The organism is Sphingobacterium sp. ML3W (assembly GCF_029542085.1).
Classification (GTDB): Bacteria; Bacteroidota; Bacteroidia; order Sphingobacteriales; family Sphingobacteriaceae; genus Sphingobacterium.
Map to the genome: position 1 here is coordinate 5,535,380 of NZ_CP107036.1, position 57,671 is coordinate 5,593,050.

Here is a 57,671-nt window from a genome sequence, read left to right on the forward strand (position 1 = left end):
TGAACTTAAAGTCGAATTGGGGCAGATTGGTTCCCGGTCTTATGGCGAAGGTGCACAGAAGTTTATCCATCATCTGTTTGGAATGTATGAGGCTACGGGCTGGGATACCGCATTGCGCAATGCCTTTGGTGTAGATCTACAGGCGAAATATCTGAAAGGAATTTATCGGGATCAAGCAGGAGCATTCGATCTCGGGATAATGGGTAGAGGCACTCTGGGGATGAACAATACTAATATGGAGGTTGGAATTCCAATCCGTGCAGGTAAACTTAAATCGTACCATGCATCGACCTTTACACATGGGCATTTGACAGAGGCTAGAAGTAATGATGACAAAGAATGGTACTTTGTTTATCAACCTAGTTTGGCCCGGATCTTTTATAATTCAACGATACAAGGAGGGCTGGGGAAAGATGATCCTATAGGCGGATTATATCAGATCGAACCTTGGATGCTAAGTCATCGCATAGGTTTCAGTTGGTCCAATCACAAGGTCAATTATGGTATTAATTATATTTTTAATTCCAAGGAACTTAAGTCGGTGTTTCACCGGCATCAGTATGGACAGCTATTTTTTGCATATCGGTTTTAACCACTGCTAACCGTTTTTTCTGCGATCGGGTCTGAGAGCTTTTGTCCGATTAGCCGGGTGGTCAACATAGCAGCAACGGTATCGCCGGTCGCATTGAGCATTGTGGCTAGTGGATCTACCAATGTCGCAATAATCATAATGGATGGAATGACTTCTGTGGGCATCTGATAAACTGATATGATCAGCATTTCGCCGATATATCCCCCATTAGGAATGCCGCCAGCCACGATGCTGACCAATAAGGTGATCCCTACAGCCATAACCAGGTTGGTTGGGTCAAAAAAATCCTTTCCGCTCAACAGCAAAGCGATATAAATTTTAAAAATACAAGCAATAGCTGAACCATGTTTATGCAGCGTTGTGCCTAAAGGGATGACCACGCTTGCGACAGTATCGGGGATGCCGATTTGTTTTGCAGCCAGTAAGTTGGCCGGCATGGTGGCGAGGCTGCTGCAGCTACTCAGTGCTGTCAATGAGGGGAGAATATTGTTTTGCCAGTAGCGTTTGACTCCTTTGATGCCGAAAGCGAGAAACGCAAATAAACTAAATATTGTAAAGAAATAGAGTAGGCCAAAGATATAGTACAGACCAATAGGTTTGGCGTAAAAGCCGAAGAGCTGTGGGCCGAGTGTTCCAACCTGATAGGCAAAATAGGCACCCAGTCCGATGGGCGCCAACTGCATTACCATGACCAATAAATTGCCCATGACGGCATTGCCGGAGTTGATAAATTTTCGGAACATATCTGCTGAGGAACCGGATTTACGTGTCGCGATCCCCACTAAAAATGAAAATATTACAAAGGCCAGCATATTTTGCCGGGACAATAGACTGGAAAATTCACTAACAGTCAGGAACCGGACCATCTTTTCACCCCAAGAGTCCTGTGAGGCGGTGTCAATGATTTCCTTCGCTTGTTCAATAGGGAGGTCGGAACTAACAGGAAATAGGTAGAGGAAAATAACACTTGTTATACCTGCAACCAAAATGCCGATTACAAATACGAGTGACATCATGCCGATAATACGGCCCAATACGCTGTCCCCTTCAATATTGGCTACAGACGAAGCTATGGCAAAAAAGACCAGCGGTATGACGCTGACAAAAAGCAGATTTAGGAAGATATCCCCAATTGGCTTCAGGTTGTTCACAAAATGTGGAAAAAAGACCCCAATTAAACTTCCGATACCGATGCCAAGAAGGAGGAGCAGGATGCTGCCATAGTTCTGTATAAAAGTTTTTGCAGAGTATTCCATTAGGTTCTGTGATTGTTTAGCGTTTATGACGCTAAAATAATCTTTTTATCGATTATTTTCATTTTAACACTTGGATAAAGATTAATCGGGATTTATTCGAGCCAGCTTTTTATCTTTGAGCGGATATACATACAGAAGACCATCACTGTGACTGGGAGAGCCTGAGAATGTGAGCGCAGCTTGCGTCACAGGCTTATGCTGTTTTTGTGGCGATCTGGTGTACAGCGTGTTAGATCTGGCGATGCGTATGGGATATTTACTTTATCAAAAATATAATGACTAAGATGGATTTTGTAACAACCGCAGATGGTTCCAAAACATTGTACAATGCAGAGATAGGTGAATGCTACCATTCTAAGCATGGTGCTGTTCAGGAAAGCAAACATGTATTTATCAAAACTGGTTTGGATCATTTCGTGCAACAAACGGGAGCTTCGAAGGTTGCTATACTGGAAGTGGGATTTGGTACCGGACTGAACTTTCTGCAAACGGCCGAACATATTGGGGGCAAGTCGTTTCAGGTAGACTATGTCGGAATCGAAGGTTTTCCATTACCGCTAACGACTATCGCTGAGACAGGGTATAATGAGAACGTAGATGCAGCTGTCTGGTCGGCTTATCTGAATAATTATGAAGCCGCATTGCAGCAACAGGTGCAAATTCACGAACGCTTACAACTCACCATTGCCCATACCTTATTGATGGATTTCCAATCCGAAAAAAGATTCGATGTGGTGTATTTTGATGCTTTTGCAGCCATACATCAGCCCGAAATGTGGAGCGATGTGGCATTGGCGCATGTCGCGCAATTCGTTAAACCGGGAGGTGTTTTTGTTACTTATGCCATTACCGGTAACCTCAAACGCAGCATGAAATCACTGGGTTTCTCTATTGAGAAGGCTCCGGGGGCTCCGGGAAAAAGAGAAATGTTGCGGGCGACAAAACTATAGCCAACTTATTGTCCCACTTTTAATTATTGTTAACTGTTTGATAATCTAAAAAGTGTTTTCTAATTTAGCCGTGATATTAAGGCTAACCTAATAGTTCACTTTCCGCTACCTCATGACAGATTCACAGTTGATAGACAGTTTGAAGGAAGACAACCAGACAGGGTTTGTGGCTATTTATCATAAGTACTACAAACAGCTGCTTTTCTTTATTCTTCGATATCTGAAAGAGGTCGATGTCGCGGAAGAGATTGTGGCGGATGTTTTTATCAAGGTATGGTCCCGTCGATGCGATTTTCATTCGATGGAAAGTCTGAGGGCTTTTATTTATATTACGGCAAAACATGCCAGCCTCAACGCTATTCGGGACAAACGTACAAAAGGTATTCAAGAACCTTTATCCAATTATGAGGATCTACTTACGGATGACCACGATGCTTTTTCAAAGATGATTCATGCAGAACTGGTACATGCCATCTTCAATGAAGTTGAAAAATTGCCTGAAAAACAAAAAGAAGTCTTTAATCTAACTTATCTGGAAGATAAGACTGTAGAAGAAATTGCAGACCAACTGCAAATGAGTCCAGCCGCTGTATACACGAACCGCTCCCGCGCAGTGAATACTATTAGAGGGCTTTTGGGGGCAAAGGATGCTTTAACACTTATTGCATTCCTATCCTTTGTCAGTAAGTAACAGACAGCAAGTAGAAAACAGGAAATCAATGTCTAACAGCATTTATTGCTTCCGCAATATAAGGCTTAATGTTTTTTTTTTTTTTTTGAAAATATTAATCTGATACACAGTCTTTTAATTATTTTTGTATTTTTTTCTGTAAGATAATTTTATGCTTCGTGTTTCTATCGTCAACAAGGAAATGAAAAGAACACCATGTATACGATAGATCATATTATTCAATTACTTCAAGCTTACCTAAAAGGGGAAATTCTCCCTGATAAGCATGCCGAATTAAGCATGCTGTTTGAAAAATATCCAGAATTACAGGACTTGGCTAAGAAATTGGAAGATCCGGCAAATTTGCGGAAAGAATTACAAGCTTACGAGGAATTTTCGACGTCAGATCAGACGCAAGAACAAAGGATTCTGTCGAATATTATGGATAAAATCGATGCCCAGGCAGATCAACAGCCCAAACACCGATGGAGGCAGTATGGTTGGTATGCTGCCGCGGCTTGTTTTATTGCAGTTTTTGGCTTGGGAATATGGCAGATAAATAAACGAGATGGGATAAATACGTCGGATCCCGCTACTCCTGTTGATGCTGTTAAATTGGCGGAAAATCTTCTTCCCGGTGGAAATAGAGCTACCCTTCAGCTTGCGGATGGTACCGGTATCGGACTTGATCAACAGCAGATGGGGATCGTGATGGGCGATGAGATAACCTATACAGATGGTTCAGTCGCCTTAGCGACTGCAAAAGATGAAAAACGCATGATGATCTTGTCAACTCCCCGTGGTGGACAATATCAGATCGCCCTTGCAGATGGGACCAAGGTTTGGCTCAATGCGGATACACGTCTGCGCTACCCAAATAAATTTACGGATGAACAACGTGTGGTAGAACTGGATGGGGAAGCTTATTTTGAAGTAGCCAAAGCAGCTGGAAAGCCATTCATCGTTGTTACAGCAAAGGAAAAAGTCGAAGTGTTGGGAACTCATTTCAATGTCTATTCTTTTCCAAAAGAGAAGGAGTCCAAAGTTTCTCTGCTGGAGGGTAAAGTAAAAGTCTCCGTTCCGGCAGGAAAGACAAGGCTACTTCAGCCGGGGGAGCAGGCTTCGGTACAAGGAGAAGAACTTTCTGTACAACAGGTACCCGTGGATGAAAGTATTGCTTGGAAGAATGACGAATTTATGTTCAATAACGAGCCTTTGGGAACAGCGCTCGCTCAGGTAGCACGCTGGTATGACATTGAAATTGATATTGACCCAAGTGTAGCCAAGATGAAGCTATGGGGGTCGGTTTCACGACTTGATAATTTTGATAAAGTGTTAAAAATCATAAAGATGACCGATGATAAAATTAAGGTTCAAATCGAAGGAAGGAGGGTCAGATTGATGAAATAAGAGCCAAAAATTACCTATATCCTATTTCGTTCGATCAAAAAGCTGAGGAAGGTGGTACTTCCCCAGCACATTTTGGTCCGAAATTTTATGAAAACGCGCTTAACTGTTTATTAAACTAACAAACCAATCAAATGTAATGAAAAAGTATAAATACCTCATTATTATGAAAATGATTATTATGCTTCTTTTATTTACACTGGGGCAGCTCCATGCTGGAAGTTTTGCCCAGACAGTAAATATTAAAAAGAAGAATAGTTCGATCGTCAACGTATTTCGTGAAATCAAAAAGCAGACCGGATATACTGTTCTGTGCAAATCAGAAATCGTAAATAATACGCCTGCTATTACGGTTGATTTCAATAACGTTCCTTTGGATCGTGCTTTGACAGAGCTCCTTACTCCACATGGTTTAACCTATTTTAAGGAGGGGAAATCAATCGTTGTTAAGGCTGGAAAGACTGATTTGGCGATTGATCGCTCGCATGGCACGGCGAAAGACAACACGCTTGAGCTGCAAAAGAACATTCATGGTCAGGTCACCGATCAGCAGGGTAAGGCCCTTTCAGGTGTAAGTGTTACCATAAAAGGAAGTAAAACTACTGTAGGCACCGACCAAAATGGAAATTATTCGATTGCTGCCAACCGCGGAGCGACGTTAGTTTTCAGTTTTTTAGGTTACGACCGCAAGGAGGTTGAAGTCAATGGGGAAACGCACAACGTAAGCCTGCAGTTTAGCCAATCCAATCTGGAGGAAGTAGTAGTCACGGGCTATGGAACTTTTAAGAAGTCAGATTATACGGGATCGGCTTCTACGATTCGTACCGACCGGATGGCGGATGTTCCGGCAGTAAACTTTTCGACCATGCTGCAGGGCAATGCACCCGGTGTTCAGGTGAACTCCCTATCGGGACAACCTGGAGGAGCGACCGATATCCGTATCCGTGGTATGGGTTCCATTAATGCCTCCAACAAACCTTTGTTCGTTATCGATGGTGTACCTGTGATGTCCGAAAATATTGCTTCAAGTGAGTCGAATAATGCTGGATTGGATGTGATGTCGACCATAAATAGCTCCGATATCGAGCAAATTACCGTCATCAAAGATGCGGCGGCAGCTTCCCTTTACGGTTCACGTGCTGCAGGTGGTGTGATCTTAATTACCACCAAGTCCGGTAAAGCAGGTAAACCTGTGTTTTCAGTGAAGGGAGACTATGGATTATCAAGTCAGGCAACAGATTTTCGTGAAGTGATGGATGGGCCACAACGACGTGAGATGCTTTTGGAGGGCCTGCGCAATAGAGCTCGCTACCTGGATAAGCTAACGGATGAGACCCAGATTGAAGATTATGCGCAGGCGAATATTGATAAATATGCACCTAAGCCGACAAGCGGCTGGGCAGATTGGAAAAAGGAACTGTTTCGTCGCAACTCACCTTTCAGAAATGCAGATATATCTGCTTCGGGCGGAGATAGCAAACTTTCCTATTATACATCCATGGGATATACCAACCAAACGGGATTATCCTATCAATCGGGCTTCGAGCGCCTCACTGGGAGGTTGAACGTCAAGTACAAAATGAGTGAAAAGATGGAATTGGGAGCCAATATCCTGTATTCCAATATTACACAGGACGTCAATTCTGAAGGGGGGGGGTATACCTCGCCAATCTATTCTTCACGGCATAAAATTACGGCATCAGAGCCGGTTTATAACGAAGATGGATCTTTCTTCCTGGATTTCTTTTCCAATGGCCCACGTAATCCCAAGGCTTCTTCCTTATACAATTTCCGACGGGAAAAAGGTGACCGCTCATTCAATACGGTTTTTGCAAACTACAAATTCATTGATGGTCTAGTATTTAATACAACCTTTAGTCTGGATCATACAACAACCCGCTATAACTCTTGGTCGGATCCCCGTACCTCGGATGGCGAAAAAACGAATGGTTCCTTGACCACAAGTTTTTCGGATTATAAACAAATGGTATGGCGCAATAGCCTAACCTATACCAAAACATTGGCGGAGAAGCATCATTTGGATATATTGGGAGGCTATGAAGTGAATACTTATCGTAAAGAAGGATTGAGCGGTGCCAAGGACAATTTTCCGACCGTGGATAAAACGGTATTGTCCAATGGTTCGGTTTTGATTGATGCTTCGGGATCCAATAGTGAATGGCGTTTGCTGTCTTACCTGTCGCGCGCTAATTATAATTTTGATGACAAGTACTTTTTAGGAGGTAGTATTCGTATGGATGGTAGCTCGCGTATCCACCGCAGCAACCGCTGGGGAACATTCTGGTCGTTGTCCGGAGCTTGGAAGTTTACAAAAGAAGACTTTATGGCATCTTTAAATGATGTAATCAGTGATGGTAAAATCCGTGTTTCTTATGGTACCAATGGTACTTTGCCATCCAGCTACTATACCTATATGGATTTGACAGGTTTTGGATTTCCGTACAGGAATAACCCTGGCATAAGGGAGATCCAGATTGGAAATCCGGGTCTGAAATGGGAAAAACAGAATAATCTCAATATAGGTTTAGATTTACGTTTGTTTGAAAGACTGGGGCTTACCTTTGAATGGTACCAACGTCAGTCATCGGATTTGTTGAACGATGTTCCTACATCTTATACAACGGGATTCTCATCCTATCTGAGCAATATTGGAACGATTCGCAATTCGGGTATTGAGCTCGACTTGAATGCAGATATTCTACGAAATGGTGCATTTAAATGGACATCGAGCTTAAACTTTGGAATGAACCGTAATAAGACGATTGCCTTATCTGATGGTAGTTCGGAACTGCGGGATGGAACACAGATTCACCGCATCGGTCAACCATGGTATAGCTATTATTTAATTGAATTTGCAGGGATTAACAAAGAAACTGGTGTCCCACAATATTACATCAATGATCCTGCTCAACCAGGTTCTAGAGAAACCACCGAAGATTATACTGCTGCAACGCGGATATTGTATAAGAGTGCAGATCCCAAGCTTGTGGGTGGTTTTACCAACACATTCCGTTATAAATTCCTGGATCTGAATTTCACCTGGACTTATTCCCTAGGTGGAAATTCCTATGACAGTGGTGCGCAGAAAACGGAATTGGGTGGTAAAACAGGTTATGACAATATTCCAAAATATTACGAGCGGAGATGGCAAAAGCCAGGCGATGAAACCGATATTGAGATGTTTATGGTCGGAAATAAATATGACATGAGCAGTGTGGCCAATACACGCCGCGTGCATTCTACTGACCATATCCGTTTGAAAAACCTGACTTTCGGGGTTTCTATTCCGCAGCATATCTCCCGTAGACTAAAAGTGAGTAATATCCGAGCTTTCTGTTCTGGTATGAACTTACTGACCTTTGCGGCCTATAAAAACTACGACCCTGAGGTACCTGTAAATGGAGTGGTATATTTCGAATCCCCTAAATTGAAGACGGTAACCTTCGGTTTGGATGTTAAATTTTAAGAAGCAAGCACTGATTCGTTCATGATTATAATTTCATTTTTCAGATGAAGGGAATTTTAAAATTTAATCATGGTAATCACCCCACCAGTATGATGGGAAAAAATAAAATAGAGATGAAGAATATAGTATCAATAGCGTTATTGTCCTGTACATTGCTGACAGGCTGTGGCAACAAATGGCTGGAGACAGCACAGCCAAGCACCTCGACTGAAAGTTCGGAGGCCATTAAATCGGCAAATGAGGCGAGTTACGCATTAAATGGTATTTACGATATTATGCGTGGTTATGAATATTATGGCGCGCGCATGACGTACTACGCTGATGTCACTGGCGAGGATATGCTCGCCAATGGTGACACAAAGCGTGCAGCAGGTTATTATCTTTTTGACTTTAATAAGGATAATACACCATCCTCACTTTGGTATCAACCTTACCGTGTGATCCGTAATGCAAACGGAGTATTGGCCTATGTAAATACTGTGCCAGTTGATCAAATGACCGATGTGCTCAAGGACATCAAGGGCCAGGCATTAACCATGCGTGCGATAGCCCATTTCGACTTGGTCAAAGTATTTGGTGCACCGTACGCGGTAAATCAAGGCGCTTCTTTAGGGGTGCCTATCGAGACGGAGAAGCATGTGTCTACAAGTAAGCCTGCACGAAATACAGTTAAGGAGGTATATGCCCAGATTATTACAGATCTTGAAGGGGCAGATAGTCTATTGAGCACAGCAAGAAATGATGGTAAGCTGAATAGATTCGCTGCAGAGCAAGTATTGGCGCGGGCTTATCTCTATACTGGAGAAAATGCAAAGGCCTTTTCAATGGCTGCCGCGTTGATCAAAAATGCCGAAGCAGCGGCAAGTTCAAAAAAAGGGCAATACCAATTGTGGAAAAACGAGGAGTATGCGACGGTGTGGTCGAAGGACTTTACAAGCGAAATATTGTTTCAGTTGTCAAATACCAAAGTAGAGGCCAGTGACTCAAAAGAGGGGATTGGCAACCTGTTGTGGCGCCTGGGGTACAATGACATTATTCTTTCAGATGATTATATGAATTTGCTTAAAGATGATCCGAATGATGTGCGTCAAAAAGTGATTACCAAATATACCAGCAAGCAGGTCGATTATTACTATTTGAATAAATATCCGGGCAACACGGCGGAGAACGAAAATCCAGAGTTTGCTGATATTCCCGTGCTTCGCTTATCGGAAGCATATTTGATTGCGGCTGAGGCAGCGGTGAAATTGGGTGATAATAGCAATGCGCTTAATTATTTAAATGCCATTGTCAAACGCGCCAATCCGGCAAAGTCGGTAAGTGGAACGGTGGACCTGAACCGTGTGATGGAAGAACGTCGTCGTGAGCTCGTTGGTGAGGGTCATCGTTTATTTGATGCAATGCGCAATAACCTGCGGATAGAACGTAAAGGTAAGGCGCACGTTTCGCCCTTATTGCGACCAGAGACAAAGTCATTTGACCGAACATACTTCAAAACGCAGATGGCTATTCCGAGAAGGGAAATAGACGTAAATCCAAATATTGTTCAAAATACAGGTTATTAAAATACGTCACAATGCAAAACAATCGGAAATATAATCTTAAACACCTATGTACTGATCCAGTTTGGATCAGTACACGGTACTTTTTACTTTTTATATTGTTTGGTTTTCAGCAGTTGCGCGCACAGACCCAACAACTACTGGGGCAACATGATGGCCCATATTTATTCTACGAAGCGGGAGCTACCAAATCTGTACGCGTAGTTGATGGAAAGATACAGATCGATAATTCGCTTAAAGAGCCTTTCTCGGTGTCCACAGAAGATGGTCAATATCATTTTGAGGTTTCACGTCACCCGATAACAGTTCCCAAAGGGGTTTATCGTCCTAGTGACAAGATTATGGTGCTTTCCGATCCGCACGGTGACTTTGCCTCTTTTTATGCTATTCTAAAAGCGCAAAAGGTGATCGGTACAAATTATGAATGGACTTTTGGAAAAAATCAACTTGTCATTATAGGAGATGTATTTGATCGGGGAAAAGATGTCCTGCCGATTTTTTGGCTGATCTATAAATTGGAACATGAAGCCGTTAAGGCTGGAGGACAGGTTCATTTTTTGCTTGGCAATCATGAGGAAATGTTGATGCGTGGAAATTATAAATATACGCAGGATAAATATAAGGTATTAGCAGATTCCATTGGTAAAAGTTACCGTGATTTTTGGGCCTTGGATACGGAATTGGGTCGATGGCTGCAGAGCAAGAATACGATGGAGCAAATAGGTGATTATCTTTTTGTACATGCGGGGCTGAGTACGGCAATGCTGGATCCAAAATGGACTATTCCTACAGTTAATGATTCTGTTCGCCGTTATCTGTTTCATACTAAGGAAGAGCGGCAGCAGTCGGAGGCGGCATCATTTCTCTTTGGCAGCGAAGGTCCATTATGGTACCGTGGTATGGTGGTCAAGGAGGAAAAATACCATCCGTTGGATGAAGAGGATTTGAATAGTATGATGAAAATATATGGTGCTAAGCATATTTTTGTTGGGCATACTATTTTCCCTGAAGTAAGTAGTTTTTATGAAGGAAAGGTTTACGGTGTGAATGTCAGTAACGAGTCCAACCGACTGAAAGGACGTAGCCGGGGGCTGCTAATCGAGGGCGGTAAAATTAAGGTAATCTACGATGACATTACCAAGAATAAAGCAGTAAATTAGATCGCTTAGGCATCGCATTAATGATAAAAGGCCGGAATTTAATTCCGGCCTTTTGTTGTATTATCGATACCAGAAAGGAAACATCATTTAGATTTAAAGTGATTATATACGAATGATCGATCATTTAAGGATCAATAATAAATGCACCGACAATTGCGGCGGGATGCAAATCTTTATTATTTAGCAAGGAATAATTTTCGCTGAATCTTTCATAGTATTCGATATTCATTCCAATAAGTACTGTTTCAGCATCTTGATAGTTGACATCAAATAGTAATTCTTCCAATTCAACATCTTTTGAAGGTGCCTGTAAGTTTAATGGAATCTGGTGTTTATGCCAGCGAATATATTGCTGCTTGTCAAAATTGAATATGGCGATCATCAAATTTATTTTCATGAGATTGCAGTATCTCGGGCGATGAATATCTTTTTGCATATCAAACTTTGGAAACTGTATGACGATTTGCTTTGAGTCCAACAATTTTATTTCTGGGTCGAAATGCATGAAATCGTGTATGTGGCATTTTTCGACGAACTGGAAATTGATGAGACGATCAATTTTTCCACCACGGACTGTCTTTTCGCCCACAGGAGCTCTGTTTGCCCGGGTCACTCTTTTTAAGTGATTGATGAGTCGGTTGTGCATGGTACTGTCGTGCATATTCAGGTGTATTTCGCCCATTATATGTCTGATACGGGATCCTGCGGTACTAACGTGTCCAAAATCTATCGCGGCGGCTTTTGTTGCCTTCGTTTGTTTTGTTTTACGTCCTGGGCCAGTTTGCACAATTGTTTTTTCATTTGATTTTCGAAAGACAAGGTTCCCAACCAAGCCTTTCAAACTACCGTTTTCTAGTATAGCCATAGATTGAATTTAAGTATTTAAAATACTGAAAAACAAATAATTGTTTCTTTTTAAGAAAATGGAAATTGGTAAGTATGGGGCTTTATAAAAATGATAATGGCTGGTAAATGAGCATTATGAAATTTGTAGTTTGATTTTTTGATAAACCTTTCAAGTAAAGATTTATAGCGGATATGGCATGGACGCAAGCCCCCTGCTTCGATGCCCTTTCGCATCTCCTCCGATGCATCTCCGTATCATGGTAAGGGTGTATCCATGGTGAGAGCGACATGAGTCCGTGGTGAGTCCGAGTTATACACGGAGACAAGGCGGTAGCATGGCTGTCAGAAAACGCTCTTATCTGCTCGTAAGTACGAATAAGGCCTAAAGATGCCCCGAATCATCTTCGAAAGAAAGTTAATAGTCGATAAAACACGGACTCCATTCTGAAAAGTAACACCAATGAGACACTATTGGAGCTACTCCACGCATTTATAATTGGTAAATGGAGAAATAGACCAAATAGTTCTTTAATAAGTTAGATTACTTATCAACATAAATAGAATTGATGTTCAGTGAATTAACATACTTATCCACATTTTATAAGCCACTTAACAGACGGATATAGTTGTCAATATACAGTTGTTTGTCTTTTGATTTATATTGTTGGATATAACGGGGATGATCCAGGATGGTCATCTTGCCAAATAGTTTCTCCTCTTTGTTGATTTTGGCTAAAAAGGTTGCATTTTTCTTTCCGAGGACAAAGACTTCCTCCGTTTCGAGTCCCATGTTGATATGTTGTTTTAGGGATTCAACCATAAATGGTCTGACCATTTCAAAAAGCTGCTTATCGTCGTAATAGTTTGCATTAATCCAATTGTCAGGTTTTGTATGTCTAACGATGGCTAGCGGGAAAGGGGAGTTGATGTAAAATTGGCTATAGAAAACTTCAGGGCCGCCATAAGCTTCAATCAAATCATACATAAAGACCGAGGAGATTTCATGTGTATGGGCAGATTGCATTTTTATACCACAGGCACTGTATAGCCTTTTGGTGTCGGTAAAAGGAACGCCGGTTACGCCTGCACCATGTCTGCTGGGGTTGATTCCGATGATAAATTTACGTTGGAGATTGTCATTATAGTACTTATTGTAAAATTGCTGCATGACGATCAGTGTCTCGGGGTTGTCGAGGTAGGGGTTGATGACATTGAAATCGACAGGAAGATCCCCATGATAGACGAGCTGTTTGTTGAATGTAATTACTTTTTCGGCAAATGTGACCATAATGGATGCTTTAGAAGAAATATACGGATTCTGAAGAGAATTATAAACAAGAAAAGGGTGTCGATTTGCAATGCCCCCAAAAAGTTAGACACTTTCTGGGGGCATTTTTATGAGAAAAAACAAAAAACATAGTTTGGAATTCAAACTTAGTCTTGTCGATCGGATCGTTCATGGATATTGTTCAGCAAAAAGCATCGCTAAAGAACATTCTCTATCCTATGATATGGTCCGGCGTTGGCACAAGCAATTCGAGTCGTTTGGCATTGAAGGCCTCAGGCCCCGCGGAGGTAATGCAGTCTATCCGCAGTCCTTTAAAATCTCCGTGCTCCAAACAATCCAAGAAGAATCTCTATCTTTGATGGAGGCCATGCTGCGCTTTAATCTTCCGAGTCCTTCTATTATCGTTAATTGGCGGAAGCAGGTTGCAGCACATGGTTTTGAGGGGCTAAAGCCCCAGGTTAAAGGCCGCCAACCGATGGAAAAGAACGACAAATTACCCAACAAACGAAAGAAGCCCGCTTCTAAGGTTCCCCTGACTAAGGAAGAACAACTCCAGCAGGAACTGGAGTACTTACGAGCGGAAAATGCTCTGCTAAAAAAGTTACATGCCTTAGTTCAAAAAGACAGCAAGCACAAGCCATGATGGAACTAAGGCCAAGGTTTAGCTTAGAGATTCTTCTGAGCTGCATGAAAATGGCAAGGAGTACCTTTATTATTATCTCGGGGATCGTGGTCGACAGGACAAATATACCCAGCTCAAAGAGGCTATCAAGAGTACCTATAGTATTCATAAGGGCAGATATGGGTATCGTCGGATCACCCTGAGTATTCGTAAGGATGGGTATAAAATAAACCACAAGACTGTCTATAGACTGATGGGGGATCTCGGTCTGAAAAGTTCGGTCAGGGTGAAAAAATACCGTTCTTATAGAGGTGAGCCCGGAAAGATAGCACAAAACGTCCTTGAAAGAAACTTCAAAGCTGCCAAACCCTTTCAAAAATGGTCTACCGATGTTACCGAATTCAGGGTAAAGGATAAAAAATTATATCTTTCACCGATCATCGATCTGTTCAATCAGGAGATCATTAGTTATAACTTAAGTGATCGACCAAACTTCTCAGGGATAATGGACATGCTTGATAAGGCCATAGGAAAACTTGATACTGATTCCTGTGGACTCATTCTACATTCCGACCAGGGATGGCAGTACCAAATGGTACAATACAAAAAAAACTAAAACAAAAAGGGATTATACAGAGCATGTCCCGAAAAGTAAATTGCCTGGACAATGCCATAATCGGGAACTTTTTCGGGATTCTAAAATCAGAACTCTATTATCAGAAGAAATATGAATCAAGTGATCAACTTAAAAAAGATATCAGAGATTATATCGATTATTATAACAACAAAAGGATAAAACTCAATTTAAACGGAATGAGCCCGATGGAATATCGAGCTCATTATAATAACAAATCTAATAACTAAATTTGTCTAAACTTTTGGGGGCACTCTAATTGACACCCTTTTCTTGTTTATATTTTGAGATCTGATTAGTGACCTTGCGTGCCATCTACACCATGAGAATGTCCGTGGGACAATTCTTCTTCAGTAGCAGGGCGTACAGTTAAGATTTCGATATCGAAATTTAACGTTTTACCAGCCATTGGGTGGTTTAGATCTGCAATAACAATTTCTGGAGTTACTTCAGCAACTACAGCACGGAATTGGTTTCCTTGGTTATCTTGCAAAGGCAATACTTCACCTACTGGAGGTAAACCTGTTTCTTTGAACATATCTACTGGCAATTGCGCGAATGCTCTTTCGTCTTTTTCACCGTAAGCATCTTCTGGTGCCAATTCGAAAGAAATTTTGTCACCCACGTTTAAGTCAGCGATGTTTTCTTCAAATTTAGGCAACATCATACCTACACCATATAAGAAGTCTAAAGGTTGTTCTGCAGTTGTTTCTTCAACGAAAACTTTTTCACCGTTTTCTACTGTGTGAAGTCTGTACGTCAATGCTACGACGTCGTTTGCTTTTATAGCCATCTGATTTTGATTTTTGGGAGCCTAAGGCTACCGTTTATTAAATATAATTTATTAACGCTGTAATGGAATCTTGCGGAAGGCTGCAAGTCTTATTTTTGCAAAGATATGCTTTTGTTTCCTTTCCGATTCTGTTCTCTAACAATGGAAGATTTTCTTCCATGCCGCCGAGCACAATTTTGTTAGGGATATAATGTTGGTCCAGTTCCTTGCGAAAAGCTAGTGCTTCCTCGCCCGTCAACGCGATCTCATTGATCCCATATATCTCTTCTAGCAATAATATTGCCCAATTTGAATAGGCGGAACCATAAGTCTTGATTTGCGGAAATACATTAGCCAGCAATTGATCGGCTATCGCGGTATAATTTTCACTATCAAAAAGTAAACCTAAGCGTTTCAATTGACGAACCATTGTGGATGTAGAGGAGGGTATCACATTGTCCATAATCTCACTTTTTCGGGCGATCAGTTTTTCAGCTTCAGCCGAGGTATAGTAAAATGTTTTTTGCTCCACATCATAAAATAATGCAATAGCCCTGTCTGCCAGTTGTTGGGTAATGGTCAACCATTTTTGGTCAAATGTAGCTTCATACAGTGCTATAAAGGCCTCTATGGTAAAAGCATAGTCATCTAGAAACCCTGCTATTGCACGATTTTCATCCTGTGGTTGATGCAATAAATAATTGTCGTCCCGAATTAGCTCTGCACAAATAAACTCGGCATTATTTAGCGCGAGATCCAAAAAATGCTTCGTGCCAAGACTGCGGTAGGCATCTATTAGCCCTTTCAATAAGAGGGCATTCCAGGTTGTCAATTGTTTATGATCGAGTCCCGGTCGAACACGTTGTTCGCGATAATCAAATAGTTTCCGCTTGGAAGTTTTTAAAAAATCTGCCCATTCGTCAGCTGACATATTGACCTTCGTGGCAAGTTGGTCTGCATTAATGGCGCAAATGGGGACATTCGTATGTTCTTCCTCCCAGTTGCCTTCTTCGGTAATATTAAAATATTGACTAAATAGCTCGGCGTCTTTGCCCAGCACTTCATCGAATTCGGCTTTTGAAAAAGAGTAGTATTTTCCTTCAATACCTTCGCTATCCGCATCAAGTGCGCTGTAGAAACCATGATTGGGGGCAAGCATTTCCCGTTCAGCCCAAGAAATCGTTTCTTCGATTATTCTTTTATAAAATGGATCTTTATTCTGTTGATAAGCTTCGGCATAAAGGGAAAGTAATTGGCCATTATCGTACAACATTTTTTCAAAATGAGGGATATGCCAGTAGTGGTCTACTGAATAGCGGGCAAAACCACCACCAATCTGATCATAGATTCCACCAGAGCCAATTTTTTTCAGGGTAAAATGCACATGATCTAATGTCGCTTGATCGCCAGTGAGTACAGCATATTTTAAGAAGAAAGACCAGTTGTTGGGGAGCGGAAATTTAGGAGCTTTTGTATAACCGCCTTCTTTCTTATCGAAGGTTTCGCTCCATGGACTGATAATTTCTTCGAGATCCTTGTGTGCGTATTGTTCGGGAATGGGATTGATAGGAAGTTTCTCAGCCCGCTGGATGCCATTGTTCAATTTATTGGCATAATCCAAAGCGACTTCTGGTTTCTCTTCCCACATTTGTGCGATCTGCAACAGGATATTCTGCCAGTCGTGCGGTTTGAAATAGGTACCACCATAAATCGGACGGCCATCAGGTAAACAGATACAGTTCAAAGGCCATCCACCAGCGTTGGTCATCAGCTGAACAGCGAGCATATAGACTTGATCAATATCTGGGCGTTCTTCCCGGTCGATTTTTATGGACACGAAAAATTTGTTCATGGTTTGAGCTATAGCCGTGTTTTCAAAGCTTTCCCGTTCCATCACATGGCACCAATGGCAGGCCGAATAACCTATGCTAACAATGATAAGTTTATTTTCGTCTTTTGCCTTTTTTAAGGCTTCGGCTCCCCATGGCATCCAATCCACAGGATTGTGTGCATGCTGCTTAAGATATGGGGAGTTTTCAAACTGCAATTGATTCGCCATAAGACGAAGGTAGTGAAAATGGAGGAAAACTTTTTAGCCGCTTTAGATTGATTCTATTAGTTATAATGTTCTAATACATATACTATACTTGTTAAAATCATCTCTATTTGTTTTAGTTTGCTCTACTAAGGAATGACTTCGCTGTAGAATCTTATAAAGCCATCAGTAACACGATACATTTTGCTATCTTCGGAATAGACGTTTAATTCAAACCGAGCTTCCAGAAGATAATTCCCCTCTCTAAGCTTTTTTAACTTTACAATAACGAATTTTGAATCTGCTTGGATATTATTGTCCGGCATATTGTTCCCCCATTGTATGTTATCGTGATTAATTACCTTGACATTCCAAATTCTTGGGACATGGGAAGTTAATGCTTTCAAATTTCCAGTACTTATTTTTAAATATACACCATCTTTTGTATTTTCCCGGCCAAAGTCGGTTGCAAAATTCTGTTTTCCTAAATTGTACGAAAATCCTTTTCTAGGAAAGTAGGAGGGTGTTTCATTTAATTCAAGAAGATTGTATTTTTTTAGAAAGCCAACAGTAAAATAGTGGCCCTCGGAGCCAAGAGAGACGGTTTGTTCAATCATCAATGAATCGTTAATCCCATAAAACCAGATATTCCCTCCTGCGTAAGCTGCTTCTTGATTTGGCCTTTTCTTTCCGTATGGCTTTATATTAATATGTTTGCTTCCTTGGGTTTTGCCTGTTACATAATTGGAGTTGTATTCGCGACCGTTCAATTTAAAGGAAATGCTGTCTTTTTCGATTTCTAGATCAGCTGTTTCTTTATTGGCAAGCTCAATAGTGTCTTTTTTACAAGATATAAATAGAAAGCCCATTAAAACAATTGAGTGGAAAAATTTCATTGGATTAAGAGTTGTGAATTAAATATGAATATTATTTTTTTCTCGCGAAAATACTAAATTAATATTTTTTTTAATGAGTGATCATTATTTTTTTATCTTTTTAATTTGTTTTACATTGATGTGTTTAGTTTTTAGAAAGTAAAGCTATAGGAACTATTAATAATTTATATCTTCAGAGTGTTATAAGGGAATCTGATGTTTTTAATTTGGTTGAAAAAGCTGAGCGGTTTAGTATAACAAATGGGAAATGTCTGCTGTTGACTGGAGCGGGAGATGTTGGAGGATGCATTGAATAATTTTTTTACTAACTCGGGACTAGAAGCCTTATACTATGAAAGGTATAAGGCTTTTTTCGTAACTATCAGTTTGTCTGAGCCTCTTAATTATTGTAAATCGGGAGTGTCAGTTGTCTATTTCTAAGATCGGAATTTCAATCTACAATCTGTACAAGGTCAGCACAATTACCACTAAGCATCTGAAAGGTAAAACCAGCATCAAGCTTAATTTCTGCAAATGATGAAGTTCGTAGATATGCCGCTTTACGCGTTAGAAATTCTACTAAATCGGTCAATGTGGGATTATGTCCAATGAGCAATACATAATCAATATGATCGGGGATACTGTTAATCACAGATAAGAGATGTTTGTATGTACACTCATAGATAGAATCTTCGATTTGAATGTCGAACGAAGGTTCGCCAAGTATATCGAGAAAAATGCGAGTAGTTTGCAGAGCCCTATTAGCAGGCGAACTTATAACCATACTTTTGTCGTTCAAGGTCAATGTTGATGCCAGTTTAGCGGCGACTTGTTTAGCGTGCTGTATTCCTTCAGAGGTCAGGGAGCGATCAAAATCATTGATTCCGGGAATAGTTTCCGCTTTTGCATGTCTTATGATAAAGAGTTTCTTTGTGTTGTCCATGATTAAAGTTTTTGATTCTTATCCTAATTTAACGTTTTAGAGCTTATTTCATTGTGCTTATTACAAACATCTATTTTCGTATTAACATAAATTAAACACATTTTGACTAATCCAAAGTTTTATATATACACTTCGTTCCGTGTTATTAAAATTAATTTTGTTATCATGATTTGAATCCATAAGTTTTCTGAAAATTGATTACTTTCGTTCCGCAAAACACAACTCGTCGGGTAAATTATGTATAACGTATAAAAAATGCCTATGAAAGTAGCACTCGTTTTGTTTTTGTCGTTTAATTTATATTTATGATTCGTATTCTATCAATACTTCTCTTTGGAAGTATTTTTTTAATGGCTTGCCACCATTCAGAGGATTTTTTTGCACAAGAAGTAGAACCTCCCATTTGGACCATCGATCCCATTGATTCTGTCACTTTTGATAACGATGAAGGGTTGGTCAGTATTCATACCATTGCAAACGCCAATTTTAGGGGCCTTCAAAATTTAACAGATTTTTTAGATATATCTGGTTCAAACGCAAGTTATTGCCATCCAGACGTTTTATATTTTCCTAATAAATTCAATGGTTATAAATATTGGATGGTCTTCACTCCTTATTTCGGAGCAGTGGGGACCAATCAAAATTCAAAGAAATTTGAAAATCCAAGCATTGTTGTATCAAATGATGGCCTTGATTGGATTAATCCTCCGGGATTAACCAATCCACTTATTAATGCACCATTTCCAAAGGAAAGCTTTCGTGAAAATAAAATGGACCCAATTCAGGGATTTTGGTCTGATGTGGATTGGATATTCTTGAATGATCGATTTTACCTCTATTACAGAGGTAGTTTTATAACAGCACAATCATTAAAAAGCAAATGTGTGCTCACGAATACTAATTTTGATCGGTTGAAACTAGATGCACATCGAACTATTGTGCAACAAACTTCAACAGATGGTATAGAATGGTCCAATTTAAACATTGCCTTTACAAGTAATCCACCATTTACTCCAAAGAATGACCATGTGCTGTCTCCTTCGTTTATTCATAATGGAAGCCAATTTTTGAGTTATGAAATAGAGTTAAACCTTGGTCGAAGAAATTTTAAAGGGAAAGATCCTTCGTATGTGTTGCGTAGAACTTCTAATGATGGAATTAATTTTACTGGTTTCAAAGAAAGTAAACTGGTTAATTTTCTCAATAAACCTTGGTTAAGAGAAAATTTTGCAAATTCCCCTTGGCATATTCAGGCTACTTTTGTTGACGGATATTATTTTCTTTGTATAGCAATCGGTGATGTCAAAAGGTATACCTCCGAGATGCTATATATCGCGTACTCCAAAGACGGACTAAATTTCAAAGTATTTCCCAAGCCTCTATTAAAAAATAATGCCTATCGCAGCGCAATTTTTCCAATGGGAGTTAGCGAATCATTAATTAAAATGGGGGCAATGATCGGTAATAAATCAGGCGAATTCCGTTATCGTGAATTCACATTAAGCAAAGAAAAAATCAAAAACTCTTTGGTTGATTGTCCTAATTAATTACATTTAATAGGTTTTAAATTTATAGATGCAATATAATGGAAGGGAATAGTGATCCTATAGAGCAACAACCTGACTTCGCCGTTTCAGTGGTAATACCAGTCTACAATGTTGATAAATTTTTGAAGGAAGCCGTAGAAAGTGTTTTGAATCAAAAGTTGCAAAATTTTGAAATCATCTTAGTTAATGATGGCAGTACCGATTCTTCGGCTGATATTTGCCAAAAATATGCATCTTTAGATTCGCGAGTTTTATTCCTGGATCAGAATAATTCAGGGGTTTCGGTAGCGAGAAATAATGGTTTAGCACACGCTAGGGGTGAGTATATTTATTTTTTGGATTCAGATGATACTATTGCCCCCGATTTTTTATCTAGCTCTTTTCAAATAGCTATGCGAGAAGGATCTGACATCGTCATTGTTGGTGAACCTTATTGCAAACGAGCTGCAAGATTAACTGCTGTACCCACTTGTGGTTTATTTATAAAAAGAACATTGCTAGAAACTTATCCTGAAATTCGATTTCCGGAAAACATACAACCTTGTGAGGATGGGCTTTTTTCACATCAACTCTTCCTTATCACTGGAAAAATTGGGTTTAATCCAAAGGCAGTTTATTTCTATAGAGAACATGAAAACCAAAACCATGTGCGAATCAATCAGGAGACAGCCCGTATATTAAAGCAAATACCCCAATGGCTTGACTTGCTAGCTGCTTTTTACAGCCAGCATGATATCTTCCGTTCAAAAGCGCTTAAGCTCGCTTTTTTTATTGAACATGAACCTTTCGAACTCCGATATCTAAAAATGTCTTTTGATGAAGATGAGAAATCCAGCTTATTTAAATTATTGCAGGATTTCGTAGTTCAGCATATCATTATCCATTTAACAAAAGCGGATAAAAAGCTGTTGACTATTCCTTTCAAATATTTTATAAAGGCCAAAGATCATCAAGATTTTGATCAGTTTTATAAAACATATTTGAAGAGAAGACCGAAAAAGTTTAAACGAGCTTTGTTTTGGGTTAAATTTATTCCGATTTCTATAATAAGACGGAAGGTTCGTCAGCAAATCAGAGATAAATATAGTGATGTATGAAGATTCTTTTAGTGCAGCATTTGTGTTTTCTAAATGGTATAGGTGGAACAGAGAAGATCTGTTCAACACTAGCAAATATATTCAATGAGCATGGACATGAAGTTGAAATTGCAACAAACGAAAATGTTGTGGGGATGCCCGTATTTCCATTGAGCGAAGGCATCAAGGTAACTAATATTTTTGATCCGGCTGTCGAACAGAAAAAAGAGTTCCCTATTTATAACTATCGGGGTAAAAATCCGTTTCTATGGTTAAAGTTCAAAGCAAAGAAAAAATATCACAAATGGTATAATTGGCGGTTAAAATACACGTTGGGTGGAGAAGCTAAGTTGTATCAATACAATTTGCGAAAACGATCTATTGCTTGGAATAAATATATTGATCAGCTAAAACCTGATCTAATTGTTACGATGTCTATAAGTTCATTGTTAGAGATTACATTCGGGAACAGTTTGCCGATGCCAATTATTAATTCGGTAAATGGTAGGCCGGATTATGATTATTCTAATATTTGGGGAGGTAGGAAACCTTACATGGTCGATCTGTTGACACACAGCTACCGATACTTAGATGGAATACAGATTTTATTTGACAGCTATCGTCGATTTTTGCCTTCTGATTTTTCAGGTGAATGTCGGGTTATAGCGAATCCTATAGAACTTGGAGATTGTACTAAGTTGGCTGAGCATAGTTCAACCAAGGAAAGATACAAGATTATTCATGTAGGACGACTGGATACAGCGTGTAAACAGCAGCATTTGGCAATTGAGCTTTTCAATAAATTAGCTAAAAAGTATACCCAATGGGATTTGGAGTTTTGGGGGACAGGAGCGGATTTCAATCGGTTGAATGAGCAAATCCTTGACTTGGATTTATCGGATCGTATTTTTCTTCGAGGATTTACGGAAGATCCAATAGGAAAAATGAAAGATGCGGATATATTTATCTTTCCCAGTCAATATGAAGGTTTTAGTCTGGCGTTAGGGGAAGCTATGGGTGTTGGGTTGCCAAGCATTGGATTTTCGGCTTGTTCTGGAGTAAACGAAATGATCAAGCAGAATAAAACCGGATTTCTAGCACTAAATAAAGAAGAGATGTTGATCTACCTTGAAAAATTAATTCAAGATTCATCTTTGCGACAGCAAATGGGGATAAAGGCACATTTGAGTATGAAGGATTATAATCTTGACCAAATGGTAAAAGGCTGGATGAAATTGATAGATACTGTAATTACAAAAAAAGGAATCTAATGGGTGACAATAGGAAAAAGCGAATACTTTATTTCATGCCGGATAATCCGTTCTCGAATCAAGCGGGTAATTTGACTCGTACCAAACAACTATTGAAATACTTTGAACAACATGAAACAGTACTAGAAATTGATTTCTTATCCTGTCTTTATTGGAACAAATCCTCAGTAGAGCTTTTCAAGAATACTTACCCCAACGTAAATTTAAATATCGTCGATATCTATTCTAATAAGAGTAATCGTTTAAAGTATTTAGTTGAAGATAAAATTCCTAGATTAATCTATAAAGCTATCTACAAACCGAAAATAAGTTTATTGACTCCGATTATTATCAAACGGATAAAATCTTTGCTGCAAGGCAAGTCATATGATATTATAGTCATTAGTTATTCAACATGGGGTGCATTGGCTGCTCAACTGAGTCAATTTAATGCATACACTATTATTGATACGCATGATTTTATGACGTTGCAACGGATGAGGGAGAAAACAAACTTTGATATTGGGGCAGCTTTTAAGGAAGAGATGGCAATACTCTCTTTATATAACGAAATTTGGACATATTCGATTGAGGAACGCTATATATACGAGCAGTTTTTAAAAAAGAAAGTTACTTTGCTGCCTGTCTCCGTACCGGATCCTAAGTCGGTATATAACCATGAAAAAAGCATAGATATATTATACGTAGCTAGTGATAATATACATAATATAGAAAGCATGATGTGGTTTATTGATAGCGTTTTGCCATTTTTACCACTTTATAAAATACATGTTGTAGGGAAAATATGTACGCGTATTCCCGATCACCCCCAATTAACAAAAGTTGGAATAGTCGACGATCTTGAGGTGTATTATGCGGGTGCAAAAATTACGATTTGTCCAATGTTGAGCGGTACTGGGATTAAAATTAAGGTTTTAGAATCTTTGTGTCATGGTCTTCCTGTTGTGACGACACAGCGAGGGATCGATGGTCTTGTCAATAAAATAAATAATGGATGTGTTGTGGCTAACGACGAAATACATTTTGCTCATGCGATTATAGATCTCTTGGAAGACAATGTTTTCTATAAAAGGCAGAGCGAATATGCGAGGGTGTTTTATAAGTCTTTTTATGCGTGCGAATATGAAACAAGAATTTTGGATAGGGTCTTCTTAGATGCAAAAAGCATCTAACCTTTAAACCCCAAGTTAGGAAATCTAAATGTATATTTGTATAAAAAAATAGGGTAATATTGAAAGTCTCTTTACTGATAACGACCTATAATCGACCGGATGCGTTAGAAATGGTCTTGAATTCTATAGAACATCAGGTTCAGAAACCAGATCAGGTCGTTGTGGCTGATGATGGATCAGATGATAGAACCGCGTCCGTTATTCAGAAATTTCAACGTAAATGGCAAATTCCTTTGTTACATTCCTGGCATGAAGATCAAGGATTTAGATTGGCGGAAAGCAGAAACAAAGGCCTTGCATTGATCGATACCGAATATGTAATCATGATTGATGGTGATATGATTTTGGACGAATATTTTGTAAAAGATCATGTTGTCAACGCAACAGAAGGCTTCTTTCTTCAAGGGGGACGATGTTTGTTGACAGCTGATTTTACACAACAAATACTGAGAAGTCCCCAAATCTATCCAAATTTCAATTATATGAAAAGAGGAGTTGAAAGCCGATTTGAGAAACGTATAACGGCATTTCGCGCTCCTTGGTTGACAAAGTTGTTGCGTAAGGAAATCAGATATAGCCATAAGGCGATTAGAGGATGTAATATGTCCTTTTTTATGGATGATATTAAAGCTGTCAATGGATTTAATAATGATATGGTAGGTTGGGGAAGAGAAGATAGTGAATTTGTTGAACGTTTGTTCAATAGTGGGATAAAAAGATATAATATCAAATTTTCAGCACTTGGATACCATCTTTATCATGTAGAATCCTCGCGGGAATCGCTCCCCGAAAATGATCGCATTCTCAGGGATGCTATTGATAATAAACTACAGCACTGTTCAAACGGCCTCAATAAATTCTTAAAACAATAAATATGTCGATTCCTAAGGTAATTTATCAAACGTTTAAAACGAAGCAGATACCTCTTTTAACGCGCTTTTATATTTGGATGTACCTGCAGAAAAATAAGGACTGGAAAAGGGTGTTTTATGACGATGAGCAAATTGATACCTTTTTTAAGACTAACTTCGATAGTCGTACCTATAATGCATATACTCGCTTGCAAATTGGCGCGGCTAAAGCTGATTTTTTCCGCTATGCGGTGCTCTATATTCATGGTGGCGTTTATTTGGATATGGATAGCGACATTTTAGTGTCATTGGACAAACATATTCGTGAGGAAGATGTCGCCTTTATTGCACGGGAAAAGAATCATCCAGATCTTTTTGCACAATGGGGATTGATTTACGCAAAAGGCCACCCTTTTTTAAAGCGAACAATTGCTTATATTGTCGAAAATATCGAAGGAAATAAGTATCCAAATGATGTGCACAAAATGACAGGGCCCACCGTATACACAAAGGCCATTGAAGATGAGATAAACGAAAACCCTGAGGTTGGGTATCGATTAGCAGATTTTGATTACAAAGGAATTCTTCAATTTAAATATAAGTTGGGTAAAATACTACTTTATAAAGACAGGGCAAATCACTGGAAAAAACTGCAGCAACGTATTACAGTATTGAAACCAGAATAGCTAGAGCAAGTTTTTGTAGCACTGGATAAGTTGATTTGCTATATGGTCTTCATCAAATCGTCTTACATATTGTAGCCCTTTACTGATCATTTCTTTGCGAGTTGAATCAGATGAAAGTATCGATTCAATCGTAAATTGTATAGCGCCAATATCTTCTGGATTAATATAACAAGATGATGGTCCACCAGCTTCTGGGAAGACTCCCGAGTTGGAGGTAATTACTGGTAAACCAGAATATAATGCTTCAATTATAGGGATACCAAATCCTTCAAATTTTGACGGATAGATGAATAAATCGGCCATGGTATAGATAGTCGCTAACTCGTCCATACTAAGTCCTTCCATAAATAGAACCCGATTTGTCATGCCTTTTTTTTCAATGAACTCTATTATTTCTTTCGCATAATTGGTTTTCCGTCCAATTATTATTAACGAAATATCCAATTGCTCAATTGCTTTAACAATTTGAAACGCGTTCTTTCGAGGTTCAATCGTTCCTACATTTAATATGAAGTTATCGGGAAGATTGTATTTCGCTCGTATTGTATCTTGCTGTTCTTTCGTTTTTTGCGTTTTAAATGCCGGATGACATGTTTGATATATAACCTCAACTTTATCTTCAGATATTTGATAGGTATTCAATAGGTCAGATTTAGTCTGTTGGCTGATGGCAATAATCTTATCCGAATGAAAAACAGCATGTTTCGCTTTTTGATTATATATATATCGGTCAATAGGCTTATACAGCTCTGGAAATCGAATAAAGATCAGATCATGAATTGTCGTAACTGATTTAATACTAGTTTTATGGAGATTAATTGGAATTTCACCGGAAAGACCATGATAAATATCGATCTTGTCGTGCAATAGATCTTTGATTATTCTACTATTTCTCCATAAACTAGGAAGAGTTTTATTTATAAAACCATGGGGTAGCCTAGTGTTTTTTTGCAAATTTTCGGAATCGAAATTGGCTCCTTCTATTTTTGTGGTATACTTTATATAGTTGTTTTCGGGATAATAGGTCTCCAATATCCGTATAAGATCACGACTATAGTTACCTAGGCCCGTTTTATTTAAGAAATAGCGTTTAGCATCGTATGCTATATTCATTTATTCAAGTATTTATCAAGACCGTTTTTTATTCTGAAATCCTCTGACGCAACAGTATTTTCTAAAATAGTCTGATTGATGCTCTTTCTTTCCATGGAAGATACCTTATGCCATAAATGATAGGTTACTCCACTAAATTTCATAAAGAGTTTTTTTTCACCAATTTTCAATAATCGTACAACCAACTCGGAATCTTCGTGTCCCCACTCATACATATCCTCGTTAAAACCATTCACTTTGATCAATGAACTCATCCAAAATGCCATATTGCATCCTTTTGAATAAAACCTATGTTTTCCTTTGGTTTTGTATCTGGGAGCAAAGATAGGTGTTAGAAAGGGAATTCTTGCAGCATTCATTTTATAAGGAGAGTTTTTTCGAAGTAAATTGTAGTCAATGGGCCTTTTACTTTTCAAAAAATCTATTGTGAACTCTTTGGTAAGCGATGCTCTACTTCCCGTAATGACGTGGTGTGGTTTACTAATTTTTATATGATCTGCAATAAACTGAGGAGACATGATGATATCTCCATCAATTTGGATAATATATTCGCTCTTACATAATGCTAATGCTTTATTCAATATTTTTGTCTTTTGAAAACCATTGTCTTCTTGCCATGCATGTTTTATTGGAATATTGGTTTTAAGGCGGAATGCATCAATGACCTGTTTGGTGCTGTCACCCGAACCATCATCCGCAATTAGAATCTCATCTGGTTTCCGTATTTGTAACAATACACTTTCAAGCACACGTTGTAAGGCTTCTGGCCAGTTATAAGTTGAAATTAGTAAAGCTATAGTCATTCAGGTAGTCATTAGATTGTATCAATTATAAGCGTTAATTTGTTGATAATTAACGGCCAAGAATAGTTTTGTTCGACATAAGACATAGACATCGATTTTATAGATGAGCTATCTCCTTGTAATATCTGGTAGAGTTTTCGCTGAAAATCGGCCTCAGAAGAATAGTATTGAGCAGCATAATTACTTCTAATACAATGCTCCTTCATGACCTCAGATTTCCCATTTACTAAGATAGGCCTCCCCAAAACCATCGTTTCTAACAATAATAAAGATAAACTTTCATATTGAGAAGGGTTTATAACAGCTTTTGCATTTTCAATCAAGGCTGTTTTCTCTTCTTCTGTAACGAAGTCTGTATAAATGATATCAGGGTGATCTACTATGTCCATAAAAATACGGCCAGTTAGTACTAGCTTTAGATCCGAAGGATATTTTTCTTTGTAACGCAAAAACCAGGGAATTAACGTTCTCACCTTCGTATTGCAAACTCGACCAAAGTATAATAAATAATCGTCTGGAAGATTGAATTTACTGTAAAGTTCTTCTTTTTTTAATGGAGGAGCTACTTCAACTCCTACTGCGACTATACTATTATTAGCGATACCGCTTCCAAAGATATTAATTGCAAGTTTTCTTTCCTCGGCAGTATTGAATGCAATATGTTTTACTTTATTGAATAGTTGGGTTAATATTGGACGAAATGCTTCTCTTTCCTCATGTAATGTAGGAATAAGAATGGATTTTTCCGGCGCAACAAGAGTTCCAAAAAATGTATTAGGTTGAGAATAGGTAATTCCGATAATCGCTTTATAATCTTGATTATGATTTTTAATATAGGATAACATGGAAGGGGAATACGAACCATGCGATTTGAAATAATTCATATCAGTATTTGCCATTCCTTTCCAAGATGGAAATATTTCTGATACAAATTTTAAGCTCTTTAAACGGAATAAATTTCTTCTGATCTTTTGAAATGGGAGTGCTTTTTTCCATAGACGATCTCTTTTTTGACTATCAAAATCAATAGAATCAAAACGCAGAATGCGTACGCCATTTAAATAATCTATATCATTCGTGTAAAAAGGAGTAAAAGTATTGTAGTCAATAAATTTGGTCGTCAATATATCAACTTCATATTTCTCAACAAGTCTTTCTGCCAGCATACGACAATGTTTTTCTGCACCTCCATCCACTTCATCTCCATATCGAAGTATAATAAAACAAATTTTATCCATCTTAAACCTTTAAAGAATAGTCATATTTTTCCATGTTCATCATTGGTACAACGGTTATGGTACAGCAAAGTGCTACATCCCCTTTATATTTTTTCGATCACCATTTCTGCTGTAATTAAATCAATCGCTTCTGTACCATCGCAATCGCAAGGTTTGTTGCCGTAGACAGCGCTTGGACGGTTGGGATGTTCCACTTGGATACAGTCCTCATATTGTTGCCCATAACCCGTAAAGCCCGCGTATGGGTGAGTTGCGCCCCATAGTGATAGGCATCGTATTCCCATCAAAGAAGCCATGTGCAACCCAGAGGAATCCATGCTGATCATCAGATCCAGATTGGATATGATATCCAGTTCTTCTCTCAACGTAAATTTTCCAATGGTATTGTAGGTGTTTGGAAAACTTTCAGTCCAGTTTTGCGCGATTTGAAACTCTTCCTTACCTCCTCCAAAGAGCAATACATCATATCCATGATGTGTCAGATGGTCTATGACCTGTCCCATCTTTACGAGTGAAAGGATTTTATATCGGTGTTGCGCAAATGCCGCAATACCAATTTTTTTTCGTTCGAAATTGCCAAACATGCTAAATGCCGTTTTGGGGACATCTTGCAAATTAGAAGCCAATTTGTGACTCAGTTCGAAGTGAAAACCTAAAGCACGGAATACATCTGCATATCGCTCTACAGTTAGCTTCAATTGATGCTTAACTTTATGTTCTTTCCGCGTCAGGGCTTTCTTTTCTGCACGACCTTTGTCCAGTTGTTTGACCTTTATTCCAGAAAGAGAAAATAAAACATCCAATATGCGTGAACGTAAATTGAAATGTAGATCAGCTACAGCATCTGCACCATATTGAGCCAGCTCATTTTTTAATCTGATTAATCCAAAAAGGCCTTTATGGGTTGTTTTAGGTTCAATTGCATGAAACTTGATATTCTTTATGCCATCAAAGAATGGTGAAAAAAAAGGACGGCTGACCATGATAATCTCTACCATAGGATATTGTTGACAAAATTCTTTCAACACAGAAGCCACCATGGCAACATCGCCCATGGCCGAAAACCGGGTTACTATGATTCGCTGCGGCAAAGACATGTCTTTATTTTCCGGATGTATAAAGTACAGGGTTCAGTTCAGGATCGTTATACATTTTCATCTGTTTATAGACCTTCATGTATTTTTCACCTGATTCAATCGCTGTCAACAATTCGTCGATACTTTGTGAAAGATCTGTACGTTGTTCCAGCAAGATGTTCAATTTTTGCTGACAAGCAGAGATATGGGCTTCAGAAGCATCTGAACGAAGTGTCTCCTGCTCCATATGATAAATCTTTAGCGCCAGAATGGACAGTCTATCAATGGCCCAAGCTGGACTTTCCGTATTGATTTTTGCTGAAGGCAATGCTTCGATAGTTTGGTATTTCTGTAAAAAGTAGCTGTCTATATATTCTACTGTATCTGTACGATACTGGTTAGACTCATCGATGCGTCGCTTCCAGTATAAACCGTCCTTGGGATCAATGGCAGGATTACGTACAACATCTTCCATGTGCCATTGTACGGTATCAATCCAGCACTTTAGGTACAGTAGATGTTCTAGGGATTGTTTGTCATACGGATTCTGGATTGGATGATCAATCTGATCGTATACGTGGTAATCCTGGATAGCACGTTGAAAAATGGGATTTGCTATTGCACTAATCATGTTACAAATATAAAATATATTATGGAGTTATCCTTAACTTCAGGTGTTGTATAAAAACAGTAAAATGAATTGGAAAAACCAACTATTGAGAAAAGAATTAAAATGTTTTTTTAAAATATAGACAGTAAGACGTCTGGGAATAACCCAAGTAAGATCACTGCAATCGTACAAAATAGACCAATACCGAGGAGTAAAGGATTGGACTTGACTGAATAATGGTCTAGATTGTCTCTTAAGAAGGCATTCAACGGAATCTTAAAGTAATAGAAAAGTGAAATTACGGATGTTAGTGCCCCTACAATTAATAAAGCAAGTAAACCGAAGGATTGGAAGTTCTGATACTGCTCGAATACTTTTGAAAATATGAGTAGCTTTCCGACAAATCCAGCAGTAGGCGGTAAACCTATCAATGCGATTAAGACGATCGAAAATGAGGTGAACAATAGAGGTGATTGTTTACCTAATCCTTTATAGGAGTCTATTGAAGTGCTGCCTAGACTGACTTCTAAGCTGTCGATAAAAATAAAAACAGCAATATTCATCAATGCATAAATTGATAAATAGAACAGCAAAACGTTTGACTCATTGTTTTGATAGACCAGTACTGCCATCAACAATATGCCCGTGTGGCCAATAGAAGAATAGGCCATCATGCGCTTGGCATCCTGTTGACGCAGGGCCGCCAGATTACCAATCAACATGGTCGCAATAGCTATAATGATGATAACATAAGCCAAGAAATCACTGAAATAAAAGGATACTGCAAGCCAGGCAGCAAGTAACTTGGATAGCAGTACGACAACGGCAATTTTAGGAACAGTCGCTAAGTACGTGGTAATCACAGTCGGTGCCCCTTGATAAACGTCAGGGCTCCAAACATGAAACGGAAAAAAACTCAGTTTAAAACCAATACCGGTCAATAAAAACAGGAGGGCAATACTGATCATGAGCTTAGGGGCCTCCATCAGACCTGCAATATGACTTGGCGCATCAAAATTTAAGTTTCCCGTGAAACCGTAAAGCAGCGATAGGCCATAGAGCATAACGGCAGCACATATAGATCCAAAGAGGACATATTTCATCGCTGCTTCGGACTGTACTTTATTGGATGAAAAATAACCGACCATAATGTAAGAGCTGATCGATACTGTCTCTACTGCGATGAAGATCATCAGCCAGTTGCTCGACATGGTTAAGAGATTCAATCCCAAGGTTGCGGTCAATACAACAGCATACAAATCGCCCAAAGGACGATCATGCTGATGACGTTGTTGAATAAAGATCACAATCAGTAGGGTCGACAGCAGGATGATCATGCGTGCCGATGTTGCGAATGTATCAATATGGATCATGTCGAAGAATCCAACCATATCCACATGGCTTAATCCTTGTCCCAATAGATAACAACCACTCAACAATAATCCAGCTATTGTAATCGTAAAAGATGCTTTGTCCCAGTATTTATCTACGAAAAGACTCGCGATAATAGTGCCTATAAAAGTAATGATCAGCGTTAATTCCGGTTTGAAATAGGGAATACTAACGATAATTTGATCAATAAATGAACTGATATATGGACTGAATGCGAGCATGCTGGATTAAATAAATTGTTGGATAAAGCTGACGAGATTCAATACACTTGCATTTAGATTGCTAAATACCAAGGATGGCATAATACCCAGTAAAAGGGCAAGTGCCAAGGTAGGAAATAGAATCAGCTGTTCGCGGCTGTTGACATCGGTCAATGCATTGGCCCAAGATTCGCCACCTTTGAGTCTGATCTCTCCAAAAAACATCCGTTGAAGTGTCCATAGCAAATAAGCTGCACTCAAGAGAATACCAATTGAACCTGCTAAGGCCATCCAGCGTGGAAGGCCTGTACCTACACTGGCGGCGTTGAACGAACCGATGATAACAAATGCTTCACCGATAAATGCGGAGAACCCAGGAAGTCCCAATGAAGCAAAGAAAGCAACAGCAACATAACCGGTATACTTGGGCATAATTTGCGCCAGTCCTCTGAAGCTGTAGATGTTTCGATCATGAACACGGTCATAAACAACGCCAACAAGAAAGAAAAGTGCCGCGGATAGAAAACCGTGGGAGATCATCTGGAACATAGCGCCAGAAACCCCTTCGGCTGTCAATGAGGCTATACCAAGCAATACAAAGCCCATGTGGGAGACCGATGAATAGGCGATCATCCGTTTTAAATCTTTTTGAGTTAAGGCGTTTAATGCCCCATAGATAATGGAGATGACGCCGATCAGACCAAGCCACCAATTGGACAGGGCGGCCATGTCCGGGAAAATGCTATAGCAGATACGGATAATACCATAGCCACCGATTTTCAACAGGATACCTGCTAAAATAATGGATACCGGTGTGGGGGCCTCGACGTGTGCGTCAGGTAGCCAGGTGTGTAATGGTACAATGGGTACTTTGATTGCAAAAGCGAAAAAAAGCACCACAAAACCAATTAATCTGGCCGAAATACCCAATATTTCCTGATAACCATCCCAAGCGAAGATTGAGTCCCCTAAATAATTCTGTGGATTCATCATGTAGATCATATTGAAGGTATGTGCCCCAGTTTCGGGGTTGATAACCGAAAAATATAAGCCTACAATGATCAATAGCATAAATACCGAACCAAAGAGCGTATAGAGAAAGAATTTTATGGCAGCATATTCACGGCGTGCCCCGCCCCAGATACCAATCAGGAAGTAGAGCGGCAAGAGCATGACCTCATAGAATAAATAGAACAGGAAGAAATCCAAAGCACAGAAAATACCCATTACAGCCATGTTGAGGACCATAAGTAGGGCGAAATATCCTTTGGGGCTTTTCTGTATATTCCAAGAAGCACCGATCGCCATCAACATCACAAAAGCACTCAATAGCAATAATGGCATTGAAATACCGTCTATCCCGATCAGGTAATCGATCTCTAATTTTCCGATGGAGCCGAGATCCAGGCGAATCCAGGGAAGTTGTTCAACGAACTGGTATCCTGCCAAGTCTTGGACGCCTGTTTGGCTCGCGTCAAATTTTGCATAGCATATACCCGCAAGTACAAATTGCACTGCTGTAAACGCTAAGGCAATATATTTGTAACTCGATTTATATCGTGTTGGTAGGGCGAGGATAAACGCCGTCGCCAGAAGCGGTAAAAATATCAGTAAGGATAAAATAGGCATTTCCTAAAAAAATATAAGATAAATTAAACCAAGTAAAACGAATAGGAAAACGGAATACAATGTCGTCTGTAATTTGCCGTTCTGTACCAAGCGAACTTGGTTACCAGTCCAGTAAGCTACAGAAGCAACAGCATTGACAAAGCCGTCTACAATATATTTGTCTATCCACACACTCAACTGAGAGAGCGATAAGACGATAAACTGAACAAAAGCGATTAGGGCATCTACAACAAAACGATCAAACCAATAACAGAACTGAGCCAGTTTTAGTGTGCCACTAACAAATATCCATTGGTATAATTCATTGATATAACCTTGATTGAACGACGCTTTCAGTGCAAAGCTAGATGCATTGAGTGGATATTTGTTTTGTACATACCATTTCCAACCGATTGCCCAACTGATGACCGAACCGATCAATAAGATTAATGGAATAATCAAGTGGGCGCTATGGCTTGGAGCAAACGTATATTCATCCAATAATAGACCATCCATCAACCAGGAGTCATGATAGGATACTGGATTAAGAGAAAATAGCGGGAATAGACAGCAGATACCCAATATAAACATAGGGATCAACATGGTGTTTGGTGCTTCATGCAGGGCTGTTCCATGCAATTTGTCCTTGACTTGTGCGAGCATTCGGAAATCACCGAAAAATGCTTTAAAGATTAAGCGACCAATGTAAAACGCGGTCAGAATACTGACTGTAATAAGACTTATTGGGATAATGAGGTATAAGTCGCCTTTTGACAAAGCCCATTCAAAGGAAGATATGATAATACTATCTTTGGAAAGATAACCTGATGTTAGTGGAAACCCAGCTAGTGCCAGTGATGCTACGCTCATCAGGATAAAAGTTTTCGGCATATATTTTTTCAGTCCCCCCATGTTCCTTAGGTCTTGTGGGTCGAAATCAAGATGGCTGTGTGTTTTGAGGTGCGCCATCTCATGGATAATGGCTCCGGCGGAAAGGAACAAGAGACATTTAAAGAAGGCGTGTGTGACCAAATGGAATAGTGCGGCATCCCATGTTCCTATCCCAATTCCCACCATCATAAAACCCAATTGTGAAATAGTCGAAAAGGCTAGGATACGTTTAATATCGTATTGACCTAATGCAAAGTAGGCAGCGGATGCCGCTGTAATCGTACCTATGATAGCAATAAACAACAATGCGTTTTCGTTGAATAACGGAAATACTGTAGCGAGTAAAAACACACCCGCCGCGACCATAGTGGCAGCATGGATGAGTGAAGATACTGATGTTGGTCCTTCCATCGCATCAGGTAACCATACATGTAAAGGAAATTGAGCTGACTTGGCCATTGCCGCAAGGAAAAATGCGAGCCCGGCTATCGTTAACCAAATTTGATCCATGCTGTTGACCGGAGAAACCCATTGTCCACTTGCGGTCGTGGATTGATAGATGAGTCCTCCTTCGCCAAAAAGATCGACCAGATTGAGGGTTTTGAACTGTGTAAATATAATGGCTAGTCCGATCAGAAAACCGAGGTCTCCGATGCGGTTTACTATAAATGCTTTCTTATTGGCCTGTACAGCCGTTTCGCGTGTGAACCAGAAACCAATAAGCAGATAAGAGGCAAATCCTACCAATTCCCAAAAGATATACATGAGCAACAGGCTATCCATAACGACTAGCCCCAACATAGCAAAACAGAAGAGACTAAGATACATCCAATAGCGATGGATTCCCGAATCCCCTTTCATATACGCTCTCGAATAGATATGCACAGGAAGGGCAACTGTTGGAACCAGAAACAGCATGAGCACGTTCAGATTGTTCAATAGAATGCCTACTTTAAAAGTAGATGCACCGATGGTAAACCAGTTTATTTGGGCAGACACGATAGGATTATTCCAGATTGCTAACCAGGTAAGTCCGCCAAATATAAAACTAAAGATAATGCCGATCAAGGAGATAATCCCTGACTGATCGCGCTTGCCTGCTATTGCCTGATATAGAAATGCAATAAATGGCGCAACGACTGTAAAAAGTGCCGTGTATATGGGTGATATGTGGGCAAGTTGATCCAATTTTTACTTATCTTTTAATTCATTGATTTCATCCGGATTGATTGTTTTATAGTGTCTATAGACATTTAAAACCAATGCTAAGCCAACCGCGACAGCAGCAGCAGCAAGAACAATAGCAAATAGGGCGAAAATCTGCCCACCATAACTGACCTTATCATATTTACCGAAAGCTACAAAGTTTAGAATAGCCGCATTAATCATCAATTCGATGCCTACCAAAATCATAATGGCATTTCTCTTGGAAAGAACGGTATAAAGTCCGATACAGAAGATGCAAGCACTGACAACCAAAAAATGCGTTAATGTAATCATCTGTTGCGCTCCTTTCTGGATAAATGTGATGCCCCAATCAGGGCCATCATCAAAAAGACCGATATGACTTCAAAGGGTAACACATAAAAGGTCATAAACCGTAATCCAATCTGTTGGATATTATTATCTGTTGGAATAATCTCAGTATTATTTTCTTTGGCTTGTTGGATCCAAGTAGGAATGGACTGATGCCATTCTGCAATACCAAAGATCATGAGTACTAGAAAACCTACAGCCAATATCACTGCTTGCCACCTGGGCATGCTCAGAAATGAGCCACTGCTGTCTTGAAGATCTTTCAATAGTTCTTTGTTGGAAAGCATAAAGGCAAATAGCATGAGGATCAGTACACCACCTACATAAACCATGATTTGTGTAATGGCTACAAAATCTGCCAACGCAAATAGATATAGGCCAGCCATAGCAAAGAGTACAATGAAAAATAGAAATAGGGCGCGGGCTATATTTTTAAGGTTTACCAGTAAAAGGGCAGATCCGATTGCCAGAGTGGCAAATGCATAAAATAAAGTAGTTTCCATGTTTTTATTTTTGCTTTGCTGCCTCCTTTTCAGCTTGAAATTGTGTCCATTCTGCTTTTCGTTGCGCAACTTGTTCGTCGGTCATATCTGAAAATCCGTAGATCAGATCAGTTAATTTTTGCGAGCTACGATCGTATTCATTGGTCATGACAATGCATTCGGTAGGGCAGACAACGGTACATAGTCCACAATACATACATTTGGCCATATCAATATTGAACTTGGCAGGATATAAGCGTTTGACGCTGCCGTCTGAAGTCTTTCCAATCGCTTCCGGTGATTTGATCGCCTCAATTTCAATACAATCTACGGGACATGCTTTGGCACAAAGGTCACAAACGATGCAATCATCAATATCCACTTGCAATTGATAACGAGCGACTTCGGGGATTGGCATTTTTTCGGCAGGATATTGTACCGTGACAATACCCTCCTGACGGTCGAAGTAGTTGTCGTTTTTGATATTTAATTCCTGACGCGAACGTCGAGCGCCAAACAAGTGCTTGACAGTCAAAGATAGTCCTTTGATTGCCGTACGAAATGCGTGGGAAGCCGTCTTAAATATCATATCTTATGCTATAATTAAAATTCTCCAAATGGCGGAAATAGCCATGCAAATAAAAGCTAAGGGGGTCAATACCTTCCAACATAAGCTCATCAATTGATCTGCACGCAAACGGGGGAGGGTCCACCGAATCCACATTTGTATCCCCACAATGAATAATGATTTGGCCAAGGTCCAAAAGATTCCCCAGGCTAGGCCTGTTGTCCAATCTGCTAATCGTATTGCGCCAATATTTGGAAGCGGTGTATTCCAGCCACCTAGGAACAGGACTACGCCCAACATTGAGACCAAAAACATCATGGCATACTCAGCAAGGAAAATAAAGGCAAATTGTATCCCTCCATATTCCGTATGAAAACCACCAACCAATTCGGATTCCGCTTCTGGAATATCAAAGGGAGCTCGGTTACATTCGGCAAGTGTTGCGATAAAAAATATGATGTAGGTCACAATTAAATGTGGGGCTTGGAAAATATTCCAAGCGAAGAATCCACCAATCTCATTGACTTCCCAAAAACCTAAAAACTTGATGCTTCCGTTAGTCAGAATACCTTGACCAGTAGCAATTTCATTGAGGTTTAAGGTCTGTGTTAACATTACTACCGTGATCAGTGAGAGCCCGACAGGTATTTCATAAGATACCATTTGGGCAATTGCACGCATGGATCCAAGCAGTGAATATTTGTTGTTCGATCCCCAACCAGCCATCAGGATCCCCAATGCATCAATGGAGATAATAGCCATGATAAAGAATAATCCCGTGTGTGTATTGGCCGGGATAAAATCTTTGGCCCAAGGAATAACTGCAAACCCTGTAAAGACTGCTACGAAAATAATAATTGGGGCAATTCTAAAGAGAATTTTATCGGCTAAAGAAGGGGTGATTAATTCCTTTTGAAGCAATTTAAGGATATCGGCTATGGTCTGGAGACTACCATATTTTCCGGTTTCCATTGGTCCGAGACGATCTTGGACAAACCCGGCAATCTTACGTTCGGCATATACTGCAAATAAGGTAAATGCTGCTATAAAGGTAAAAATAGCAATGGGAACCAAGATATGTAGTATTGTATCTAACAAGTCTTATTTATAATGATTTTTAATAAGCGTCCAATGAATACGCAAACTTAACGAAAAACAGGGAATTTCGATAGGGAAAAATTAAAATATACTTAACAAGTAGATTATCGTGACATATTGGGGATATTAGTATTCAGATTTGAGTATTAAGATTTTGAGTGTGTAAGTGTCTGACTGATGATGTTTTCATAAATATAATACACTTTGTTATTATATAACGTGCTGTAAAATAGTGCTTTTTTGATAAGGTAATATAACCTTATCTCCACAAAAAAAGCATCCCTGGGGATGCTTTTTTTATGGAGATAAATCGAATTAACGATTTGAGAACTCAACGTAATTACGTTCTGTATGTCCAACATATACTTGTCTTGGACGGCCGATAGGCTCTTTGTTTTCACGCATTTCTTTCCATTGTGCGATCCATCCCGGAAGACGGCCCAAAGCAAATAATACAGTAAACATATCCGCTTTAAATCCTAAAGCACGATAAATGATACCTGAATAGAAATCGACGTTTGGATAAAGTTTTCTGTCGATAAAGTATTGATCATTCAATGCTGCTGCTTCTAGTTTCTTAGCAATATCCAATACTGGGTCTTGAACACCCAATTTTTCTAAAATATCGTCACATGCTTTTTTGATGATTTTAGCACGTGGATCGAAGTTTTTGTATACACGGTGACCGAATCCCATTAAACGGAATGGATCATTTTTATCTTTTGCTTTTGCAAGGTATTTTTCTGCATCTCCACCATCATTTTTGATAGCTTCCAACATTTCGATTACTGCTTGATTGGCACCACCATGTAAAGGACCCCATAGTGCATTGATACCTGAGGCAACAGAAGCATAAAGGTTAGCATTGGATGAGCCTACGATACGAACTGTTGATGTCGAACAGTTTTGTTCGTGGTCAGCATGTAAAATAAGCAATTTGTGCATAGCATCGATGACAACAGGATCGAATGTTTTTTCGTCATTAACTTCGCCGAATAGCATATTCAAGAAGTTGTCAATGTAACCCAAGTTGTTTTTAGGGTAAACGACTGGATGACCTAAAGATTTCTTTTGAATCCACGAAACGATAGTAGGCATTTTAGCCAAAAGATTGATGATCGTTTGATCTTCTTCTTCTTCAGTTAAGTTTGGATTTAAAGATTCAGGGTAAAATGCAGATAATGCGCCCACTAAACAAGAAAGTTGGCCCATTGGGTGAGATTTGGATGGGAATCCAGCGAAGAAATTCTTCATATCTTCGTGGATCATCATTTGCTTTTTAATGTCAGCTCTGAATTTTTCCAATACCTCTTTTTTCGGAAGCTCTCCGTAGATCAACAAATAAGCAACTTCTAAGAACGTAGATTTCTCAGCCAATTGCTCAATTGGATATCCTCTATATCTCAATATACCTGTTTCACCGTCAAGGAAAGTAATCGCACTTTTTGTTGCACCCGTATTTTTGTATCCTGGGTCTAACGTAATAAATCCGCTTAGATCTCTTAATTTTGAAATATCAACTGCTTTTTCATTTTCAGTACCGACAATAACCGGAAGGTCATAAGAAGTACCGTCTAAATTTATAGATGCTTTATCTGACATGTTTATATGTTATCTTATATCTGATTTTGTATGCTAATCTCACAAATTTAACTATTTGATATTTAAAACTGAAAGTTCTTTTGGAATTTAAATGACATCATTGCGTCATTTTGGATAATATTGAATAACTATTTACTCAAATAAGCAAATAGTTTATTCAAATTTAACACTATCTTATTATACCTAAAACGTTAATCTATTTTTCGCTGGGCGACTTTGCCTTTATCCTCATATTTCCCGTTTTTGCCCGAACCAAAAAAAGGTAGGATAACGAAGCATACCAAAATAATAGATGTAAGGGTAAGAATACCTGTTGTCCATAGGATCTTGCTGAAATTTTCAGCATCCAGGAAATGGATACCCCAGAGCCCCAAGAGAAAATAGGTGGCCACAAATAGGATAACCAAGGTGAATAATATACCAAAGATGTATTTCATAATGGGTTATATTTTGTTGAGAATCTGTTTTTTGAGTGTGTCGAATTCGTCCTGTGTGATGATATTTTCACGTAGCAGTAATTGCAGTTTTTGCAGTTTTTCTACAAAATCACCTTCTTCTTGTATATTGTCTCTGATCTCTTCTTTTTGAAGATCAAATTGCTTACCCAGCTCCATGCCGACACCAAGTTGTGCACCAATGCCGGCCAGTCCACCTTCATTTTTAGCTGCATCCCGAAGCGCGCGCAATTTTTCCAATTCTACATAGCTCAACCCCGCTTGTTGTGCGGCCTGATTTTGCGTTGTCAAATCTGCAATTTCACCAATTCTACGTTGTGTGTTCGCATCAAACTGGGTTCCTAATATTTTAAAATCTGTAATTTCTAATCCGAGATCTTTAAAATCCTGTTCGACAGCCGCTTTTATGTCAATAGACAAAACAGGGAGTTGGCTATCGATTTCATTATAACCCAATTTCTTCTGGGCAATCTGCGCGACAATCTGTTGCGGAATCCGATTGTTGATAACATCCTGAATCGCCGCTGTGCTGACTGTGTTTTGATTGGCAACGATGTTTTTATAGAAATGTACTGGTTCTTTAATGATGTAAGAAAAAGTACCATTCAAGCCTATTTCCACCGGAAGATTATATTGTGGGTCAATGTATTTTATTGGATTTCCTGTTCCCCAAGATTGATTGACAATAGCTGCAGTACGAAAGAAGTAAATATACAGCTTGTGTTCAGACTCGAAATTTTGTCTCAACCTTGCCAGGGTTGTAAAGAAAGGGTGATTATCCGTTTTTAAATTATAGGTACCTGCTTCTGTGAGTAGGCTTTCACCTTTCCCCTCATAGACAAGGATACAGCCCTGCCCTGGAGCAAGAATAAGTTTACTGGAATTTTTAATTTCATTTCTTTCAGAAGGAAATTTATACCATAATACACGGGGGTCTTGATTTTTCCACTCAATGACCTCTGATAGTTGGTTGTTAAAAAGATTGAATAGTCCCATAATATTTAATTTAATGAGTCGAATTTGGGATTATACCCTTCGAATTTATTGATTTGTTTTCCGCTATTATCAAAATAATAATAGTCGCTTGAACCTTTGACAATAAAACCATCTTTGAGCAGGGAGCCATTTCCATAAATGGATTTAAGTTCTGTGCTGACTGTTTTCTGTATAGCACCAGTCGCAATATCCAATAGTTGGATTTGCAGAGGATCGTCTTCCGCTGGTGTTGGTTTGTATGCAATTAAAAGCGTTTTGTCATTCTGAGCAATCACGACAGGTTCAAAATAGAGTCTTCCCGGTGTGAAATCTTTAAAACTAATCAGACGTGCACCTTTAAATTGCCATGGATTGATCAGTACCTTTTTGTAGGGATCGCGGTCGGTAAAAATGCCTGATCCGCCATAATCTTTATCCCAGGAAAAGCGTGGACTATCTTTGGGAAATCCATATTGATACTGGTAACTGTATTGAATTAACTGAATTTTTTCCTCGGGGTAATAGCTGGATTTACTTGAAAAAGTGAACTCCGTTTTTGTTGTCGGATTGGGAAGTTTTTTCCTTCTTTCATCGTAAAGTTGCTTATCCGGTATAGATTTATTGATTAAAGGGTAATAGGCAAGATTTTGCCCTTCATTATTTATAATTTGATAGGCAGATCCATAATCTTCGTATTTAAATTCAACTTTGGCAATACCGGTGCTGAGTGACGGTGCATCTTTGACATAATTTTCAAGGACACTTTTGTAGGTTAGGCTATTTCTGTCCAATTGATAGATATACTTAGATTTGACGATGATGTACAGGTTTTGGTCTTCAAATACCTGTAATTTAACGTCGCTACTCGATAATTCGACGGGAGTATCCATCAATTGTTTTATCCATTCCTTTTTGCCCGTTTTGGGATCAAATAACCCGAGATACACTTTATTGTCTTTGCCTTCGTCAAATCTTGCTTTTGAATTCCGGATATTGCCCACCACGACAATGTGGGGGATATTGTTTTTATCCAAAAATAATTCGTTTGAGGCATAATTCCATTCCAGGGTAATTGCTTCATCTTTTTTGTCGGCAGTATTGGAGGAACTATAGGTCGAATAATTCGGTTCAGGTTTTTTGGAGAAAATGGCACTTAAGGCTCCGATTAAAAACATGAGCGCAATAAAGCCTACAACAGCAAATAATACGATACGTATTGGTTTATACTGATCCGGGTTGTTGCGTGGATAGTTATAATTGTGATTGATATTGATATCGTCGCTATCTAAGAAAAACTCCGTTCCACAACTGTCACATTTGTAATAGTCGGGGCGTATTGTGCTGACTTTTATGCTGCCACAATGGGGACATTTGATCGCTTTGATACTTTTGGCCATTTATCTTATTGTATTTGTTTTGAATTACCGCTGTTTAAGATTTCATATCTACCAAGATGGAATTCATGTGTTGGAAGAAATGATCTACAGATGAAAGTTATAAATAAAAAATAAGGAATAGCAAATTTTCGGCCAGTCAACTTATATTCGATGGGACTGATTTTAAATACGTCGAGAAATGATACCGATTGTAATGTTACAAAGAATATTTGGCCTATGACCCGCTTAGATGGGTTACATGATAAATAAAAATATATTTTTGATGTTTACGAATTATTCGTAGATTAGTGAAAGAATAGTAAAGAAAGATTAAGACATGGAAAAGTTAACAGCACAAGAAGAGCAAGCGATGCAATCTATCTGGAGCCTAAATGGAGGTTTTATTAAAGAGATTTTGGATAATGTCAAGGGGGAGAAAATGCCTTACACGACATTGGCCTCAACAGTAAAGAATCTGGAGCGTAAGGACTTTGTGAAAGCTGTGCGTTATGCTAATGCAAAACGTTATGAGCCTATGGTCAGTGAGCAGGATTATAAAGCCAAGTTTATGAATTCTTTTGTGGGTGATTATTTCAAGAATTCATATAAAGAGATGGTCTCATTTTTTGTGAAAGAAGAAAAACTGACTGCTGATGAGTTAAAGGAGATCATGGATATGATTAAAAATAACAAATCTTAATACGATGGAAAATCTGCTGACCTATATCATTCAAGTCAATCTGCTGTTGAGTATAATCTATTTGGGTTATGTTGGGCTATTGAAAGGCTTAACCTTCTACTCATTGAATAGAGCTTACTTTTTAATAGGTGGATTATTTGCTTTTATATATCCGTTTTTGGATTTAAAATCGCTGTTTGTAAGACGTGGATTGGACATGGGGCTGGTGGGTGAGCAGATTTCATTTTATATTGAGGATCAGGAGGTGCAGGAAAAGCTTACATTGGCAGGATTGGTGGAGATGGTTTTTATTTTAGGAGCAGTGTTGTTATTGTTGAAGTTTCTATTTCAGTTATTGAGCTTATTGAGGATTCATTTTCATTCCACTGCGGATCAATGGAAAACATATTTTTTTCGGAATGTATTTATTCCTATTGTTCCTTTTTCGTTTTTAAATAAAATTTATGTCAATAAAGGGCAGCATGTGGATGCTGAACTGAAAGATATTTTTAAGCATGAGGATATTCATGTGAAAGGCCTTCACAGTTTGGATATTTTATTGTTTGAAATGATATTGGTGTGTTGTTGGTACAATCCTTTCGTCTGGTTCATGCGCAGGGCCATTCGCCAAAATTTGGAGTTTCTGACTGATCAACAGGTGCTCAATAAAGGAATTGACAAACAGACGTACCAATATAGCCTGTTGAATGTGTCCAAAAAGGGCACTTCAATCGGGTTGAGCAATCAATTTAATTTTAAACTATTAAAACGTCGCATTATGATGATGAATAAGAAAAGGTCATCCAAGATAGAACTGAGTAAATATGCCTTCCTATTGCCTATATTCTTACTAACGGGTGCAGCATTTACTGTAAGCAAAGCGGAGGTAAGCATAGAGGGAGTTGTTGAAAAGGCCAATGAAACTACGCTTCTTAAATTGGAGGATCAACAGCGTGATTCCACGTTGTCAGTGAAGATGGTTGGCGAAGCAGGAAAGTTATTGAAAGAAGCCCTTGGATCGAATGAGATTAAGATTGATACCCTTCCTAGGGTAAAAGTTAACCAAGCCAGCGATTTTAAAAAAATCAGCAGATCGGATATCGATTTTTCTAAAGATCTGAAGTACTTTATTGACAATAAGCTCATTTCTAAAGCAGAATTTTTGGCTTACCCTGAGAGAAAGCTAGCAAAATATTGGTTTTCTAATGATAATAACCTAATTAAATATAAAACCAAACTAGCGATAGATATCTCTGGAGGCGCAATTTTAGCCAGTTCAGTTGAGATGCAACAAAAACAAGATATCGCGCACACAAAAATGCGGTATTTTGTCGACGGTGTTCTTCAAAATCCAGGCTTTAATGTAAATGATTTTGATCCAAACTCAATTGCGTCAATGACGGTGTTAGAAGGGCCATCTGCGCTCCAATATGGGGATGTTGGGAAAAACGGTGTGGTTTTGTTGAAAATGAAACCTGAGCACAGGGACGAAATTAGAAAAAAAGGAAATACAATTGCTATTCGAATGAGCGGTACTACAGATAGTGTCCTGTACGTGATTGATGGTCAAAAGGAAAAAAGCACTGTTTTGAAGAGTTTAAAGCCGGAAGCCATCGAAAGTATAACTGTGTTAAAGGATGAGTCTGCTAAACTAAAATACGGTGAAGAGGGGAGTAGTGGTGTCATTGAAGTCATTACGAAAGAATGGACGAAGGAGCATCCGGATAAAATGCATAAGCCCGCCCAAGCGTCTGGACCGGAAACGGTAGTGGGATATAAAAAGGAGGATAAGGGGAGTGCTGATAGGCAATCAAATTTAACGAAAACTATTGGTGGATATTTCGGGCTCACCATGAAAGGTGATTCCAATGGGGGTGGCAAACAAACTTTGGGTAATTTGGTTCAAGGGCCAGGTCTGAATAAGAAAAATCCCCTTATTGTTTTGGATGGTGAAGTTGTAGGGAAATCTTTGCAAATAAGTAAAATAAATCCAAATGATATTGAGTCTGTTATGGTCTTAAAAGGTGAAAATGCCAACGCAATTTATGGTACAGCTGCAAATGACGGCGTTCTTATCATAACAACGAAGGTGAAAGCCGGGCAAAACGAAAAATCTTTGGACAACAAGATAAAGAAGACAATTAAGACCGAGCTTGATGCCGAAAGAAGACGTGCAGAAGCTGCTCGTAACAACGGGTAGTAGCCATGGTGCGCTGTAGGGAATACAAAATAAAAGGGACTGCGGTCCCTTTTATTTTGTATTCAGATTTGTCATCGTCAACTCAATGCCGATATTGACAAAACTTTGGATCATTTTGACAGAATGATCGATTAAAGCTGGAAGTTCTGCTTGTTCATCTTTGTCAAAAGGGCCTAGGACATAGTCAACCTGTCTACCTTTGGGGTAATTATCTCCGATGCCAAAGCGTAGACGCGGGTATACCTGTCCACCACAAAGCTGTTCGATGGATTTAAGCCCATTGTGGCCCGCGCTGCTGCCTTTAGGCTTCATACGTAGAGAACCAAATGGGATCGCGAGATCATCGACGATCACCAATACGTTTTGAATAGGCACTTTACATTGCTGCATATAATAATTGACCGCTTTGCCACTGAGGTTCATGTAGGTCGTCGGTTTGATGACGGTTACATTGTGCCCTCGCTGTTTAAATTCACTGTAGTATGCTAATTTCAATAAAGAAAAGCTTGCGCCAGCCTGTTTGACCAATTCGTCTGCAACCATAAAGCCAATGTTATGTCGTGTGTCGGCGTATTCACTGCCGATATTGCCCAATCCAACGATAAGATAATTCATGTTGCAAAAATAAAAATTTAATAAACAAAAAAGCACCGAATTTCGGTGCTTTCTGTAGTATGGAAAATCTTGTTCAGATTATTTTTTACCACCTTTAGCTGCTTTCGCTGCTTCTTGTTCAGCTTGACGCAATGCACGAGACATGATAACTGAAACGATTGTATCGTCAGAGTTGTTCAATACTTTTGCATTTTCCAATTGAACTTGAGCCACACGGTATGATTTACCAACTTCTAAAGATTCCATTGGTACTTCAATTTCTTGTGGTAAGTTAGCAGGTACTGCTTTTACGCGTAAATTACGTAATTTTTGAACTAATTTACCCCCCATTTTAACACCTGGAGATGTTCCTGTTAATTTGATAGGAATATTTAATGATACTTCTTTATCATCAAATAATTCTAAAAAGTCAACGTGAGTAACTACATCAGTTAATGGGTGGAATTGTGCGTCTTGAACAATAGCTCTTTTTGTTTGACCGTCAACGTTTAATTCTACGATTACAACGTCAGCAGTGTAAAGAACTGGTTTCAAATCAGCTGCGGATACAGCAAGAGCAGTTTGTTCTTTACCTCCGTAAAGTACTGCTGGTACTAAACCTTGGTAACGTAACTCTTTAGCATCTCTTTTCCCTACGTTCTGTCTTACAGAACCGCTAATAGCAATTGATTTCATCTTTTAATTTTTTATAAATTTTGAGGTGCAAAGATAGTTTAATTTTTGGTATTATCAAAAAAATAGCTACTGATATTGAGGGACTAAGATCCATAACGCTATTTTGTAAGTTACTGACTTGAAAGAAATCTGGGGATAAGGATTATTTTGAGGAGGGATAACTCTTGTGCGGGACAAGAGTAAAAAACAAACTGTCTAGCCGTAGATTTACCATACTAGCGTCTCAATACTAAAAAAGACTCCAGTATTTCAGCCGAAGGCTTACCATACCAGAGTCTAAATACTAATATCTCAATACGCTATACTAAAAAAGACTATTCAACGTCAAATAAATCTGAGATAGATGTATGTTGGTTGACACTAGTGATTGCTTTTGCGAACAAATCAGCTGTAGACAACACTTTGATTTTTGTTGATTGTTTTGCTTTTTCCGGATCCAATTGAATGGTGTCTGTCACGATCATTTCTGACAATACCGAATTTTCAATCGTTTCGTACGCTTTGCCTGATAACACCGCATGTGTACAAACCGCTCTTACAGATCTTGCACCATTCTCCATGATCAAAGCAGCAGCTTTCGAAAGTGTACCTGCAGTATCGCAGATATCGTCGATCAATACAACATCTTGACCCGTTACATCCCCTATGATAGACATCGACTCGATTTCATTTGCACGTTTACGACGTTTGTCACAGATGATAACTTCTGCATTGAAGAATTTAGCAAAAGTACGCGCTCTGTACGATCCACCCATGTCAGGTGAAGCAATGGTCAAGTTTGGAAGTTTTAAGGATTTGATGTAAGGAACAAAAATAATGGAGCCATCTAAGTGATCAACAGGAATATCGAAAAATCCTTGGATCTGTGCAGCATGTAAATCCATCGTCATGATACGGTGAATTCCGGCTGCGGTCAAAAGATTGGCAATCATTTTCGCGCCAATAGCAACTCTTGGTTTGTCTTTTCGATCTTGTCTTGCGAAACCGAAATAAGGGACAACTGCAGTGATGTAGTGCGCTGAGGCTCTCTTTGCAGCATCAGTCATCAACAATAATTCAAAAAGATTGTCGGTAGGTTGGTTGGTAGATTGGATGATAAATACATCGGCTCCACGAACAGATTCATTGTAGAATGGTTGAATCTCACCGTCGCTAAAACGCGATAATGTTTTGTCTCCTAGAGGTTTCCCGTAAGATTGTGCGATTTTTTCGGCTAGTTCTGTAGTGCCAGAACCTGCAAATAATTTAACCGTGTTGAATTGCAAAGGCATGGTTTTGTATATTTATGTTGGGTTATTGTATTGTCGTCTATTCAATATTTTTATTCCCTAATATTTTTTAAAGTTAAACATTAAAAAAAATGGATTGTTTGCACAATCCATATACTCTTAACTTTAAAAGTTGTCCGACCTGGATTCGAACCAAGACAAACAGAACCAAAAACTGTTGTACTACCCTTATACTATCGGACAATGTCTTTCAGAAATCAACGTTTTAGTCTTTTTCTTTTTGACGACGCAAAGATAGAGATTTGTTTTAAAAATCAAAATTCAAATTAAAAAAAATCTAAACCTTTTATAAAAAATATGCCTTGCATATAACGCAGAAAAGGCTTGCGATTGCAAGCCTTTTCTATTGTTTGTTGTCCGACCTGGATTCGAACCAAGACAAACAGAACCAAAAACTGTTGTACTACCCTTATACTATCGGACAAACAATTCAAAGTGTTCGTTATCGTGATGATGTCGTTCACATTTGATGATGCAAATATACGGACTATTCTTATTTCTGCAAATAAAAATGTACTGTAAAGAGCATTGGGCTTGATTTTCAAATAAATAATTTTTGTTTTGTCCTAAAATTTACTTCATGCTTGTTGCTTTTTTGTACAGGTATTGGTCTAATCAAGCTCATCGATACCTATTGCCACGCTTTCCTTCCAGCCAATATTGCATCGCATAATGAAATTTTTTCAATCCATATGTGTTAAAAAATCAGAATAAAGTTCATTTCTTATTAACTTATCCTTATTTTCGAGCCGTATTATAATACTTTTTACAGTTATCATTTTATGAACTATACTAAAATCAACAATCTTTTAGGATGGATATGTGCGCTCATTGCAACGGTAGCATATGTCATGACTGCCGAACGATCGACGAGTTGGTGGGACTGCGGTGAGTTTATCGCCTCAGCCTTTAAACTTCAAATTGTGCACCAGCCAGGGGCACCTTTATTCTTAATGATTCAAAACATCTTCTCGAATCTTGCTGGAGGTGATGTGACACGGATCGCTTTTTGGATGAATGTGGGATCTGCTGTATGTAGTGGTCTGACAATCTTATTTTTGTTCTGGACGATCACAGCACTAGCAAAGAAGGTCGTTGCAAAAGGAGTCGGCGAGTCCTATACTTCAGCTGACTTGATCAAAATATTTGGTTCAGGTGCTGTCGGGGCATTGGCTTATGCATTCACGGATACATTTTGGTTTTCCGCAGTTGAATCTGAGGTGTATGCGATGTCTTCGCTTTGTACAGCTGTTGTCTTTTGGGGGATATTAAAATGGGAAAACCATGCAGACGAGGTTGGTTCTGACCGTTGGTTGATCTTTATAGCCTATGTGATGGGACTATCAATTGGGGTTCACTTATTGAACTTACTTGTGATCCCTGCCATAGCCTTGGTGATTTATTTTAAACGCTCGAAAACAGTAACTTCTTCTGGAGCAACCAAAGCATTCTTGATCGGTGTGGTTGTGCTGGCCCTGATTTTATGGGGTATCATCCAATATACAGTCAAAGCTGCCGCATATCTTGACTTATTCTTTGTGAATAGTCTAGGCATGGGTTTCGGAACCGGATTTAATCTATTTTTTATATTGGTTATTGCTCTTTTTGTTTATGGTGTCTGGTACTCGATCAAAAAAGTAAAACCGATGTTGAACCTGATCTTGATCAGTACAGCATTTATTATCTTCGGTTATAGTTCCTTTGCAATGATCATGGTACGCGCCAAAGCGAACCCTACATTAAATAATAGTGATCCGGATAATGCTTTCTCTTTCGTGAGTTACCTGGGCCGTGAACAATATGCGAGTGAACCGCTTTTAAACGGACCTACATTTGATGGACAGGTAGTGGATGCTACACCGACTTATACCTATAGAAAAGACAAGGATAAATACACGAAAGTAGAGAACGGTATGGATTATAAATACGATAAGACTATGTTCTTTCCACGTGTTTATAGTTCCAGAGACCAAGGTCATATTGATTATTATCGGGATTACCTAAAGATCCCAGAAGGGCAGTCTCCAACATTTGGGGATAACTTAAAGTTCTTTTTTAGCTATCAGATCGGACACATGTACGGTCGTTATTTTCTTTGGAACTTTGCTGGCCGTCAAAATGACCAACAAGGACAGGGCTCCTTCACGGAGGGGAACTGGATCTCGGGGGCTAAACCTGTTGACCAGATGCATGTGGGCGGACAGAATGCTATCCCAGATTCATTGAAAACTGATCCTTCAAATAATAAATACTATTTCTTGCCTTTGATTATTGGTTTGATCGGTGCATTCTGGCATTTTGGTAAAAGACAACGTGATGCCGGAATTGTGGGACTATTATTTTTCTTTACCGGTCTAGCAATTGTATTGTACTTGAATCAAAGCCCACTTCAACCACGTGAACGTGATTATGCGTATGCAGGCTCATTCTACGCCTTTGCAATATGGATCGGTTTGGGGGTATTCGCTATTGCGGATTATTTAAGTAAAAAAGTTGATGGTAAGATGGCAGCAGGTATAGCCACAGGAGCTTGTTTATTAGGTGCTCCGGTGTTACTAGGTTTTCAAAACTGGGATGATCATGATCGTTCAGAGAAAACAACAGCACGTGATTTGGCGAAAAACTACCTAGCTTCCTGTGCGCCCAATGCGATCTTGTTTACTTACGGTGATAACGACACCTATCCGTTGTGGTATGTACAAGAAGTTGAAAATTATCGCCCAGATGTACGGGTAGTGAACCTAAGCCTTTTGAGTTCTGATTGGTATATGCGTCAGATGAAACAAAAGGTAAATCAAGCAGATGGTCTACCGATCAATATTGATAACGAAAAGTTCAAAAAAGGTGTTCGTGAGGTACTGTATTATCAAGATATGAAAGTACCGGGGCACGTAGATCTTGATTTGGTGATGCAGATTTTATTGTCGGATGACCAAAAAAATAAATTGGAATTGCGTGGTGGTAAATTCGAAAACTTTTTACCAACCAAAAACTTTAGCCTTCCAATAAACAAAGAGGCTGTGTTGCAAAATAATGTGGTTCCAAAAGCATGGCAAGAATCTATTGTGGATACCATGAGCTGGACTTACAACAGAAATTATGTGTCCAGAGCAGAGCTGTCAATCCTAAATGTCTTGTTGAACAATAACTGGAAGCGTCCGATTTATTTTGCAGCAACCGTTCCAAATGATAACTATCTTGGATTGGATAAATATCTGGTACAAGAAGGTTTTGCCTTACGTTTGATGCCTATTGCTACTCCTGCAGGAGCTGAGGGAGCCTTGGTGGATACACAATCTGCCTTCAAAGATATTACCACCAAATATCAGTGGGGTAACATGGCGAATGCTTCTTATTTAGATCCTGAATCTTATCGCATGATTACCATGATCACCAATACAGTGATGGGAGGAACGGCAACACAATTAATGATGGAAGGCCATAAAGATGAAGCGCGTAAAGTAGCTGTTGAGACTTATGAGAAAATGCCAAAACGTGTGTACTTGATGCGTGATGTATTGGGCTATATTCCAATCATTAACGTATTGTATGAAACCGGTGAAAATAAACGTGCAAATGAGATTGTCAATCGCAATTTGAAATTTATGACACAAAATATGCGTTGGTATCAGGATATTGCACAGACGAAAGCGGAACTGGAATATTCAAATATCGGAACAGCACTACGTGCTTTGGGTGCCTATAAGAGCATTCTGGCATCGACTTCTGAGAAGCAGTTGCTACAACAAGTGACGGAGCTGGAGAAATCGTATAAACAACAATATGGTGTAGAATAATCGTTCAAACCCTATTTTATATAAGGAGCTGTCCTTTTTGTATGTTGCTCAAAATTTAATTTTGAAAAGCATATAAAAAGGACAGCTCTTTTTTTGATTATTTTTTCTTAGCTTAACGGCATAAAACCAACCTGATATTATGATGAAACGTCAACTGAAATTGTGGGATGCGATTATGCTGGTCATGGGCTCGATGATCGGAAGTGGGATCTTTATTGTGTCGAGTGATATGATGCGGCAATTGGGCTCAGGATATTGGTTGGCAATCGTATGGTTGTTGACGGCGGTTGCTACGGTGGCGGCCGCGATTTGCTATGGTGAGCTCTCTTCGATGTATCCCAAAGCAGGTGGGCAGTATACATATCTCACGGAAGTTTTCGGGAAACCGATAGGTTTTTTATACGGTTGGAGTTTATTTACGGTAATACAGACTGGCACGATCGCAGCAGTTGCCGTTGCCTTTGGGAAGTTTACGGCTTACTTAATTCCCCAATTGAATGATGCGGCGCCAATATTTCAACGTGGAGAATTTAAGATTACCTGGATACAGGTGCTGGCTATGGGTGTAATTCTCTTGTTGACGTATATCAATACCCGCGGAATAAAAAGTGGTAAGTCAGTACAGTCTTTCTTTACCTCTGCAAAGATTATTGCATTGGTTTTATTGATCATAGGAGGCTTGTTTCTAATCAAGGAAAATCATTTTTCGGAAAATATGGCTTATAGCTGGGACGCTTTTCAGAATTTGAAAGGTGAGGGCTGGATGGGGATTTCCGGTGGTGCTTTAATGGGGGCATTGGCTGCAGCAATGGTCGGCTCTGTATTTAGTAGTGTTGCCTGGGAAAACGTGACTTTTGTATCCGGCGAGATTGTGAATCCACAGCGTAATGTGGTTCGTGCGCTTGTCATCGGAACCAGTCTTGTTATGATCTTGTATATCTGTTGTAATTACATTTATCTTTCTGCATTGAGTCGCGAAGAGATCGCTTTTGCAACGAATGATCGCGTGGCTATTGCAGCAGCTGAAAAGATGCTGGGGCATACCGGTACAATTGCGATGGCCATCTTAGTGATGATATCAACCTTTGGCTGTGTCAATGGTCTTGCGCTGTCAGGAGCGCGGGTTTTTCAGACAATGGCCAAAGATGGCCTTTTCCTAAAACAGGCTATTCCTAACAACAAATTTGATGTGCCGGCTCGATCGCTTTGGTTGCAGGGTATATGGGCTTCTTTGCTTTGTTTAAGTGGTCAATATGGTAATCTGTTGGATATGATCTCTTTCGTTATTGTGATATTCTATATGATTACGGTATTAGGGGTTATTATTCAACGTGTCCGAAAACCTGAAATCGAACGTTCGTATAAGACCTTTTTATTCCCCTTTACACCGATTATCTATCTCCTGATTGGCACTGTGTTTTGTGTACTACTCATTATCTATAAACCACAGTACACCTGGCCGGGTTTTATATTGGTATTGATTGGATTGCCTGTGTATTATTTTGCACGAGGCAATAAAAAGAACGATTAAAAGAGGGTGTTATCAATAGGGCCTATATGCTAGTGACGACTGAGAGAACGTTCTTTTTCTCCATAGAGTAGTTAAAGAAAGCGAACAAATAAGTCAAGAGTGGAAAGAGGTAGCACTGTTGTGGAAGGGGGCTGTAGAGAATTGAAATATTGAAATTAATTGGCGTATAAGCCGTGTTTTTTGTCAAAAAAAGTGTAGCTTTGCTCAAACATTCCCATAATGAAACAGTCGATTTTATTAGACGGACCAAAATTTCAAATCACCATTCAAAGACTATGTCGTCAATTGATTGAGAATCACGGTGATTTTTCAAATGCTGTCGTCATAGGTATTCAACCAAGAGGAACATTCTTAGCTAAACGTATTGTCAAAGAACTTGAACGCATGATCGAAAAACCGATCTTGGTCGGTGATCTGGATATTACATTTTACCGCGATGATTTCCGTACAAAAGGTAATGCTGGTCCGTTGTTAGCAAATAGTACAAATATCAATTTTATTGTAGAAGGTAAAGATGTCATTTTTATTGATGATGTCTTGTGGACAGGACGTACCATTCGGGCGGCGATGGATGCTGTACAAGCGTTTGGAAGGGCAAGAAGAATTGAACTGCTTGTTTTGGTGGATCGTCGATTCTCTAGACAGATTCCGATTCAACCCGATTATATTGGAATACAAGTTGATTCTATAGATTCACAGAAAGTGATTGTGAATTGGAAGGAATCTGACGATCAGGATAGCATTATCCTGGTCACGGAGAAAAAAACTTCGGGTAATGATTAGGAGCCAGCTCCGTAAAAACAGCTGGAGGTTCTAATTGGCCTTTTGGAACGAACCGTTCAATTAAAAAATGATTAGTAAATACTTGAATATACTATAAAATGTCATCTGCAGTAGAACAATTAAGTACTCGCCATTTATTGGGAATCAAAGATCTAAATGAGAAAGATATCCAATTGATTCTGGATACCGCGAGTAATTTCAAAGAAGTATTAAATAGACCAATCAAAAAGGTACCTTCTTTACGCGATATCACCATTGCCAATGTGTTTTTTGAAAATTCAACGCGTACGCGGCTTTCTTTCGAACTTGCTGAAAAAAGACTATCTGCAGATATCGTTAATTTCGCAGCTTCATCTTCATCTGTGAGTAAAGGCGAGACATTGATCGATACGGTCAATAATATCCTCGCCATGAAGGTTGATATGATCGTGATGCGTCATCCTTACGCTGGGGCGGGGGTGTTTTTAAGTAAACATGTCGATGCTCAAATTGTGAATGCCGGCGATGGAGCACATGAACATCCTACACAAGCTTTGTTGGATTCTTTTTCCATCCGCGAGTGCTTTGGTGATGTTGCTGGACGTAAAGTTGCTATTATCGGTGATATTACGCATTCAAGGGTTGCGCTATCTAATATTCTATGTCTTCAAAAGCAGGGTGCAGAAGTCATGGTCTGTGGACCGACCACCCTTATTCCAAAGCATATCACTTCTTTAGGTGTAAAGGTTGAGCACGATTTGAGAAAAGCATTGAATTGGTGCGATGTTGCAAATATGCTGCGTATCCAATTGGAACGACAAGATATTGCCTATTTTCCCTCACTAAGAGAATACTCCATGCTATATGGGTTAAACAAGGAAATTTTGGATTCCTTGGAAAAACCCATTACAATTATGCACCCCGGACCAATCAACCGCGGAGTTGAAATTACTTCGGATGTAGCCGATAGTGAGCATTCCATTATCTTAGATCAGGTGGAAAATGGAGTTGCTGTCCGCATGGCAGTATTGTACCTATTGGCTGGACAACGCGGTTAATTGGTATTTCAATAGCGGAGCAGATAAGGTAGAGTCATAGATACAGAATAACTAAATCGAATGATTCTTCGATCAACAATATTATGCCTGACTTTATTTTTGGTCGGGCATATTTTTTGTGCAAAATTTCCGTTATAATACTGGATTATTCACAGATGTTAATAACTTTTGTGTAAAATAGCTCAATTAAAGTATAATTTAGTAAAATGAATAAAACTATCTCCCAAGATTGCGGAGATTTGAACTGATTTTCAATAAATTTTGACTGATCTTAAAGCCTTCAATGGCCGCGGAAGAGGCGATAAATTTGTATTTCAGGGCAAATTTATCTGAGTTTGAAAGGAGATTCATTTACATTTGCAGATAAATAACATATTAAGGTTTCACATATTATGTATAAGAAGATTTACCAGGTGGGAGTTGCACTAACCGTTATGGCGACGCCAGCATTAGCGCAACAGACAGAATGGCAACAAATCAACAAGGCTTACAAAACTGGAATGGAATTGTATGAACGCGGGAAATTTGGTTCAGCGTCAGCGCAATTTGATCGTGTTGAGGCCTTACGGACGAAATCCAATCTACAATTGGATGAGACGGAGGAGCTATCTTTATTAAAGGAAAATGTACGGTATTATCAAGCTGTTTGCGCCTTAGAATTGGGGGAGTCAAATGCTGAAAATCGTTTCCTAAAATATATTCAAGATTTTCCTGTTAGCGCCAATTCTAAAGCCGCTTATTTTCAGATCGGTAAATCATATTATGCCAAAAAAGATTATGTTAAAGCAATTGAATGGTTTACAAAGATCGATAGTAAAAACCTTGCTGGTAAAGAGAATGTAGAGTATCGCTTTAAACTAGGTTATGCTTCTTTTATGACAAAAGATTATAAGACAGCAAAACCATTATTTGAGGGATTGAAAGATCAGAAAACTGAATTTCAGGAGGCATCAATCTACTACTATGCGTATTTATGTTATTTAGATGCAGAGTACAAAACTGCTTTAAATGAATTTGAGCGTTTGAACGGTTCCAAACAATTTGAAAACAGTTATCCTTACTACATTACGGCCCTGTATTTCCTAGATAAACGCTACGATGATGTATTGGACTATGCGTTGCCAATCTTATCACGCACCAAGCAGGAAAATGAGACCGAGATGTTTCGTATTATCGCCGCAACCTACTTTATTAAAGGGGATCTAAAAACATCAAAAGATTATTACGATAAATTCCAGGCGCAAGATCAAGGCAAGACTCAGAATAACCAAGATAGTTATCAGATCGGTTATATCGCTTATAAATTAAAGGATTACGATAAGGCGATTACGGAGCTGGAGAAAATGACCGAGCCTGATGCTTATTACCAATCGGCTATGATTACCTTGGGGGATAGCTTCTTGAAAAAAGGGAACAAACAGTCTGCACGTAATGCCTTCTTTAGAGCATCAAAACTGGACTTTGATCCAGCCATGAAAGAAGAAGGTTTGTTCAACTATGCAAAGCTTTCTTATGAATTGGAGTTCCACCAAGTTGCTCTGGCTTCTACACAGGAATATCTAAAAACTTATCCAAAATCGAAACGTCAAGAGGAAGCAAAAACCCTATTAGCGGAAGTCTTGTTAAGTACGAAAAATTACCGTGAGGCGGTCGATATCTTGGAGTCTATTCCAAAACGCGGTAAAGAAGCGAATGCTGCTTACCAAAAAGTAACATACTATAGGGGTTTGGAGTTTTATAACGAGCGTGCTTTTGAAAATGCAATTTCTTTGTTTATACGTTCTGAAGAGCACCGTTATGATGAAGAAATTTACGCCTTGGCTACCTATTGGAAAGCTGAAGCGATGTATGAGGTGCGTAAATATGGTGAAGCAGTAACAAACTTCAATAAGTTCTTACGTTTGCCAGGTGCGAATAAAACAGATGTATACGGTTACGCAAATTATGCTTTAGCCTACGCAGCTTTCCGTAATGGAAACTACAATACAGCAGCGAATTATTTTGAACGTTTCTTGGCCTCAGGTGGTTCAAAAGGTTTAGAGATCAATACCCGTAATGATGCTATCGCGCGTTTGGGTGACTCTTATTTCTCTTCAAAAAACTATGGTAGAGCTTTGACGGAATATAATAAGCTGATTTCTTCAAAAGCACCAAGCCAAGATTATGCCTTGTTCCAACGTGGTGTTATCCAAGGATTGCAAGGTGATAATAATGGTAAAATTTCAACGTTGAATGCTGTCATAGCACAATTCCCGAATTCGAATTATGCGGATGATATTGCTTTTGAAATTCCTTATACTCGTTTCTTGATGGGTGAAAGTGACCAAGCAATTTCTGGAC

At 39.1% G+C, this 57,671-nt stretch carries 48 protein-coding genes (2 of these 48 running past the window's edge); 22 read left to right on the forward strand and 26 right to left on the reverse strand.

Annotation, left to right across the window (positions count from 1 at the left end; genetic code table 11):
* Positions 1 to 592 carry the 3' portion of a lipid A deacylase LpxR family protein gene (locus OGI71_RS22905; protein ID WP_282252225.1) on the forward strand. Its footprint begins 368 nt before the window's first position, so the window shows 592 of its 960 coding nt (coding positions 369–960); the start codon falls outside the window, past its left edge; it ends in the stop codon at positions 590 to 592.
* Here the strand turns inward: OGI71_RS22905 and OGI71_RS22910 are convergent.
* The gene (locus OGI71_RS22910; protein ID WP_282252226.1) at positions 589 to 1,848 is read right to left on the reverse strand and encodes a dicarboxylate/amino acid:cation symporter; all 1,260 of its coding nucleotides are present in this window, start codon (positions 1,846 to 1,848) and stop codon (positions 589 to 591) included. The two genes, OGI71_RS22905 and OGI71_RS22910, sit on opposite strands and share 4 nt — an antisense overlap.
* 284 nt (positions 1,849 to 2,132) lie before the next feature.
* Here OGI71_RS22910 and mnmD point away from each other — a divergent pair, with 284 nt between their 5' ends.
* From mnmD to OGI71_RS22940, 6 genes are all read left to right on the forward strand, one after another.
* Positions 2,133 to 2,798, forward strand: coding sequence for a tRNA (5-methylaminomethyl-2-thiouridine)(34)-methyltransferase MnmD (gene mnmD / locus OGI71_RS22915; RefSeq protein ID WP_282252227.1), 666 nt, complete (start codon positions 2,133 to 2,135; stop codon positions 2,796 to 2,798).
* Positions 2,799 to 2,910: 112 nt separating this feature from the next.
* Complete coding sequence (locus OGI71_RS22920; RefSeq protein ID WP_282252229.1) at positions 2,911 to 3,489, forward strand: sigma-70 family RNA polymerase sigma factor; 579 nt, start codon at positions 2,911 to 2,913, stop codon at positions 3,487 to 3,489.
* Between the two features lie 195 nt (positions 3,490 to 3,684).
* On the forward strand, positions 3,685 to 4,878 hold the full coding sequence (locus tag OGI71_RS22925; RefSeq protein ID WP_282252231.1) for a FecR domain-containing protein: 1,194 nt from the start codon (positions 3,685 to 3,687) through the stop codon (positions 4,876 to 4,878).
* A gap of 136 nt (positions 4,879 to 5,014) precedes the next feature.
* Entirely contained in the window at positions 5,015 to 8,362 is a 3,348-nt protein-coding gene (locus OGI71_RS22930) for a SusC/RagA family TonB-linked outer membrane protein (RefSeq protein ID WP_282252232.1), read from the forward strand.
* Between the two features lie 113 nt (positions 8,363 to 8,475).
* Positions 8,476 to 9,927 carry a RagB/SusD family nutrient uptake outer membrane protein gene (locus OGI71_RS22935; RefSeq protein WP_282252234.1) on the forward strand — a complete coding sequence of 484 codons (1,452 nt, stop codon included), beginning with the start codon at positions 8,476 to 8,478 and terminating at the stop codon, positions 9,925 to 9,927.
* A gap of 11 nt (positions 9,928 to 9,938) precedes the next feature.
* Positions 9,939 to 11,084, forward strand: coding sequence for a metallophosphoesterase (locus OGI71_RS22940; protein WP_282252236.1), 1,146 nt, complete (start codon positions 9,939 to 9,941; stop codon positions 11,082 to 11,084).
* 124 nt (positions 11,085 to 11,208) lie between these two features.
* On the opposite strand, the gene OGI71_RS22945 is transcribed toward OGI71_RS22940, so the two are convergent.
* Complete coding sequence (locus OGI71_RS22945) at positions 11,209 to 11,949, reverse strand: hypothetical protein (protein ID WP_282252238.1); 741 nt, start codon at positions 11,947 to 11,949, stop codon at positions 11,209 to 11,211.
* A gap of 579 nt (positions 11,950 to 12,528) precedes the next feature.
* A complete protein-coding gene (locus OGI71_RS22950; protein WP_282252239.1) occupies positions 12,529 to 13,218 on the reverse strand; it encodes an SMUG2 DNA glycosylase family protein in 690 nt (229 codons plus the stop codon).
* A gap of 109 nt (positions 13,219 to 13,327) precedes the next feature.
* On the opposite strand from OGI71_RS22950, the gene OGI71_RS22955 reads away from it, so the two are divergent.
* Both OGI71_RS22955 and OGI71_RS22960 read left to right on the forward strand, forming a co-directional pair.
* Complete coding sequence (locus OGI71_RS22955; protein WP_282252241.1) at positions 13,328 to 13,861, forward strand: transposase; 534 nt, start codon at positions 13,328 to 13,330, stop codon at positions 13,859 to 13,861.
* Between the two features lie 40 nt (positions 13,862 to 13,901).
* Positions 13,902 to 14,456: an IS3 family transposase gene (locus OGI71_RS22960; protein ID WP_282256159.1), complete on the forward strand. Its 555-nt coding sequence runs from the start codon at positions 13,902 to 13,904 to the stop codon at positions 14,454 to 14,456.
* 313 nt (positions 14,457 to 14,769) lie between these two features.
* Here the strand turns inward: OGI71_RS22960 and OGI71_RS22965 are convergent, their stop codons facing one another.
* From OGI71_RS22965 to OGI71_RS22980, 4 genes are all read right to left on the reverse strand, one after another.
* Positions 14,770 to 15,267: a peptidylprolyl isomerase gene (locus tag OGI71_RS22965; protein WP_077438840.1), complete on the reverse strand. Its 498-nt coding sequence runs from the start codon at positions 15,265 to 15,267 to the stop codon at positions 14,770 to 14,772.
* A 37-nt stretch (positions 15,268 to 15,304) separates the two neighbouring features.
* Entirely contained in the window at positions 15,305 to 17,305 is a 2,001-nt protein-coding gene (locus OGI71_RS22970; RefSeq protein WP_282252243.1) for a thioredoxin domain-containing protein, read from the reverse strand.
* A gap of 125 nt (positions 17,306 to 17,430) precedes the next feature.
* Positions 17,431 to 18,177, reverse strand: coding sequence for a hypothetical protein (locus tag OGI71_RS22975; RefSeq protein ID WP_282252245.1), 747 nt, complete (start codon positions 18,175 to 18,177; stop codon positions 17,431 to 17,433).
* Between the two features lie 430 nt (positions 18,178 to 18,607).
* On the reverse strand, positions 18,608 to 19,099 hold the full coding sequence (locus tag OGI71_RS22980; RefSeq protein WP_282252247.1) for a histidine phosphatase family protein: 492 nt from the start codon (positions 19,097 to 19,099) through the stop codon (positions 18,608 to 18,610).
* A gap of 305 nt (positions 19,100 to 19,404) precedes the next feature.
* Here OGI71_RS22980 and OGI71_RS22985 point away from each other — a divergent pair, with 305 nt between their 5' ends.
* From OGI71_RS22985 to OGI71_RS23010, 6 genes are read left to right on the forward strand one after another with little or no spacing between them, the layout of a single operon-like run.
* Entirely contained in the window at positions 19,405 to 20,646 is a 1,242-nt protein-coding gene (locus OGI71_RS22985) for a hypothetical protein (protein WP_282252248.1), read from the forward strand.
* Positions 20,647 to 20,684: 38 nt separating this feature from the next.
* Positions 20,685 to 21,743 carry a glycosyltransferase family 2 protein gene (locus OGI71_RS22990; protein ID WP_282252249.1) on the forward strand — a complete coding sequence of 353 codons (1,059 nt, stop codon included), beginning with the start codon at positions 20,685 to 20,687 and terminating at the stop codon, positions 21,741 to 21,743.
* Positions 21,740 to 22,993: a glycosyltransferase gene (locus OGI71_RS22995; RefSeq protein ID WP_282252251.1), complete on the forward strand. Its 1,254-nt coding sequence runs from the start codon at positions 21,740 to 21,742 to the stop codon at positions 22,991 to 22,993. The genes OGI71_RS22990 and OGI71_RS22995 overlap by 4 nt, the downstream gene beginning before the upstream one ends.
* Positions 22,993 to 24,165: a glycosyltransferase gene (locus OGI71_RS23000; RefSeq protein WP_282252253.1), complete on the forward strand. Its 1,173-nt coding sequence runs from the start codon at positions 22,993 to 22,995 to the stop codon at positions 24,163 to 24,165. Before OGI71_RS22995 ends, OGI71_RS23000 begins: the two co-directional genes overlap by 1 nt.
* Positions 24,166 to 24,224: 59 nt before the next feature.
* The gene (locus tag OGI71_RS23005) at positions 24,225 to 25,037 is read left to right on the forward strand and encodes a glycosyltransferase family 2 protein (RefSeq protein WP_282252256.1); all 813 of its coding nucleotides are present in this window, start codon (positions 24,225 to 24,227) and stop codon (positions 25,035 to 25,037) included.
* Positions 25,038 to 25,039: 2 nt separating this feature from the next.
* On the forward strand, positions 25,040 to 25,702 hold the full coding sequence (locus tag OGI71_RS23010) for a glycosyltransferase (protein ID WP_282252257.1): 663 nt from the start codon (positions 25,040 to 25,042) through the stop codon (positions 25,700 to 25,702).
* On the opposite strand, the gene OGI71_RS23015 is transcribed toward OGI71_RS23010, so the two are convergent.
* The 16 genes from OGI71_RS23015 to OGI71_RS23090 all read right to left on the reverse strand — a co-directional run bounded on the left by OGI71_RS23015 (position 25,703) and on the right by OGI71_RS23090 (position 42,746).
* A complete protein-coding gene (locus OGI71_RS23015; protein WP_282252258.1) occupies positions 25,703 to 26,815 on the reverse strand; it encodes a glycosyltransferase family 1 protein in 1,113 nt (370 codons plus the stop codon).
* Positions 26,812 to 27,618, reverse strand: a complete 807-nt coding sequence (locus OGI71_RS23020; protein WP_282252259.1) for a glycosyltransferase family 2 protein — start codon at positions 27,616 to 27,618, stop codon at positions 26,812 to 26,814. The genes OGI71_RS23015 and OGI71_RS23020 overlap by 4 nt, the downstream gene beginning before the upstream one ends.
* Before the next feature lie 11 nt (positions 27,619 to 27,629).
* Positions 27,630 to 28,856, reverse strand: coding sequence for a glycosyltransferase (locus OGI71_RS23025; RefSeq protein ID WP_282252260.1), 1,227 nt, complete (start codon positions 28,854 to 28,856; stop codon positions 27,630 to 27,632).
* An 83-nt stretch (positions 28,857 to 28,939) separates the two neighbouring features.
* Positions 28,940 to 29,953 carry a glycosyltransferase family 9 protein gene (locus OGI71_RS23030; RefSeq protein ID WP_282252261.1) on the reverse strand — a complete coding sequence of 338 codons (1,014 nt, stop codon included), beginning with the start codon at positions 29,951 to 29,953 and terminating at the stop codon, positions 28,940 to 28,942.
* A 4-nt stretch (positions 29,954 to 29,957) separates the two neighbouring features.
* A complete protein-coding gene (locus tag OGI71_RS23035; RefSeq protein ID WP_282252262.1) occupies positions 29,958 to 30,563 on the reverse strand; it encodes a DUF4254 domain-containing protein in 606 nt (201 codons plus the stop codon).
* Between the two features lie 110 nt (positions 30,564 to 30,673).
* Entirely contained in the window at positions 30,674 to 32,155 is a 1,482-nt protein-coding gene (locus tag OGI71_RS23040; RefSeq protein ID WP_282252265.1) for an NADH-quinone oxidoreductase subunit N, read from the reverse strand.
* Between the two features lie 6 nt (positions 32,156 to 32,161).
* The gene (locus OGI71_RS23045; RefSeq protein WP_282252266.1) at positions 32,162 to 33,763 is read right to left on the reverse strand and encodes an NADH-quinone oxidoreductase subunit M; all 1,602 of its coding nucleotides are present in this window, start codon (positions 33,761 to 33,763) and stop codon (positions 32,162 to 32,164) included.
* A 3-nt stretch (positions 33,764 to 33,766) separates the two neighbouring features.
* The gene (locus OGI71_RS23050; protein ID WP_282252267.1) at positions 33,767 to 35,821 is read right to left on the reverse strand and encodes an NADH-quinone oxidoreductase subunit L; all 2,055 of its coding nucleotides are present in this window, start codon (positions 35,819 to 35,821) and stop codon (positions 33,767 to 33,769) included.
* Between the two features lie 3 nt (positions 35,822 to 35,824).
* Positions 35,825 to 36,133, reverse strand: a complete 309-nt coding sequence (gene nuoK / locus OGI71_RS23055) for an NADH-quinone oxidoreductase subunit NuoK (protein ID WP_282252268.1) — start codon at positions 36,131 to 36,133, stop codon at positions 35,825 to 35,827.
* A complete protein-coding gene (locus OGI71_RS23060; RefSeq protein ID WP_282252270.1) occupies positions 36,130 to 36,672 on the reverse strand; it encodes an NADH-quinone oxidoreductase subunit J in 543 nt (180 codons plus the stop codon). The genes nuoK and OGI71_RS23060 overlap by 4 nt, the downstream gene beginning before the upstream one ends.
* Positions 36,673 to 36,676: 4 nt before the next feature.
* The gene (locus tag OGI71_RS23065) at positions 36,677 to 37,240 is read right to left on the reverse strand and encodes an NADH-quinone oxidoreductase subunit I (protein WP_120260076.1); all 564 of its coding nucleotides are present in this window, start codon (positions 37,238 to 37,240) and stop codon (positions 36,677 to 36,679) included.
* A gap of 3 nt (positions 37,241 to 37,243) precedes the next feature.
* On the reverse strand, positions 37,244 to 38,317 hold the full coding sequence (gene nuoH / locus OGI71_RS23070; protein ID WP_282252272.1) for an NADH-quinone oxidoreductase subunit NuoH: 1,074 nt from the start codon (positions 38,315 to 38,317) through the stop codon (positions 37,244 to 37,246).
* Between the two features lie 315 nt (positions 38,318 to 38,632).
* Positions 38,633 to 39,919 (reverse strand): citrate synthase, encoded by a 1,287-nt coding sequence (locus OGI71_RS23075; RefSeq protein ID WP_282252274.1) that lies wholly within the window; start codon positions 39,917 to 39,919, stop codon positions 38,633 to 38,635.
* Between the two features lie 191 nt (positions 39,920 to 40,110).
* Positions 40,111 to 40,356, reverse strand: a complete 246-nt coding sequence (locus OGI71_RS23080; RefSeq protein ID WP_104383962.1) for a hypothetical protein — start codon at positions 40,354 to 40,356, stop codon at positions 40,111 to 40,113.
* 6 nt (positions 40,357 to 40,362) lie between these two features.
* On the reverse strand, positions 40,363 to 41,370 hold the full coding sequence (locus OGI71_RS23085) for an SPFH domain-containing protein (RefSeq protein ID WP_282252275.1): 1,008 nt from the start codon (positions 41,368 to 41,370) through the stop codon (positions 40,363 to 40,365).
* A 5-nt stretch (positions 41,371 to 41,375) separates the two neighbouring features.
* On the reverse strand, positions 41,376 to 42,746 hold the full coding sequence (locus OGI71_RS23090; protein ID WP_282252277.1) for a hypothetical protein: 1,371 nt from the start codon (positions 42,744 to 42,746) through the stop codon (positions 41,376 to 41,378).
* Between the two features lie 316 nt (positions 42,747 to 43,062).
* On the opposite strand from OGI71_RS23090, the gene OGI71_RS23095 reads away from it, so the two are divergent.
* On the forward strand, positions 43,063 to 43,425 hold the full coding sequence (locus tag OGI71_RS23095; RefSeq protein ID WP_282252279.1) for a BlaI/MecI/CopY family transcriptional regulator: 363 nt from the start codon (positions 43,063 to 43,065) through the stop codon (positions 43,423 to 43,425).
* A gap of 4 nt (positions 43,426 to 43,429) precedes the next feature.
* Positions 43,430 to 45,604 (forward strand): TonB-dependent receptor plug domain-containing protein, encoded by a 2,175-nt coding sequence (locus OGI71_RS23100; protein WP_282252281.1) that lies wholly within the window; start codon positions 43,430 to 43,432, stop codon positions 45,602 to 45,604.
* Between the two features lie 51 nt (positions 45,605 to 45,655).
* Here the strand turns inward: OGI71_RS23100 and pth are convergent, their stop codons facing one another.
* From pth to OGI71_RS23115, 3 genes are all read right to left on the reverse strand, one after another.
* A complete protein-coding gene (gene pth, locus OGI71_RS23105; protein WP_104383967.1) occupies positions 45,656 to 46,219 on the reverse strand; it encodes an aminoacyl-tRNA hydrolase in 564 nt (187 codons plus the stop codon).
* Between the two features lie 78 nt (positions 46,220 to 46,297).
* Positions 46,298 to 46,894 carry a 50S ribosomal protein L25 gene (locus OGI71_RS23110; RefSeq protein ID WP_223582092.1) on the reverse strand — a complete coding sequence of 199 codons (597 nt, stop codon included), beginning with the start codon at positions 46,892 to 46,894 and terminating at the stop codon, positions 46,298 to 46,300.
* Positions 46,895 to 47,208: 314 nt separating this feature from the next.
* Positions 47,209 to 48,165, reverse strand: a complete 957-nt coding sequence (locus OGI71_RS23115) for a ribose-phosphate pyrophosphokinase (RefSeq protein ID WP_104383969.1) — start codon at positions 48,163 to 48,165, stop codon at positions 47,209 to 47,211.
* Positions 48,166 to 48,965: 800 nt separating this feature from the next.
* On the opposite strand from OGI71_RS23115, the gene OGI71_RS23120 reads away from it, so the two are divergent.
* The 5 genes from OGI71_RS23120 to OGI71_RS23140 all read left to right on the forward strand — a co-directional run.
* A complete protein-coding gene (locus OGI71_RS23120; RefSeq protein WP_282252285.1) occupies positions 48,966 to 51,980 on the forward strand; it encodes a DUF2723 domain-containing protein in 3,015 nt (1,004 codons plus the stop codon).
* A 139-nt stretch (positions 51,981 to 52,119) separates the two neighbouring features.
* The gene (locus OGI71_RS23125) at positions 52,120 to 53,511 is read left to right on the forward strand and encodes an amino acid permease (RefSeq protein WP_244211761.1); all 1,392 of its coding nucleotides are present in this window, start codon (positions 52,120 to 52,122) and stop codon (positions 53,509 to 53,511) included.
* A gap of 219 nt (positions 53,512 to 53,730) precedes the next feature.
* Positions 53,731 to 54,294: a bifunctional pyr operon transcriptional regulator/uracil phosphoribosyltransferase PyrR gene (pyrR, locus tag OGI71_RS23130; protein WP_120260067.1), complete on the forward strand. Its 564-nt coding sequence runs from the start codon at positions 53,731 to 53,733 to the stop codon at positions 54,292 to 54,294.
* A gap of 98 nt (positions 54,295 to 54,392) precedes the next feature.
* Positions 54,393 to 55,331 carry an aspartate carbamoyltransferase catalytic subunit gene (locus tag OGI71_RS23135; protein ID WP_282252292.1) on the forward strand — a complete coding sequence of 313 codons (939 nt, stop codon included), beginning with the start codon at positions 54,393 to 54,395 and terminating at the stop codon, positions 55,329 to 55,331.
* Positions 55,332 to 55,723: 392 nt separating this feature from the next.
* Positions 55,724 to 57,671 carry the 5' portion of a tetratricopeptide repeat protein gene (locus tag OGI71_RS23140; RefSeq protein WP_282252293.1) on the forward strand. Its footprint extends 1,091 nt past the window's final position, so only the first 1,948 of its 3,039 coding nucleotides appear in the window; the start codon lies at positions 55,724 to 55,726; its stop codon lies off the right edge, out of view.

What these genes read in the sequence shown, in the direction of transcription:
- OGI71_RS22910 (WP_282252226.1), bottom strand. Translation starts at nt 1,848, where the DNA reads ATGGAATACTCTGCAAAAACTTTTATACAGAACTATGGCAGCATCCTG.
- mnmD (WP_282252227.1), top strand. Translation starts at nt 2,133, where the DNA reads ATGGATTTTGTAACAACCGCAGATGGTTCCAAAACATTGTACAATGCA.
- OGI71_RS22920 (WP_282252229.1), top strand. Translation starts at nt 2,911, where the DNA reads ATGACAGATTCACAGTTGATAGACAGTTTGAAGGAAGACAACCAGACA.
- OGI71_RS22925 (WP_282252231.1), top strand. Translation starts at nt 3,685, where the DNA reads ATGTATACGATAGATCATATTATTCAATTACTTCAAGCTTACCTAAAA.
- OGI71_RS22930 (WP_282252232.1), top strand. Translation starts at nt 5,015, where the DNA reads ATGAAAAAGTATAAATACCTCATTATTATGAAAATGATTATTATGCTT.
- OGI71_RS22935 (WP_282252234.1), top strand. Translation starts at nt 8,476, where the DNA reads ATGAAGAATATAGTATCAATAGCGTTATTGTCCTGTACATTGCTGACA.
- OGI71_RS22940 (WP_282252236.1), top strand. Translation starts at nt 9,939, where the DNA reads ATGCAAAACAATCGGAAATATAATCTTAAACACCTATGTACTGATCCA.
- OGI71_RS22945 (WP_282252238.1), bottom strand. Translation starts at nt 11,949, where the DNA reads ATGGCTATACTAGAAAACGGTAGTTTGAAAGGCTTGGTTGGGAACCTT.
- OGI71_RS22950 (WP_282252239.1), bottom strand. Translation starts at nt 13,218, where the DNA reads ATGGTCACATTTGCCGAAAAAGTAATTACATTCAACAAACAGCTCGTC.
- OGI71_RS22955 (WP_282252241.1), top strand. Translation starts at nt 13,328, where the DNA reads ATGAGAAAAAACAAAAAACATAGTTTGGAATTCAAACTTAGTCTTGTC.
- OGI71_RS22965 (WP_077438840.1), bottom strand. Translation starts at nt 15,267, where the DNA reads ATGGCTATAAAAGCAAACGACGTCGTAGCATTGACGTACAGACTTCAC.
- OGI71_RS22970 (WP_282252243.1), bottom strand. Translation starts at nt 17,305, where the DNA reads ATGGCGAATCAATTGCAGTTTGAAAACTCCCCATATCTTAAGCAGCAT.
- OGI71_RS22975 (WP_282252245.1), bottom strand. Translation starts at nt 18,177, where the DNA reads ATGAAATTTTTCCACTCAATTGTTTTAATGGGCTTTCTATTTATATCT.
- OGI71_RS22980 (WP_282252247.1), bottom strand. Translation starts at nt 19,099, where the DNA reads ATGGACAACACAAAGAAACTCTTTATCATAAGACATGCAAAAGCGGAA.
- OGI71_RS22985 (WP_282252248.1), top strand. Translation starts at nt 19,405, where the DNA reads ATGATTCGTATTCTATCAATACTTCTCTTTGGAAGTATTTTTTTAATG.
- OGI71_RS22990 (WP_282252249.1), top strand. Translation starts at nt 20,685, where the DNA reads ATGGAAGGGAATAGTGATCCTATAGAGCAACAACCTGACTTCGCCGTT.
- OGI71_RS22995 (WP_282252251.1), top strand. Translation starts at nt 21,740, where the DNA reads ATGAAGATTCTTTTAGTGCAGCATTTGTGTTTTCTAAATGGTATAGGT.
- OGI71_RS23000 (WP_282252253.1), top strand. Translation starts at nt 22,993, where the DNA reads ATGGGTGACAATAGGAAAAAGCGAATACTTTATTTCATGCCGGATAAT.
- OGI71_RS23010 (WP_282252257.1), top strand. Translation starts at nt 25,040, where the DNA reads ATGTCGATTCCTAAGGTAATTTATCAAACGTTTAAAACGAAGCAGATA.
- OGI71_RS23015 (WP_282252258.1), bottom strand. Translation starts at nt 26,815, where the DNA reads ATGAATATAGCATACGATGCTAAACGCTATTTCTTAAATAAAACGGGC.
- OGI71_RS23020 (WP_282252259.1), bottom strand. Translation starts at nt 27,618, where the DNA reads ATGACTATAGCTTTACTAATTTCAACTTATAACTGGCCAGAAGCCTTA.
- OGI71_RS23025 (WP_282252260.1), bottom strand. Translation starts at nt 28,856, where the DNA reads ATGGATAAAATTTGTTTTATTATACTTCGATATGGAGATGAAGTGGAT.
- OGI71_RS23030 (WP_282252261.1), bottom strand. Translation starts at nt 29,953, where the DNA reads ATGTCTTTGCCGCAGCGAATCATAGTAACCCGGTTTTCGGCCATGGGC.
- OGI71_RS23035 (WP_282252262.1), bottom strand. Translation starts at nt 30,563, where the DNA reads ATGATTAGTGCAATAGCAAATCCCATTTTTCAACGTGCTATCCAGGAT.
- OGI71_RS23040 (WP_282252265.1), bottom strand. Translation starts at nt 32,155, where the DNA reads ATGCTCGCATTCAGTCCATATATCAGTTCATTTATTGATCAAATTATC.
- OGI71_RS23045 (WP_282252266.1), bottom strand. Translation starts at nt 33,763, where the DNA reads ATGCCTATTTTATCCTTACTGATATTTTTACCGCTTCTGGCGACGGCG.
- nuoK (WP_282252268.1), bottom strand. Translation starts at nt 36,133, where the DNA reads ATGATTACATTAACGCATTTTTTGGTTGTCAGTGCTTGCATCTTCTGT.
- OGI71_RS23060 (WP_282252270.1), bottom strand. Translation starts at nt 36,672, where the DNA reads ATGGAAACTACTTTATTTTATGCATTTGCCACTCTGGCAATCGGATCT.
- OGI71_RS23065 (WP_120260076.1), bottom strand. Translation starts at nt 37,240, where the DNA reads ATGATATTTAAGACGGCTTCCCACGCATTTCGTACGGCAATCAAAGGA.
- OGI71_RS23075 (WP_282252274.1), bottom strand. Translation starts at nt 39,919, where the DNA reads ATGTCAGATAAAGCATCTATAAATTTAGACGGTACTTCTTATGACCTT.
- OGI71_RS23080 (WP_104383962.1), bottom strand. Translation starts at nt 40,356, where the DNA reads ATGAAATACATCTTTGGTATATTATTCACCTTGGTTATCCTATTTGTG.
- OGI71_RS23085 (WP_282252275.1), bottom strand. Translation starts at nt 41,370, where the DNA reads ATGGGACTATTCAATCTTTTTAACAACCAACTATCAGAGGTCATTGAG.
- OGI71_RS23090 (WP_282252277.1), bottom strand. Translation starts at nt 42,746, where the DNA reads ATGGCCAAAAGTATCAAAGCGATCAAATGTCCCCATTGTGGCAGCATA.
- OGI71_RS23095 (WP_282252279.1), top strand. Translation starts at nt 43,063, where the DNA reads ATGGAAAAGTTAACAGCACAAGAAGAGCAAGCGATGCAATCTATCTGG.
- OGI71_RS23100 (WP_282252281.1), top strand. Translation starts at nt 43,430, where the DNA reads ATGGAAAATCTGCTGACCTATATCATTCAAGTCAATCTGCTGTTGAGT.
- pth (WP_104383967.1), bottom strand. Translation starts at nt 46,219, where the DNA reads ATGAATTATCTTATCGTTGGATTGGGCAATATCGGCAGTGAATACGCC.
- OGI71_RS23110 (WP_223582092.1), bottom strand. Translation starts at nt 46,894, where the DNA reads ATGAAATCAATTGCTATTAGCGGTTCTGTAAGACAGAACGTAGGGAAA.
- OGI71_RS23115 (WP_104383969.1), bottom strand. Translation starts at nt 48,165, where the DNA reads ATGCCTTTGCAATTCAACACGGTTAAATTATTTGCAGGTTCTGGCACT.
- OGI71_RS23120 (WP_282252285.1), top strand. Translation starts at nt 48,966, where the DNA reads ATGAACTATACTAAAATCAACAATCTTTTAGGATGGATATGTGCGCTC.
- OGI71_RS23125 (WP_244211761.1), top strand. Translation starts at nt 52,120, where the DNA reads ATGATGAAACGTCAACTGAAATTGTGGGATGCGATTATGCTGGTCATG.
- pyrR (WP_120260067.1), top strand. Translation starts at nt 53,731, where the DNA reads ATGAAACAGTCGATTTTATTAGACGGACCAAAATTTCAAATCACCATT.
- OGI71_RS23135 (WP_282252292.1), top strand. Translation starts at nt 54,393, where the DNA reads ATGTCATCTGCAGTAGAACAATTAAGTACTCGCCATTTATTGGGAATC.